Source organism: Xanthomonas sp. D-99, from assembly GCF_017746145.1.
Classification (GTDB): domain Bacteria; phylum Pseudomonadota; class Gammaproteobacteria; order Xanthomonadales; family Xanthomonadaceae; genus Xanthomonas; species Xanthomonas cissicola.
Genome location: NZ_JAGHWU010000070.1, coordinates 70,088 through 127,076 on the forward strand (window position 1 = coordinate 70,088; position 56,989 = coordinate 127,076).

The following is a 56,989-nucleotide window of genomic DNA, read 5'->3' on the forward strand; positions in this document are numbered from 1 at the left end:
GCGCGCCGGGTGGGTGAACAACCGTTACTGCACCTCCAACCCGTCCACCTTTTGCCACCCACGCGGCAACAACGATCCACGGCTCGCCCGCGCACCGACATACGTGTCCAGGTCCTTGAACGACAGGCTCATGGTACGTGCGCCGCTGCGCACCAGCAGCGTGTTGCCCGGTGCGACCGCCACCACTGCCACCACACGTTCGGTGCCGAGCTTGGCCTTGGGAATCTCGATGATCTTGTTGCCTTTGCCCTTGTCCAGCTCGGGCACGTCGGTGGCCGGCACCGCCAGCAGATTGCCGGCGCTGGTCACGGCGACGATGCGATCGGTTTGCGGGTTGCTCACCTGGGCCGGCGTCAGCACATGCGAGCCGGTGGTCAGGTTGAGCATCGCCTTGCCGGCCTTGTTGCGGCCGGTAAGGTTTTCGAAACGGGTAACGAAGCCGTAGCCATGCGAGGACGCCAGCACGAAGCGGGTGGCGTTGTCGGCACTGGCCATGACCTGGAACGCCGCGCCAGACGCCGGCGAGAACCGCCCGGTCAAGGGTTCGCCGTTGCCACGCGCCGAGGGCAGGGTGTGTACGGCAGTGGAATAGGCGCGGCCGTCCGAGTCCAGGAACGCCACCTGGTGCGTGCTGCGGCTGCGGACCGCCGTCAGCAGGCCGTCGCCATCGCGGTAGGACATGCCGGCCGGATCGACCTCGTGCCCCTTGGCCGCGCGGACCCAGCCCTTTTGCGACAGCACCACGGTCATCGGTTCGCTGACCACCATCTCGGTTTCGTCGATGGCCTGCGCGGCGCCACGTTGCACCAGCGGCGAACGCCGCGCATCGCCGAACTTCTTGGCGTCGGCAGTCAGTTCGTCCTTGATCAGCTTCTTCAGCTTGGTCTTGCTCTCCAGGATCGCGATGATCTGCGCGCGCTCCTTGGCGAGCGCCTCCTGTTCGCCGCGGATCTTCATTTCTTCCAGGCGCGCCAGTTGGCGCAGCTTGGTTTCCAGAATGTATTCGGCCTGTTCTTCGCTCAGCGCGAAGCGCGAGATCAGCACCGGCTTGGGTTCGTCTTCGCTGCGGACGATGCGGATCACTTCGTCCAGGTTGAGGAAGGCGATCAACAAGCCTTCCAACAGGTGCAGGCGACGCTCGACCTTCTGCAGGCGATGGTTGAGGCGGCGGGTCACCGTATCGCTGCGGAAGCTCAGCCATTCGCTCAGCAGGTGTTTGAGATTCTTGACCTGTGGGCGGCCATCCAGGCCGATCACGTTGAGGTTGACGCGGTAGCTGCGTTCCAGATCGGTGGTGACGAACAGGTGGCCCATCAGCTGTTCGGCATCGACACGATTGGAGCGCGGCACCAGCACCACCCGCACCGGGCTGGTGTGGTCGGACTCGTCGCGGATGTCTTCCAGCCACGGCAACTTCTTGGCGCGCATCTGCTGGGCGATCTGCTCGATCACCTTGGACGGGGAGACCTGGTAGGGCAGCGCATCGATGACGATGTTGGCGTGCTCTTTCTTGTAGGTGGCGCGCGCACGCACGCTGCCGTGGCCGGTTTCGTAGATGTTCCGCAGGTCCGCAGCCGGAGTGATGATCTCGGCGGTGGTCGGGTAATCCGGGCCCAGCACGTGCTCGCACAGGTCGGCGACGCTGGCATCGGGATCATCGAGCAGCCGCAGCAATGCGCTGACGATCTCGTTGAGATTGTGCGGCGGCACGTCGGTGACCATGCCCACGGCAATGCCGGTGGTGCCGTTGAGCAGCAGGTGCGGCAGGCGCGCCGGCAACCAGGTGGGTTCTTCCAGGGTGCCGTCGAAGTTGGGCGCCCAATCGGTGGTGCCCTGGCCAAGCTCGCCCAGCAGCACTTCGGCGATCGGGGTCAGCTTGGACTCGGTATAGCGCATCGCGGCGAACGACTTGGGGTCGTCGGTGGAGCCGAAGTTGCCCTGGCCTTCGATCAGCGGGTAACGGTACGAGAACGGCTGCGCCATCAGCACCAGCGCCTCATAGCAGGCGCTGTCGCCATGCGGGTGGTACTTACCGATCACATCGCCCACGGTACGCGCGGATTTCTTCGGCTTGGCGGCGGCATTCAGGCCCAGCTCGCTCATTGCGTAGACGATGCGCCGCTGCACCGGCTTCAGGCCGTCGCCCAGGAACGGCAGGGCGCGGTCGAGCACCACGTACATCGAGTAGTCGAGATAGGCGCGTTCGGCGTACTCGCGCAGCGGTAGCTGTTCGAAGCCGTGGAAGGTGGGGCGGGTCAGATCGGTCATGTAAAGCCAGGTCCTGCGTGAAGAGGAACCCGCACCGGGGCGCGGGCTCGAAGAGCGCCGATTATCCGGATGCGGCGGGGGATGCCAAGCCGCGTGCATGGGAGCCGGCCAGATAACGGGTTGGCGGGGCGCCGAAATGGCGATGGAACACGCTGACGAAGGCGCTGGGGCTGCTGTAGCCAAGCTGGTCGGACACCTGCGCCACCGCGTGGCCCTGGCTCAGCCGCCGCAGGCCTTCGGTCAGCCGGGCCTGCTGCCGCCACTGCGCAAAACTCAGGCCGGTCTCGTCGCGGAAATGCCGGCTCAGGCTGCGCGGCGACAAGCCGCCCCAGTCGGCCCAGGCGTCGAGCGGGCGCGGGTCGGCCGGCGTGTCGAGCAACTGGCGGGCGATCCGCAGCAGCCGGCGGTCGGCGGGCATCGGCAGGTGCAGGTGGTCGATCTGCACCTGGCATAGCTCGTCCAGCAGCACCGCAGCCAGGCGTTGCCGGGTGGCATCCAGCGGCTGATCCAGCGGCCAGCTGGCGGCCCGCATGATGGCCTCGCGGGCCAGCCCGGTCAGCCGGATCACCCCGCCTTGCGCGGGCAGGGCAGCGCAGGCATCCGGCCGCACAACCACGCCCCAGCCGCGCATCGGTCCGGCCAGTTCCACGGTGTGCTGCTGCCCGGGCGGCATCCAGCCGGCGCAGCCCGGCGGCAGCGACAAGGCGCCTTGTTCGGTGTGCACGGTGAGCACGCCATGCTCCACATACATCAGCTGGCCGCGGACATGCGCGTGCCAGGCAGTTTCCGGCGCCCATACCTCGCGCAGCTCTGCCAGGAAAGCGATCAGCACCGGCCCATCGGCCTTTTCGAAGCTGGCGCGTACGCCTGGCGGCAAGGCGTCGATCTGGGTTGGCGGGTTTTCGATACTCATTGGCCGAATTGTATTACCGAGCCATCGCACGCGCCGCGTAAGGTGGCGATCCTTGCGGGCGGTTTAATCCCTGGTGGAATAATTGCGTTGACAAATATATTTTTCGGAACAAAATGTGCCGCATGAATGTTTCGTCTTCCGCCACCCCGTCGTTCGGTTTGTTGCTGCGCCAGGTGCGCGATGCGCTGATGCGCCAGCTCGATGCCGAGATGAAGGGCGAGCTGCCCGATTTCGGCTTCAGCCACTACGTCGGCCTGAAGATCTTGGCGGTGCGCTCGCCATGCACGGCTAACGAGCTGGCGCTGGCGCTGGACCAGACCCCGAGCGCGGTGACCCGCCTGCTCGACAAGCTCGAAGCGCTGGGCGCAGTGCGGCGCGAGCCGCATGCGCAAGACCGGCGCGCGCTGCAGATCGTCATGACCGAGCAGGGCGTGGCGCTATGGGAGCGGCTGCGCCTGCGCGGCGAACGCGCCATCGAGCACGGCCTGCGCGACCTGTCCGCGGCCGAGCGCGAACTTCTCACCTCACTTCTTATCCGTGTCCGCGACGCACTCAACTCATGAACGCTGCTAGTTCTCCGACCCCGACGCTGCGCCCGCGCTCGATGCGCCTGGCGCGGCCGTTCGTCATCACCGCCCTGGCACTGGCGTTGGCCGCCTGCGCCAGCAGCCGTGGCCTGAATCCGCAAGGCAACGTGCTGGATCCCGGCACGCTGCATGCAGAGCGCGCCCTGGCGCAGCAAACCACGCTGAGCCCGGCCGCGTGGCCGGCCAGCGATTGGTGGCGCGCGCTGGGCGATGCGCAGCTGGACGCGCTGATCGCCGAAGGCCTGCAGCACAGCCCCAGCCTCGCGGCAGCCGATGCGCGCCTGCGTCAGGCGCAGGCACGTATCGGCAGTGCGCAGGCCGAGCGCGGCCCCAGCCTCTCGGTGTCCGGTGGCTACACCGGCCTGCAGCTACCTGAATCCATGGTCGGCGAAGAGCTCGGCGGCAGCTATGGCGGCAGCGCGCAGGTCGTGCTGGATTTCCGCTACGGCATCGATCTGTGGGGCGGCAAGCGCAGCGCGTGGGAAGCGGCAGTCGACCAGGCGCATGCGGCCGAAGTGGATGCGCAGGCGGCACGATTGAACCTGTCGTCGGCGATTGCCGAAGGCTATGCGCAGCTTGCGTACGCGTGGAGCCTGCACGACCTGGCCAACGACGAATTGAGCCGTGCGCAGAAGACCCTGGAGCTGACCCGGCAACGCCGCAGCGCCGGCATCGACAGTGAGTTGCAGGTGCGTCAGGCACAAGCGCGCGTGCCGGCTGCGCAGCAGCAGTTGCAATCGGCGCAGCAGCAGATCGACGAAGCCCGCACCGCGCTGGCAGCCTTGGTCGGGCAGGGCCCGGATCGCGGTTTGGACATCGCCCGGCCTGTATTCGGTGCGGGCCTCGCCACGCAGTTGCCGAGCATGCTGCCGGCCGATCTGCTGGGCCGTCGCCCCGACGTGGTGGCGGCACGCTGGCGCGTGGAGGCGGCCGACAAGGACATCGCAGTCGCCAAGACCCGTTTCTATCCCAGCCTCAACCTCACCGCGCTGGGCGGTGTGATCAACCCGGATGTCGGCAAGTTGCTGGAAAGCGGCTCGGTGCTGGGTCTGGTTGCGCCGGCGTTGAGCCTGCCGATCTTCGACGGCGGCAAGCTGCGCGCCAATCTGGCCGGCAGCGATGCGCAATACGACCTGGCCGTGGCCGACTACAACCAGAAAGTGATCTCTGCGCTGCGCGAAGTGGCCGATCAGGTCACCGCCGTGCGCTCGCTGGAGCAACGCGCGCAGGCACAGAACGACGCCGTGCAGACCGCCACGGCCGCCTTCGATCTGGCGCAGCAGCGCTACCGCGCCGGCATCGGCAGCTATCTGGACGTGCTCAGCGTGCAGGAGCAGTTGCTCGTCGCACGCCAACGCTTGGCCGGGCTGCAGTCGCAACAACTTCTGGCCTCGGTGAGGTTGCAGCGTGCGCTGGGTGGCGGATTCACGCCGGAGCCCGCACGCGATACCGCACACACCGCGCCCACTTCCGCACAACCGAATTCCTGAGACATCGACGATGAGCCAGACGACTTCAACTTCTCCTCAACCCGCACCGGCCGCGCCCAGCAAGCGCCGTGCTGCGCTGCGCATCGTGGCCATTGTGGTGATCCTGGCGATCATCGGCCTGGTGGTGTGGTACTTCCTGGTCGGCCGTTGGCACGAAGACACCGACGATGCGTATGTGCAGGGCAACCAGGTGCAGATCACCCCGATGGTGGGCGGTACCGTGGTCAGCATCGGCGCCGAAGACGGCATGCGCGTGGAGCGCGGCCAGTTGCTGGTGCAGCTGGATCCGGCCGACACCGAGGTCGCGGTGCAGCAGGCCGAAGCCAACCTGGCCAAGACCGTGCGTCAGGTGCGCGGTCTGTATCGCACCGTGGAAGGTGCGCAAGCCGAATTGTCCGCACGCGAGGTCACGTTGCGCAGTGCGCGCTCGGACTTCGCGCGGCGTAAGGACCTGGCGGCCACCGGCGCAATCTCCAACGAAGAACTGGCGCACGCCCGCGACGAACTGGCCGCCGCCGAAGCGGCCGTGAGCGGCTCGCGCGAGAGCTTGGAGCGTAACCGTGCGTTGGTGGACGATAGCGCGGTGGCCAACCAGCCGGACGTGCAGACCGCCGCCGCACAGCTGCGCCAGGCGTATTTGAATCATGCGCGCACCGGCGTGGTGGCGCCGGTGTCCGGCTACGTCGCACGGCGCTCGGCGCAGGTTGGTCAGCGCGTGCAGCCGGGCAGCGTGTTGATGGCGGTGGTGCCGCTGGAGCAGGTGTGGGTGGAAGCCAATTTCAAGGAAACCCAGCTCAAGCACATGCGCCTGGGCCAGGAAGTGGAACTGCATTCTGATCTGTACGGCGGCGGCGTGAGCTACACCGGCCGTATCCAGAGCCTGGGCCTGGGCACCGGCAGCGCGTTCTCGCTGTTGCCGGCGCAAAACGCCAGCGGTAACTGGATCAAGATCGTGCAGCGCGTGCCGGTGCGCATTGCGGTGGATTCCGAGCAGCTTGCCAGCAATCCGCTGCGGATCGGTCTGTCGATGAAGGTGGAGGTAAACCTGCACGATCAGCAGGGCAGTGTGCTGCCGACCAAGGTCGCCAACGGCGCGGTGTTCGCCACCGACGTGTATGCGCAGCAGCTCAAGGCTGCCGACGCGGACATCCAACGCATCATCCAGGACAACCTGCCCTCGCAGGCTGCCAGCAAGGCGGGCTAAGCCACCATGTCTTCGCAAGCTCCCACCGCGCCCGGCGGCCCGGCGGCACCGGCGCCAGCCGCCGGTTTTCGCCCGGCCAGCGTGGCGTTGTGCACCGTGGGCCTGGCCATGGCCTCGTTCATGCAGGTGCTGGACACCACCATCGCCAACGTCTCGCTGCCGACCATCGCCGGCAACCTCGGCGCCAGTTCGCAGCAGGCCACCTGGGTGATCACCTCATTCGCCGTCAGCACGGCCATTGCGTTGCCGTTGACCGGTTGGTTGAGTCGCCGTTTTGGCGAAACCAAGTTGTTTGTGTGGTCCACGCTGGCGTTCACCATTGCCTCGCTGCTGTGCGGTCTGGCGCAGAGCATGGGGATGCTGGTGGTGGCGCGCGCGTTGCAGGGCTTTGTTGCCGGCCCGATGTATCCCATCACCCAGAGTCTGCTGGTGTCGATCTATCCGCGCGAAAAACGCGGGCAGGCGCTGGCGTTGCTGGCGATGATTACCGTGGTGGCCCCGATCGCCGGGCCGATTCTCGGTGGCTGGATCACCGACAACTACAGCTGGGAATGGATCTTCCTGATCAACGTGCCGCTGGGCATCATCGCCAGCAGTATCGTGGGTTCGCAGTTGCGGCATCGCCCCGAACAGCTCGAAAAGCCGCGCATGGATTACATCGGCCTGATCCTGCTGGTGGTTGGCGTGGGCGCTTTGCAGCTGGTGCTGGATCTGGGCAATGACGAAGACTGGTTCTCTTCGGACAAGATCGTGGTGTTGGCCTGCATTGCGGCAGTGGCGTTGGTGGTGTTCGTGATCTGGGAGTTGACCGACAAGGATCCCATCGTCGATCTCAAGCTGTTCCGGCATCGCAATTTCCGCGCCGGCACGCTGGCAATGGTGGTCGCATATGCCGCGTTCTTCAGCGTGAGCCTGCTGATCCCGCAATGGCTGCAGCGCGATATGGGGTACACCGCGATCTGGGCCGGCCTGGCCACCGCGCCGATCGGCATCCTGCCGGTGCTGATGACGCCATTCGTAGGCAAATACGCGCTGCGCTTCGACCTGCGCATGCTGGCCACCATCGCCTTTGTCTTCATGTCCTTCACCAGCTTCTTCCGCTCCAATTTCAACCTGCAGGTGGACTTCGGCCATGTGGCCACGATCCAGTTGGTGATGGGTGTGGGCGTGGCATTGTTCTTCATGCCGGTGTTGCAGATCCTGTTGTCGGATCTGGACGGTCGCGAGATTGCGGCCGGCTCCGGCCTGGCCACCTTCCTGCGCACGTTGGGCGGTAGCTTCGCCGCATCGTTGACCACGTATCTGTGGGCACGCCGTACCCAGGTACACCACGCGCACATCACCGAGCACATTTCGGTGTACACGCCCGGCATGCAGGAGCAGGTCACTGCGATGGGGCAGGGCGACCTGCAACGCGGCGCGGCATCGCTCAATAACATGATCAACCACCAGGCATCGCAGATGGGTTTCAACGACATCTTCTATCTGCTTGGATGGACTTTCCTGGCGATCATCTTCTTCCTGTGGCTGGCAAAACCGCCGTTCGGCGCCAGTGCCGGGAGTGCGGCGGCGGCCGGGGGGCATTGAGCGACGTTGCTGGTTGAACAACGAAAACCCCGCTGGAATGCGGGGTTTTCGTTGTGACGGATTTGACGAGCTTGGCCGATTGCCGCAGCGCCGAGCCGGTCGATGCGACGCATGGCCTGCCGCAGACGCTGGCAAATGTGGATGTCGCAACACGAATGCCCAAACGCAAAAAACCCCGCCGAAGCGAGGTTTTTTACGATCTACCGTGAGTCGTGGTGCCCAGGAGAGGACTCGAACCTCCACGAAGTTGCCCCCGCTAGCACCTGAAGCTAGTGCGTCTACCAATTCCGCCACCTGGGCGACTCAGGGGGCGAATTGTGCAAGCTGCGCGCGCGACTGTCAACGCACCCGGCACATTTTTTCGTCGCCCCGTACGCGGCATGGCAACGAGCCAGTCCGATGGTGGCGCACGCATGCATCGGTGCCTGCACCACGTGCGCTCACGGCAACTGTGCCGCCTGCAGCGTGACCTGGGCAGTTTGCACCGGCTCGCTCGCCGAACGCGCCAGTTGCACGCGGTAAGTGCCCGCGGCGATCGTCCAGCGACGTGCCTCGGCGTCGAAATCGGCCAAGGTCTTGGGCTCTGCGACGACCTGCACGCTGCGTTTTTCGCCCGGCTTCAGCGTGAGCTTTTGCCAGCCGATCAGCCGCAGAGTGGTGGCGTGGCCGTCGGGCAGGGCGACGTAGAGCTGCGGCACGGCGGCGCCTTCGCGCGGGCCGGTATTCTCCACCTCGAAGCTGGCGGTGAGCTGGCTGCCGCGTGCATCCACCCGCAGCCCGCCCATACGGAACTGCGTGTACGACAAGCCATGGCCGAACGGGTAGCGTGGTGTCAGCTTGCGCGCGGCGAACCACTTGTAACCGACATTGGCGCCTTCGATGGCGTAGTCGATGCTGTCCTCGCCCGGTTTGGCCGGCTTGAAGCCCAGCCCCGGAATCGACGGGCGCGGCAGCTGCGACTCGTCCACCGGCCAGGTCACCGGCAGGTGGCCGGAAGGATTCACCGCGCCGGTCAGCAGGTTGGCGATCGCCTCGCCGCCGCCGATGCCCGGATACCACGCCTGCAACACCGCCGGCACGCGTTCGGCCCACGGCATGCGCACCGGTCCGTTGGTTTCCAGCACCACGGTGGTCTTCGGGTTGGCCTTGGCCACGGCCTCGATCAACGCGTCCTGGTTGTCGGGCAAGCGCATGTCCGGCAGATCCACCGATTCGGCGGCCCATTGGGTGGCGAACACGATCGCCACATCGGCCGCCTTGGCCGCGCGTGCGGCCGCGGTGCGGTCGGTGCCGTCCAGGTAATCGATCTGCACGTTCGGCAGTGCCGTACGCAGTGCCTGCAGCGGCGAGGACGGATGGATGATCACCGGGCCGGGCCAGGTGGTCGGCGTGATGCCCGGTACCGCGTTGCCGCCGTTGATGGTGTAGTCCACGCGCGAAGATCCGCCGCCGGACATCACGCCCTTGTCGGCGTAGCCGCCGATCACCGCGATGCGGCGCACGTCCTTGGACAGCGGCAACGCGGCCTGCTCGTTACGCAACAACACGCTGCCTTCTTCGGCCACGCGCTGCGCAGCCAGAAGACCGGCCTTGCCATCGATGGATTGACGCTGGGTAGGATGATCGAAGGCGCCGTGCGCGAACAGGCTGCGCAGCACGCGCCTGACCATGTCGTCGAAGCGCGTGCGCGGCACCACGCCGGCAGACACCGCCATGCGTAACGGCGCATCGAAATACACTGCCGCGTCGAACACTTCGCCGGCCGATTGTTGATCCAGCCCGGCCAACGCCGCCTTGGATCCGCTATGCACCCCGCCCCAATCGGACATCACGTAACCGGGGTATTTCCATTCCTGCTTGAGTACCTGGTTGAGCAGGTAATCGTGCTCGCAACCGTAGACACCGTTGATCTTGTTGTACGAACACATCACCGAGGCCGGGTCGCCGATCTTCAGCGCAATCTCGAAGGCCAGCAGGTCCGATTCGTGCATCGCCTGCTCGCCGATCTGCGCGCTATGAAAATTGCGCCGCGTTTCCATGTCGTTGAGTGCGAAGTGCTTCATCGTGGACAGCACATGTTCGCTTTGCACGCCGCGAATCGATTCGCCAACCATGGTGCCGGCCAGCAACGGATCTTCACCCGCGTATTCAAAATTGCGTCCATTACGCGGGTCGCGCTGCAGATTGACGCTGCCGGCGAGCAACACGTTGAAGCCCTGCTGCCAGGATTCGCGACCCATGGTCTTGCCGCCGGTATACGCCAGTTGCCGGTTCCAGCTCGATGCGGTCGACGGTCCCGATGGCATCGCGGTGGCGTAATCGCCCTTGCGGATGCCGCCGGGGTTGGTCACGCCCACGCCGGCATCGGCCAGTTGCTGGGCGGGAATGCCCAGACGCGGGATACCGGGAACGTAGCCGGCCGAACCGAGCGCGCCCTCGGGCTTGGGAATCTTGTCGGTGCCCAGGCCGAAATAGCTGCGCAGCATCTGGAATTTTTCATCCTCGCTCATCTGCGCCAGCAGGCGGTCGGCGCGCTGGTCCGGGGTCAATGCGGTGTCCATCCACGGCTGCGAAGATGGCGCGCCCTGCGCGACTGCCAGCGGCGCGGCGAGGGCGATGCCAAGGCCCATCACGACCGCCAGGACCAGGGGGCGCGGACGATCCTGACGGAGTGTAAACGGTTTCATATCGAGCTGTGGCACGGGATTTCCTTGTGGTGCTGGTTCAAGACATAAGAGGGGCGCCAAAGTGCCCAGATCGGGAAGGCGCGATCATTCCGCGCCGACGCGTGCAGAATCGGCGGACGGTTAGAAGTCGGTCTGCGCGGTGCGGAGGACCGGGTAGAGCTGGTAGCGCTCATCCCACGATGCGTGGCGCTTGGCAAAAAATTCCAGCCGCGCCTGCGGGTTGTTGGCAAAGTCCGGGTCGCTGGCGATGCGCTGTTCGAACTGCGTCTTCAATGCAGCATCTTTGGCAAGCATGTCGCGCGCCACCTCTTCGGCGACGTAGGCTTCCATGTATTCCTTGCGCTCGAACGCAGTATTGAAAAAGCCCCACTGCAGCAGCGAATCCGGTGCCTGCGGTTCCAGTATCGCCATCACCAGGCGTGCCTTGGGTTGGGCGATCGGCACGAACAACGAGCCGGCTGGAACGTTGCGGGTCTCATCGCGCCATTGTCCGTTGACTTCGACGGTCTGATGGCTTTCGTTGGAGCGTGCCGCGAACTTGACCGCGTCGGCGCGGAAGGTTTGCACCGGCCGCTCCGCCGCAGTGCCGATGGTCGTGAATTGAATGCCATGCAGGCGTAGTTTTCCGCCCACCAAGGCGGCTTGCGCAGCCGGGACCAGATAGCCGCCGCGTGGCGCATCCACCACCACATCGGGTTTGATCTGATCGCGCAGCGGCACCTTCCAGACTTGCGGCTTGCTCTCGTCGTAGCGCGTCATCAGCGCGCCGGAAATCGGCGATGGCGTGCGCGTATACGCGTAGCCACGAAACGCGACCGTGCGCGCCTCCGGGCCGGCCGCAAAACTCAACGGCTCGGACGTGCCAGCCAGGTGCGTGGCGCGTTGATCGGCAGCCAATGCATCGGCGCGCCACTGGCTGCCATGGCGTGCGGCCTGCTGCAGCACCGAGACGATCGCATTGCGGGTGATCCGCACACGCGTGGGGTAATCCTTCCACGAATGCGTTTCCACCAACATGCCGAAGCGGTTGCGTAGCAGGAAATAGCCGTGCGAAAAGCGCGGCGGCGACACATCATCGGCGAAGCCGGAACTGGGGTCGTCTTCGTGCACGAAGGACGGGTAGTAGGGCAGCGGCAGCGAGCCCTGTTTTTTCAGGTCGGCAAGCACTGCGTCGCGCCAGCGGGTGCCATCGCGCTGCAAGGTCGTATCGCCGGCATGCACCGGTTCCACCTGCACCGACACGTCGTGCTCGAACTTGGCGCCATCGGTGACGTGCAGGTCCACATACATCAACGGGTCCCACTGCTGCACCAGTTGCAGCATGGCCTGCATTTCCGGCGCGTCAGCCTTGACGTAATCGCGGTTGAGATTGAGGTTCTGCGCAGTGGTGCGCCAGCCCATCTGTTCGGGGCCGCGTTGGTTGGGGCGGTTCCAGGCACCGAAGCGCTCATGTCCGTCGACGTTGAATACCGGTACGAACACCCACACCAGCTTGTCGAGCACGCCGTGGCCGGCCTTGCCGTCGAGCAACTCGCGCAGAGCAAGAAAGCCCGCGTCCTTGCCATCGATCTCGCCGGCGTGGATGCCGCCCTGGACCAAGACCACCGGCAACTTGCGTTGCGCGGCCGATTGCGGGTCGAGTGCGCCACTGGTGGAGGCGATCAGGGCCTTCATCGGCCTGCCCTCCGGCGTAGTGCCGAACTGGATGCAACGCACGGCCTGCGGGTAGCGCTGCGCAAACGCATCGCACAATGCAATGACTTCATCGTAGCGGCCGGTCTGGATAAAACCGCTGCGCTCTGCCTGAGTGGTCAGCGGCGCGGCAGCCAGCGCGGCGGGGGCGGAAGTCAGCAGCAACAGGCTCAGGGCCAGGCGAGTGAAGCGGGGCATCCAGCGGTCCAGTGTTCCAGGAAAACGTTTGCAATGTAGCCGAGCCAGCGTGCAAGGCCAATCTGCACTGCGTCATGATCCTGCTGTGATCGGTGCCATGTGCGTGGGTTTCACCTGGACGCGGGGCGGGTTTTCGTCGACCAGCTGAGCGACATACGGGGGTAGGCGCAAACAACGCGGAGGCTGGGCCACGCTTGAAGCAATGTGGTTTCCGGCCGGCCTGTACGACAGCGATCACGCCAAGTCGAGGTCCGCCAGCCGCATCCGCTCAGTGCCCGCGTCCGGCACTCCCGGGCGGGCGATGGCGGCCGGTGGGTGGGCGCCGGTACGATAGGGCCTGTTTTCAGCATGACCGGACTGCCTTTGACCACCTCCATCTCGCCAGGCGCATCTGCCGGCGCGCGGCTGCCGCTCCAGATTCCTTTCATCATCGGCAACGAGGCCTGCGAGCGTTTCAGCTTCTACGGCATGCGCAACATCCTGGTGCAGTTCCTGATCACCTCGCTGTTGCTGCAGGAAATCAGCGGGCCCGGGCGCGAGGCGGAGGCCAAGCACATCCTGCACAGTTTCATGATCGGGGTGTATTTCTTCCCGTTGCTGGGCGGTTGGCTGGCCGACCGCTTCTTCGGCAAGTACAACACCATCTTGTGGTTCAGCCTGGTGTATTGCGCCGGCCACGCCTGCCTTGCGCTGTTTGAAGGCAGCCGCGACGGGTTTTTTCTGGGTCTGGGCCTGATCGCGCTGGGCGCAGGCGGCATCAAGCCGCTGGTGGCGTCGTTCATGGGCGACCAGTTTGACCAGTCCAACAAGCACCTGGCCAAGGTGGTGTTCGACGCCTTCTACTGGATCATCAATTTCGGCTCGCTGTTCGCCTCGCTGCTGATTCCGCTGGCGCTGAAGAATCTGGGTCCGGCCTGGGCATTCGGTGTTCCCGGCATCCTGATGTTCGTGGCCACGCTGGTGTTCTGGCTCGGGCGCAAGCGCTATGTGCTGGTGCCGCTGCCGCCGAAGGACCCTCATGGGTTCGCTGCGGTGGTGCGCACCGCGTTACTGACGCACGCGCCGGGGCAGGGGCGCCCGGGCTTGATGCTGGCGGTCGTCTCGGTGCTGCTGGCGCTGGCTGGCTTCGCGCTGGTCGAGCCATTGGGCATCGTCGTGTGCCTGTGCATTGCGCTGGTGCTGTTGCTGGCCGGGATCGGCGGCGGGACCTGGTGGCAGCTGGAACGCGCGCGTGGCACCCATCCGGATGTTGCGGTGGAAGGTGTGCGCGCGCTGTTGCGGGTGTTGGTGGTCTTTGCGCTGGTGACGCCGTTCTTTTCGTTGTTCGACCAGAAGGCCTCGACCTGGGTATTGCAGGGGCGCGAGATGACCATGCCGGCCTGGTTCACCGCCTCGCAGATGCAGGCGCTCAATCCGCTGCTGGTGATGCTGCTGATCCCCTTCAACAACCTGGTGCTGTACCCGCTGTTACGCCGTGGCGGCTGGGAGCCCACCCCGTTGCGCCGCATGACCAGCGGCATCGCCTTCAGTGGCGTGGCCTGGATCGCGGTGGGCGCGATCCAGATGATCATGGATGGTGGCGAGCCGATGCACATCGCCTGGCAGATCCTGCCGTACGCACTGCTCACCTTCGGCGAGGTGCTGGTCTCGGCCACCGGCATCGAGTTCGCCTACAGCCAGGCGCCGCCGTCGATGAAGGGCGTGGTGATGAGTTTCTGGTATCTCACGACCACCGTCGGCAATCTATGGGTGCTGCTGTCGAACGTGGCGGTGCGCAATGCGACGGTAACCGCGCATATCGCCGATACTGGACTCAGCGAAGCGGCCTTCTTGATGTTCTTCTTCGCGGCCTTCGCGTTCCTGGCGGCACTTGCCTTCGGCTTGTACGCACGCCGGTATCGCATGGTCGACAATTACCGTACTGCCTGAGGTCTGCATGATTACCCTGATCCTGATCGCCATCACCGGCATCGTCTCGTGGATGGCGTTCAACAATCGCAAGTTGAGCGACCGGCTGATCCTGTGGCCGCCGGCGGTAGACAAGCACAGGCAATACGACCGCCTGGTGACCTATGGCTTCATCCATGCCGATCTGGGGCACCTGATCTTCAACATGATCACGCTGTTCTTCTTCGGACGGGTGATCGAGAACGTGATGGCCCAGCTCACCGGCAGCGTGCTGACCTATCCGTTGTTCTATCTGGCCGCACTGGTGGTCTCGATCCTGCCGAGCTACCTGAAGAACCAGAAGAATCCGAATTACCTCAGCCTGGGCGCGTCCGGTGCGGTGTCGGCGGTGCTGTTTGCCTTCATCCTGCTGCAACCGTGGACGATCATCCTGGTGCTGTTCATTCCGGCCCCGGCGATTGTCTACGCGGTGTTTTATGTGGGCTACAGCCTGTGGATGGACCGCCGCGGCGGCGATCGCATCAACCATAGCGCGCATCTGGCCGGCGCTGCGTTCGGCGTGATGTTCATGCTGATCATGGAGCCGCGCGTGTGGCAGGTGTTTCTGGAGCAGCTGTCCAATCCGCGCTTCGGGTGAGCGCGGCCGGCGGCGGTTAGGTCACCCAGGCTCAGCGCGCCGGACGCCGTCTCAGGTAGGGAGTGGACTTTCGTGCGCGGCCGGCACATGCCTTGTGCAAGCCGACAGCGTGGTTGCAGCTAGCGCAGTGGCACGCCCGGCGACTGCTGGCGTGTACGGACTGGACCGTTGCGGGAGCGGATCAAATCCAGGGCCTGATGAGGCGAAGCCAAGTCAGACCCGAGAGATGGCACGGTCTGGACAGACCTGCCAGATGAGAGCAACGACTGCACAGCGGATGAGACCGCTGCGCAGCGATGCGCCGGCTCAGGCCGCGTTGCGTTCCTGGTCGGCGCTGGATGCCACGCCGTAGGCCTGCTGCAGGCGTTCGTACACCGTATCGTTGAGCTGCGTGAAATCCGGATTGTGGGTGTCGCCCTTGAGGGCGAACTGGAACAAGCCCTCCAGCAACGAGCTGTCGCTGTCTGCGCTGTGTCCTGCCGAATCGTTGTTCATGCGGTGGCTCCCTCATAGGTAAGGCGAAGACGTCGCTGCTTCCGCATACCGGTTGCCGCGATTGCCTTCGGGTCAGCTATCGGCGCCCCCGGGGCGAACTTGAGGGGGCGTTGCGCAAGCTGCGCGGCCGATCACAACATCGATTCACTTTCACGCAGGCGCGGCATCGCGCTGGTCACACTGACGCCACTTCTTGCTGGCGCAGAACATGACGGAGGCGTCGACAGTGCACGTAGAACACGATCCGGCCCGGCAGCGTTTCAACATGGACACCGATGGACATCGTGCCGAGCTGGCCTATCTGCGCGACGGCGAGACCATGACCATCACCCACACGCAGGTGCCGGACGCCGTCAGCGGACGCGGAGTTGCCGCGGCATTGGTCGAGGACGCTTTGGCATTCGCACGGCAACATGGTTTGAAGGTGGTTCCGGCGTGTAGCTATGCCGATGCATATGTGCGGCGACATCCGCAGTATCAGGACCTGCTGGCCTGACCGGCATCGGGCCTTTTTCGTAACATGATTCATACAGGGGAGCGGGCGGTAATGGGGCGGTTGCTTGGAGTGAAGGCAGTGCAGGGCTTGCTGGTGCTGGCCGTGTTGGCAGGGTGTACGCAGCGCGCATCGACAACGGCAGAGCCGAACGCGCCTGCAGCCGATGCGGCGCCCGCGGCAGCGCCGCCTGCAGAGCCGACCGTGGTACAGAGCGGCCCGTTGGAAGATGTGATCGAACATGCACCGGCCTACATGGTGGGCATCAGCTACCCGCACGGGCTGGATGCGTATCCGGAACTCACTGCGCTCATTCGCGGCTATGCGCAGGACGCACGTGCCGAACTGATGCAGGCCGTGTCCGGGCTGGGCAACGACAAGCCGCCCGCGCCGTATGAGCTGTCGCTGGCATTCGAGACCGTGTTGCAGACCCCGGATCTGATCGTGATTTCAGCCGATGGCAGCAGATACACCGGCGGTGCGCATGGCGAGCCGCTGGTGGCGCGCTTCGTCTGGCTGGTCAAGGAGCACAAGCAATTGACCGCGCAGGCGCTGATTCCGGATCCGGCAGCCTGGGAAAAGATCGGGCGGGAGGTCGCGGCACAATTGCATGCAGCAGCGACCCAGCGTGTCCAGGCCGATCGCGTGCCGGTAGAAGAGCAGGCTGAGCAGGTGGCTTCTGCCGATCGCATGATTGCCGAAGGCACCGCCGCGCAGGTGGACAACTTTGCGCACTTCGTGCCGGTGTTGAATGCAAATGGGCAGATCATTGCCGTGCGCTTTGTGTTTCCGCCCTATCAGGTCGGCCCCTACTCGGATGGCACGCAGATGGCAGAGGTCGCCGCCTCCACATTATTGCCTTCGGTCGCACCGGAATATGTACATCTCTTCGCGCGCTGAGGTGTCGCATCGCGCATGTTGTGATTGAATGGCCCGGCCATTCAGCAACGTACTCGAACGGGTGATATGAGTAGTTTCGATCCAACCGCAAGTCGCGTGGACCACACCTGCGTGCGTTATCCGGCGTTCCCGCGGGAGCCGGCAATATTGGTGAGACTGATCAAGCATCTCTACAAGCGCCTGCATACGCTCGGGTGCGTGCGGCTCAAGCCTTATGGCATCAGTCCGCCGGAATACGAGATCTTGATGATGCTCTATGGCACACCGGAGCAGTCGATCACTCCGACCGAGGTGGCCGAAGCCGCCAGCGAAAAGCCGGCCAACATCACCCGGCTCACCGATCAGCTGTGCGAGAAAGGCCTGATCACGCGCACCAGCAGCCCCGAAGATCGGCGCAAGATCGTATTGACGCTGCAACCGGCAGGCTCGGCCTTGATCGAAAGCCTGTTGCCCGATGCCTGCACGCTGTTGCATGCAGAGACCGCCAGCATGAGCGAGGCCGAGCAGCTACGGTTGGAGAAGCTGCTGAAAAAGCTTCTGGATGGCGTGGACGCGGTCGAACTCTGAGCGGCGCGCATTGCGCGTGCGATAAGCGCTGCAAACGCAGCACGCAAAAAAACCGCCCTGGTCGCTCAGGGCGGCGTTGTCATCTCATCGGTTCTCAAACAAGGACGTGTCGATACCATCGAGAGCATTTGATGTCTGGTCCGATGTCCAAGATCGGCATGCCCGCACGGGACATGCCGATCCTGCCGCCACACGCGCGGCCTGACGACCGCGCGTGATCGTGCAGCCGATTTACGGCCTGGACTGCGATGCTTCCGGGGTCGCACCATCGCCGCCTTGCGCGCTGAGACCGCGCTTTTCGAGCAGCGGCTCGATCTGCGGCGCATGCCCGGCAAAGTTCTGGAACAGCTCCATCGCATCCACGCTACCGCCGCGCGACAGCAGGGTTTTGCGGAAACGATCGCCATTGGCGCGGCTCAGGCCACCGTGCTGCTTGAACCACTGCTGGGTGTTGGCGTCCAGCACTTCCGACCAGATGTAGGCGTAGTAGCCTGCCGCGTAACCGCCCATGATGTGGCTGAAATACGGGGTCTTGTAGCGCGGCGGCACCGGTGCATAGGCAATGCCGTCCTGCTGCAGCGCCTTGGCTTCGAATGCCATCACGCCAGCGGCGTCCGGCACCTGGCTGGCGCTGACCTGGTGCCAGTTCTGATCCAGCATTGCCGCACCCAGGTACTCGGTGGTGGCAAAGCCCTGGTTGAACTTGGATGCGGCAATCACCTTGTCCAGCAATGCCTGCGGCATCGGCGTGCCGTTCTGATAATGCTTGGCGTAGTTCTTCAGGATGGATGGCTCGTCGGCCCACATCTCGTTGACCTGCGAGGGGAACTCGACGAAGTCGCGCGGCACGCTGGTACCGGAGAAATACGGGTATTTGACGTCGGAGAACATGCCGTGCAGCGCATGCCCGAACTCATGGAACATGGTGGTCACCTCATCCCAGGTCAGCAGCGTCGGCTGGCCGGCCGGCGGCTTGGGAATGTTGAGGTGGTTGGCCACCACCGGCTTGAAGCCGGTCAGGTCCGACTGCGACACATAGGAGTTCATCCATGCGCCACCGCGCTTGGATTCGCGCGCATACATGTCGGCGATGAAGATCGCCAACTGCTTGCCGTCCGCGTCGAACACGTCGTAGACGGTGATGTCGTCGCGGTAGGTCGGCAGGTCGGTGCGCTGCTTGAAGGTCAGGCCGTATTCCTGATTGGCCGCATAGAACACGCCGTTTTCCAGCACATTCTTCAACTCGAAGTACGGCTTGAGCTGGGATTCGTCGAAGTTGTACTTGGCCTGGCGCACCTTCTCGCTGTAGTAGGCCCAATCCCAGGCTTCCAGCTTGAATGTCGGCTTGCGCGCGGCCTTTTGTTCCTTGTCGATCATCGCCTGCAGATCGGCGGCTTCGCGCTTGGCATTGGCCACCGCGGCCGGTGCCAGTTTGCCCAGCATCGCGTTGACCGCTTCGGGGGTCTTGGCGGTCTGGTTTTCCAGCGAGTAGGCGGCATAGGTCGGGAAGCCCAGCAACTTGGCCTTGTCGGCACGCAGCTTCATGATGCGCGCCACCAGCGCGGTGTTGTCGTACTGGCCGCCGTGGCTGCCGCGCGACACCGAGGCATCGTAGATCTTCTTGCGCAGCTCGCGATTCTTCAGCTGGGTCAGCGGCGGTTGGCCGGTGGTATTGAGCAGCGCGATGACGTACTTGCCGTCGAGCTTGCGCGCCTTGGCGGCTTCGGCGGCAGCGGCGATCTGCTCCTGCGACAAACCATCCAGTTGCTTGACGTCATCCACGACCACGGCGGCAGCATTCACCTCGGCCAGCACGTTCTGGCTGAAGGTCGTGCCCAGGTTGGCCAGCTCGGCATTCATGGCCTTGAGCGTGGTCTTGTCGGCGTCGGAGAGCTTGGCGCCGTCGCGTACGAAGTCGCTGTAGTACTTCTCGACCAGGCGCACGCCCTGCGCATCCAGCCCCAGCTTGGCGCGTTGGTCGTACAAGGTCTGAATGCGTGCGAACAGCTTGCCGTTGAGCGAAATCGCATCGCGGTGGGCTGCGAACTTCGCAGAATAGTCAGCCTGCAACTTCTTGCGTGCGTCGTTGGTGTCTGCGCCGACCAGGTTGAAGAACACCGTGGTGGCGCGGTCGAGCGTGGCACCGCTCTTTTCCAGCGCGATGATGGTGTTGTCGAAACTGGGCTTGGCTTTCTGGCTGGCGATCTTTTCCACTTCCTTCAACTGCTCGGCCATGCCGGCATCGAAGGCAGGTGCGAAATCGCTGTCCTTAATTTTGTCGAACTGCGGGTAATGCAGCGGCAGCGTGCTGTCGGCGAAGAAGGGGTTGGCTTGGGGGGCGGCCTGCGTGGCAGCGGGGGCGGCGATGCTGTAGGACGGCATGGCAAGTCCCAGGGAAGCGGCCAGGGCAAAAGCGAGACGGGTGGTCAAGAGGGTTGCTCCAAAGTGCGAACCGCCGAGGCTAACCCAGCCAGTCGGGACAGGCGTGTGACAAAAGGCATGGCTGCCAAGCCAATGCGACGCCATCAGGCGGGCACAACCGTCGCTGGCGTTGCATGCGTACGAGTCGATGCAAGCGGAGCATGGACCGCCGCCGGACGTGTGCCCGTTGCACTCCGTGGCAGGCCGGAGCTGGCTGTCTCCGGGCGGCTTTGGAAGATCCCGGGCCGTCTGTCTGACGATCCCGGTCTGTCGCGCGCAAGGCGATCTGTCGCACGACTGCCCTTGGCAATCGTTCTTCCGCCGCGTGGCCGCCGTGCAGGCGGCTACGGTACGCTGCCCGTCTCGCACACTGCAGGGCAACCATGAGCGACATCTCCACCTTCGCATTCACCGACCTGGAAGGTCGCACCCAGTCGATGCGCGATTACGCCGGCAACGTCCTGCTGGTGGTCAATGTCGCCTCCAAGTGCGGATTTACGCCGCAATACGCGGGGCTGCAGGCCCTGTGGCAGCGTTATCGCGAACGTGGACTGGTGGTGATCGGTTTTCCATGCGATCAGTTCGGGCACCAGGAGCCGGGCGATGCGGCGCAGATCCGCCAGTTCTGCTCGCTCGACTATGCGGTGGATTTTCCGCTGGCAGCAAAAATCGAGGTCAACGGCAACGGCGCGCATCCGCTGTGGCAATGGCTCAAGCACGAACGACGCGGCGTGCTCGGGTCCGAGGCGATCAAGTGGAATTTCACCAAGTTCCTGATCGGCCGCGACGGCCGCGTACTGGAACGTTATGCGCCCACCACCAAGCCGGAGGCATTGGCTGCCGACATCGAGCGCGCGCTGGGCGCATGATCCGGCAGGGCGTGGTATTGAAACCGTAGGAGCGCACGTGGGCGCGACGAAGATTTCCCGGTAACGCCTCGTCGTGCCCGGGTGTGCTGCTACGACAGCGGGTTTTTCAGATGAAACGCCGCGCGCACGGGTCTTTCATGCGCGGCGCATCACTTTTCGACGAAGGCGCGCTCGAACACGTAATGCCCCGGCGTGCCGATGCGCGGGGAGGTCTGGAAACCGCGGCTATCCAGCAGGCTGCGCAGGTCGGCCAGCATCTGCGGGCTGCCACAGATCATGAAGCGATCGTTGGCCGGATCCAGTGTCGCCAACCCGAGCGTCTGCTGCATGCGCCCATCGGCCATCAGCTCGGTCAAACGGCCTTGGTTGGCGAAGGTTTCGCGGGTGACCGCCGGGTAGTACAGCAATTTTTCGCGCAGCAGGTCGCCGAGAAATTCGTGCTGCGGCAATTCGCGTTCGAAGTAATCGCGGTAGGCCAGATCCTGCACGAACCGCACGCCCTGGGTGAGGATCACCTTGTCGAAACGCTCGTAGGTTTCCGGGTCCTTGATGATCGACAGCCACGGCGCCAGACCGGTACCGGTGCCTAGCAGATACAGATTGCGCCCGGGGTGCAGATCGCTGATCAGCAGCGTGCCGGTAGGTTTCTTGCCAACCAGCACCTTGTCGCCGGGCTGGATGTGCTGCAGCCGCGAGGTCAGCGGGCCGTCCGGCACCTTGATGCTGAAGAACTCCAGATGTTCTTCCCAATTGGCGCTGGCGATCGAATACGCGCGCAGCAACGGACGCGTTTCGGTTTCCAGCCCGATCATCACGAACTGCCCGTTTTCGAAACGGAAGCCGGCATCGCGGGTCGTGGTGAAGCTGAAGTAGGCATCGGTCCAGTGACGGACCTCGAGCACCGTTTCGGCGCCAAAAGCGGAAGACATACCGGTAAGTGTCGTGGGAAGAGTACCCGGCAATTCTACCTCAAGCCGGCCAAATGAGATGAACTCTCATTTGGTGGGAATGGAGAATCGGGAATCGGGAATGGGGTGCAGTGCCGAACGATCTGTGCCTCTTCAGGATCCGCAGGCTCAGTACCTGTCAGCCGCAGGAGCGCCGCTTCTAACGATTCCCCATTCCCGATTCCCAAATCCCGACCTCACCGATACCCCGCCGCCTGCAATTCGAACAATTCCGCATACCGGCCGCCTTGGGCCATCAACTCGTCGTGGGTGCCGTTGGCCTCGATGCGGCCTGCGGCCAGCACCAGGATGCGGTCGGCCATGCGCACGCTGGAGAAACGGTGCGAAATCAGCACCGCGGTGCGGTTGTCCGACAGTTCCTTGAAGCGCTGGAACACCTCGAATTCGCTGCGCGCATCCAGCGCGGCGGTGGGTTCGTCCAGGATCATCAACTGCGCATCGCGCATGTAGGCGCGGGCGATGGCGATCTTCTGCCATTGCCCGCCGGACAGATCCACGCTGTTCTTGAAACGGCGCCCGATCAGCTGGTTGTAGCCGTCGGGCAGGCTGTCGATCAGCTCGCCGGCCATGGCGCGTTGCGCGGCGGCGCGGATGCGTGGGGTGTCGTCCATCGCGTCCACCTGGCCGACGCCGATGTTTTCGCCAACGCTCAGGTGATAGCGCACGAAGTCCTGGAAAATCACACCCAGGTTGGCGCGCAAGTCGTCCAAATCGTAGTGACGCAGATCCTGCCCATCGAGCAGGATGCGGCCTTCGTCGGGGTCGTAGAGCCGTGCCAGCAGCTTGACCAGGGTGGTCTTGCCGGCGCCGTTTTCGCCGACCAGCGCCAGCACTTCGCCGGCGCGCAATTCGAAATCCAGGTGCCGCACCGTCCACTGTTCGGCATCCGGATAGCGGAAGCCGACATCTTCGAAAACGAAGCCCTGGCGGATCGGGCGCGGCACCGGCAGCGCGTTCGGGCGCGAGCGGATTTCCGGCACGATGTTGAAGAACGAGTACAGATCGTCCAGATACAGCGCCTGGCCGGCGACCTGCGAAAAGCCGATCAGCAAGCCTTCCAGCAATTGCCGCAGGCGCAGGAAGCTGCCGGCCAGAAAGGTCAGGTCGCCGATGCTGAAATCGCCGCGCACCGTGCGCCAGGCGATGTAGCCGTAGGCCATGTAGTAGCCCAGGGTGCCGAGCGCGGCCAGCAGCGCTCCCCACATTGCGCGCTTGCGTGCCAGCGCACGGTTGGCCTGGAAGAACTTGTCGGCCAGCCGGCGGTAGCGCGCGATCAGGAAGCGGTGCAGGTTGAGGATCTTGACTTCCTTGGCCGTCTCCACGCTGGCGCCGACCTGGCGCAGGTAATCGAGCTGGCGCCGTTCCGGCGTCCACTGGAAGTTGAGCGAATAGCCCAGCGCATTGAAGTGCGCCTCGCCGATGAAGGCCGGGATCAATGCCACCGCCAGCAGCACGATCAACCACGGCGCATAGACCACCAGGCCCACCGCCAGGCTGACCACGGTGATGGCGTCCTGCACCTGGCCAAACAGCTGGCTCATCAGGTTCATGCGGTTCATGGTCTGGCGTCGCGCGCGATCCAGCTTGTCCTGCCGGTCCGGGTCTTCGAAATCCTCCAGATCCAGCTGCGCGGCATGTTCCATCAGACGCACGCTGGCGGCGTTGTTGAACAACTCCGACAGCAGCGCATCGGCGTAGCCGACCAGCCGGCCGAGCAGGTCCGAGCCGATCGCCAGCGCCAGTTCCAGCGCCAGCAGTTCCAGCAGCCGGTTCAGGCGGCCGCTGCCCAGGGCCTGCGCGAACGAGTCGAATGCCTGCGGCTGGCCGACCAGATGGATCGCCTCGTCGATGATCAATTTGCCGATGTACAGCGTCGCCACCGGCATCAGCGCGCGCAGCACGCGCAAGCCGATGCTGCTGGCACTCAGCCAGCGGCTGGTCTGCCAGATCTGCTGCAGGAACGGCGGCAGATTGCGCAGCGCATCCAGGCGCTCGCGCAGGGTAGGGCCGGTACGGGGGGCGGCGGGCGCAGAAGCGCCGGAACGGGAAGCTGACATCGTATTAGTGTGCCGCGCCCGGCGTGGGCGCGGGGTGTTGGGCCAACCATAAGAAAGGGGCAGGGCCCAGGCAGGCGCGTGCTCGCCTCGCGGCGCCCAGGGCTCACCGTCAGCCGCCGCGCCGGCAACGGTCGGTGGATTGGTGGCTTGCCATCACCGCAGCACTGCGGCGACCACCGGCGAAAGGCCGCATCGGTCAATCGCAGCGATAGACGCCGCACCCGGACGCGCCTGCGGTTTGCTCTAAAATGCCCGGATTGCACCCCCGCCAGCCGTAGAGCCAGCCGTGACCTCGATCAAGCAGGAAGACCTCATCCAGTCCGTCGCCGATGCGTTGCAGTACATCAGCTACTACCACCCGGTCGACTACATCAAGAACCTGTCCGCCGCCTACGAGCGCGAAGAATCGCCGGCTGCCAAGGACGCCATTGCGCAGATCCTGATTAACTCGCGCATGTGCGCCGAAGGCCACCGCCCGATCTGCCAGGACACCGGCATCGTCACCGTGTTCCTGGAAATCGGCATGAACGTGCGCTGGGACGACGCCACCATGGGCGTGGAAGACATGGTCAACGAGGGCGTGCGTCGCGCCTACAACCACCCCGACAACAAGCTGCGCGCCAGCGTGCTGGCCGACCCGGCCGGCAAGCGCGCCAATACCCGCGACAACACGCCGGCAGTGGTCAACACCAAGATCGTGCCCGGCGACCATGTCGAGGTGATCGTCGCGGCCAAGGGCGGCGGTTCGGAGGCCAAGAGCAAGTTCGCCATGCTCAATCCCTCCGATTCCATCGTCGATTGGGTGCTCAAGACCGTGCCGACCATGGGCGCCGGCTGGTGTCCGCCGGGCATGCTGGGCATCGGCATCGGCGGCACCGCCGAGAAGGCCATGCTGCTGGCCAAGGAAGCCTTGATGGAGCCGATCGACATCGTCGACCTGCAGGCGCGCGGCGCGGCCAACCGTGCCGAAGAACTGCGGCTTGAGCTGTATGAAAAGGTCAATGCGCTGGGCATCGGCGCGCAGGGCCTGGGTGGCCTGACCACCGTGCTGGATATCAAGGTCAAGGATTACCCGACCCATGCGGCCAACCTGCCGGTGGCGTTGATCCCCAACTGCGCCGCCACCCGCCATGCGCATTTCACCCTGGACGGCAGCGGCCCGGTGATGCTGGATCCGCCGTCGCTGGAAGACTGGCCCAAGCTCACCTACAACCCGACCAATGCGCGCCGGGTCAACCTGGACACCATCAGCAAGGAAGAAGTGGCCAGCTTCAAGCCGGGCGAGGTGATCCTGCTCAACGGCAAGCTGCTGACCGGCCGCGACGCTGCGCACAAGCGCATGATCGACATGCTCAACCGCGGCGAAACCCTGCCGGTGGACTTCACCAATCGCTTCATCTACTACGTCGGCCCGGTCGATCCGGTGCGCGACGAAGTGGTGGGCCCGGCTGGCCCCACCACCGCCACGCGCATGGACAAGTTCACCCGGCAGATGCTGGAACAGACCGGCCTGCTCGGCATGGTCGGCAAGTCCGAGCGCGGCGATGCGGCGATCGCCGCGATCCGCGACAACAAGGCCGTCTACCTGATGGCGGTCGGCGGCTCGGCGTATCTGGTGTCCAAGGCGATCAAGGCCGCGCGCGTGCTGGCGTTCGAGGATCTCGGCATGGAGGCGATCTACGAATTCGAGGTCAAGGACATGCCGGTGACGGTCGCGGTGGATTCCAGCGGCGAATCGGTGCACAAGACCGGCCCGCGCCAATGGCAGTCGCGGATCGGCAAGATTCCGGTGGTGGTGGAGTAACGGCGGCGATCGAGCCGGCCTCACTGCCGTTGCGCGGGTGTGGCCGGTGCCGGTGAGCTGCAGGCACGATGCGCGCATGCCGCATCGTGTCGAGTGCGTCGTGGTGCCGGTGCGCGCGTCGGTGCAGCAGTGATTGCACGGCACAGGTCTTCGACAGCGCGGTAAAAACAACGACAATCGCCGTGCGCCGCGCAGACGTCGCCCGCCTTGCGCGCCTGTCCCTACCGATCCCGGAGCCCCGCATGGTCGCCACGCTGTACCACTCCCCCAGTACCGCAGCGTTGGTGGTGCATTGGCTGCTGATCGAACTGGATATTCCGCACGCACTGCACCCATTGGATTTCGAAGGCGGCGAGCACAAATCGCCGCAGTACCTGGCGCTCAACCCCGCCGGCGTGGTGCCCACGCTGGTGCTCGATGGCCAAGTGCTCACGGAAGCTGCAGCCATCGTGCTGCACCTGGCCGACCTGCATCCGCAGGCCGGGCTGGCCCCGGCAGTCGGCACGCCCGAGCGTGCGGCGTACTACAAGTGGATGTTCTTCTGCGCCAACACCCTGCAGCCGGCGTACCGCGCCTGGTTCTACCCGAGCGAGCCGGCCGGGGCTGGGCAGGCCGAGGCGGCGCAGATGCACGCCCGCCGCAAGCTCGAAGCGGCCTGGACCCAGGTCGATGCGCATCTGCAGGCCCACGGCCCATATCTGCTCGGGGAAACCGTGTCGGCGGCCGACTTCATGTTGACCATGCTGATGCGCTGGTCGCGCAACATGCCGCGGCCGACCGATACCTGGCCTGCACTCCAGGCGCATGCAGTGCGGATGAAGGCCCGCCCAGCATTCCAGGAAACCTGTCGCCGGGAGTTCCTGACGGACTGGACCTGAACCTGCGCCCGCGGACTGCGTCTGTTGATCGCAGACTCTCCATCCGGCCCGTTTGGTCGCGTCCGCCACATAGTACGATCGTGCCACCAACCATAGTGCAGGGGGCTCGTCCATGTCGCATTCCGCATCGCGTCGAAAATTGCTTCAGTGCGCCTGTTGCGCGCCGATCGCGGCCGCTGCCGCGTCCCTGCCGTTCGCCTTGCGCGCGGCGCCGTCCAAGAAAACCGATTTGAATGCCGAGCAGGCGCTGCAGATCCTGCGTGACGGCAACAACGCATTCGTCGAAAACCGCCCCAAGAAAGTGATCTCCGACAGCAAGCGCCGCCTGGAGCTTGCGCTGGGCCAGACCCCGTTCGTCATCCTGGTGTCGTGCTCGGATTCGCGCGTGCCGCCAGAACTGCTGTTCGGCCGCGGCCTGGGCGAAATGTTCATCGTCCGCAACGCCGGCAATACCGTCGACACCACCGCGCTCGGTTCGATCGAATATGCAGTCAGCCAGCTCGGCGTGCCGCTGGTGGTGGTGATGGGCCACGAAAGCTGCGGTGCGGTGGCCGCGGCAGTGTCGGTCGTGGAGAACAACACGTTCTTTCCGGGCGCAATCGGCGCGATGATCGAGCCGATCGTTCCGGCGGTGCTGACCGCCAAGGCCAAGGGCGGTACCAACCTGCTGGCCGACTCGGTCAAGGCCAACGTCAAGCGTACCGTCGACCGCTTGCGCGCGGCGTCCGAACCTGCGTTACTCGAACCATTGCGCGCCGGCAATGTGCGCGTGGTCGGTGCGTACTACACCTTGCAGGACGGCAAGGTGGACTTTTTCGACGTTTGAGTCGGGCGCAGGCAGGCCTCGGCCATAGCAATATGCCTTGGTCCGCCGGTAACGTGTCCTGCAGCATGGTTGCGTAAGACGAAAGGCCGACATGCGCACATGCCGGCCTTCTATTTGATCGACTTGGTACAGTTTGCCGATCAACTCCGTCGCACGATGCGCCGCCCGTGGTGCCGGCGATCATCGGCAGCAGCGCTTGTCGTGAGCACCTGCAACACCATTGACCGCTGCCAGAGCGATCAAGAAAAGTGGCCGGCAGTGCGCACGGCGCATCGGGCTCGCAAAGTTGAAGTAGTACATACCGAACACCGACTGCGCCCACGTGGCAGTGAGCGCAGCCGGTGCTGGGAGTGCCTAGAACCACTCCAGCAACGACACGCCCACACCGATGTAGGTTGCCTTGTGGTTGTAGTCGATCATGCTTTCGCCGTAGCCATCGAACACCTGCACATGGCCGCGCAGCAGGTTGGTGATCGGGAAGCCGTAATCCACCTGCACCGAACCGTGCGAGCGGTCGCCGCCACGCAGCGAATGGCGTGCGATCAGCGCGAATTCGTGGCCATCCTTGTTGTAGACCAGCGTTGCATCGCCGCGGCCCATGTAATCCTCGATATCGGGATTGTTGTCGTCGGCGCGGTCTTCCTTGATGCGGAACCACGGGCGCAGTGTCAGCGCCCAGTTCTCCCGATCCAGCCCGAAGTTCAGGATCACCCGATTCCAAGAGCGCGACAGCGGGTCGGCGCGCCCGTTGGACATGTGATTGAGGCTGATGCCGCTCATGCGGCCCTTCCAGCCGAAGATGCTGTAGTTGTTGCGAAAGACCAGCATCGCTTCGGGCTCGTAATTGGTCTCGCGGAACGGGCGCGACGCATCGGTGTTGTAGGCCTGCCAGCGCGAGCTCTGGGTGTAGCCCATCCAGATATCGCCGTTGTCGCCGAACAGGTCTTCCACCACCTTGGTCTTGAAGCTGAGCTGGAACTTGAGCTCGGTGCTGTCCAGCTGCTGCGGCGTATTGACCGAGTTGGCCGGATTCGGCGACTGCGGGGTGCGGTTGGTGTCGCTGGTCCAGAATGCCGGCAACAGGTACACCGGCTTGTAACCGCGCAGCTGGAAAGTGCCCAGCTTGGAGTCCTTGGCCAGTTCCCAGCGTCGGTCCAGCAACGAGCCGCGGCCGGCATTGGCCACGGCTTCTTCTTTCGGTTGGTCCTGGCCGTCGGCGCGGAAGAAATCGCCGACCCGGCTGATCGTGCGCGTATCGTCGGGCTTGGCCTCCCTCTGCTTGGCCAATTGCGCTGCGGCATCGGCCTCTGCGGTTTGCTGCGGCGTGTAGCCCAGCGCCTTGTCGTAACAGGCCAGACGAGCGGCATCGGAAGTCACCGAGGTGCAGGCTTGCGGCGAGGCCGGCTGCGGTGCGATTTCCTGCGCATGTGCCAACGGCGCGGCGGCCAGTGCGATCAGCATCAGGGGGCGGGTGGGGTGCTTGGACATGGGCAGTCTGGCCGAAATGAATGCGCCAGGCAGGCGCAGAGATGCGCAGCTTAACGGTCGCGTCTGCATACGCAGTGTGTACACGAGGGCATAACATTCGACCGAGTCACCTCAGCTCAGCGTCTGCTTGCAACGTGCCGTCCTAAGTCGGGCAAGTGTATGGTTTGCCCCGCCACGCGTCGGCCCAATGAGTGCATGGGACCGTCACGCGTTCGGGGACAAAGCACGCATGCACCGACCTCAAGTTTTTCCAAAGCTTTAGAAAAACCAGCCGATGGCGAACACGCCCAGCATGCACAGGCCGAGCGCCAGCTTGGTGGCGGTGCCGAGCATGATGCCCACCCAGGTGCCGATCCCGACCTTGGTGGCCTGGCCGGACTTGCGTGTCTGGTAGTACTCGCCGAGCCAGGCGCCAGCGAACGGGCCGATGAACAACCCGATTGGCATGAAGAAAATGCCCGCGATGCCCCCGATGACCGAACCCCACAACGCCATCTTGCTGGCACCTACCCGCTGCGCTCCGTACAGCGTGGCCAGGAAGTCGACCAGGTACGACAGCGCAGTGATCAACCCCAGCACGACCAGCGTCACCCAACCGATGTGGCTGAAATTGTCAGCCCAGGCGGCAACCAGCAGGCCGGCGAACACCAGCGGCAGGCCCGGCAGGGCCGGCAGGATGACGCCAGCCAGGCCGATCAGCACCAGCGCGGTGGCCAAGACGTAGTAAACGACGGCGGTGTCCATGATGGTTACACAGGTCCTGATTCAGGCTTGACAAAAAGGCGCAAGGGGTGCTTGAAAATTCATTTTGCGCAGGTTAAGTTGCAGCCGCTGCTGTTTGCAAAGGTCACCGTGAATCGTGGCCTGATGCGGTAGATCGTCTGATCCGCTACATCCTTGTACCTCGCTTCCTCCTTGCAATCACAGCCACCACCGCTCGTCCATCACAGTGTCGTAGGGAGTCAGTCGAGATGTCCAATATCGAACGCGAAAATGGTGTCGTGAAGTGGTTCAACGATGCCAAAGGCTTTGGATTCATCAGCCGCGAAAATGGCGAAGACGTCTTCGTGCATTTCCGCGCGATCCAGATCCAGGGCTTCAAGAGTCTCAAGGAAGGTCAGAAGGTCAGCTTCACGGTCGTACAAGGCCAGAAGGGCCTGCAGGCCGATGCAGTGCAGGTGGTCTGAGCCGGCTGCGCGGAGCGCAGTAGCCACGCAACAAAAAGGCCCGTCGCCGGGCCTTTTTGTTGCGTGGCTACTGTGTTGTCGCGGCCGTTGCCGACGGGCGCTGCAGCGGCGGTGCGTCTACGCCACCAGGCCGATGGATCAGCGCAACACGACCTTGCCGTTGACCACGCGCACATAGGCGTTCTCGCGCACACCCGCCAAGTCGCGCTGGTTGACCACGATCACGCGGCCGTCGTCCATGCGCACCTGCACGTCGAAGCTGGAGCTGGTGACGTTGTTCTGGATGGCGTTACCTGCCAGCGCGCCGGCAGCGGCACCGGCCACGGCCGAAACGTTCTTGTTGCCCGTACTGCCGCCGGTTTCCTTGGAAATCTGGCGGCCGGCCACCGCGCCCACGATGCCGCCAAGCACGGCGCCGGTGCCGGTCGGCGCGGTGCGGGTCGGGCCGACTTCGTCGATCCGGGTCACGATGCCGCAATCGACGCAACGCTGCGTCTGCGAGTAGCCCTGGTCATACCCGCGGTCGCCGCGATAGCTGCCGTATTGGGGTTGGGAGGTGGCGCAGCCAACCAGGGTCGCGGTTGCAGCCAGGCCAATGACGAGCAGTCGGGTCTTCATGAAATCTCTCCGGGGTGGTTCGAAAAGGCGGCCGGGGCCGCGGCGACGTCATCCTGTGACGGTCCAGGTGAACGGCCCGCCAACTACGGCACTGCAGGCTTAACGAAACCCGAGCGTCGTATTCATCAACCTTCAGCGAAAGTCGCGGTGGCAAGCCTCGCAGGCATCGGAGATGCGGCTGTGGAGTTGGCCCAGCTGCCTGCAATCGGTCAGCGTCACGCCCTGGGCCCGATCCAGCACGGCACGCAATGCCTGGGCGTGCTCGCCGAAGCGGCGGTCCTCGCCAATCGCGGGGACGGCCGGCTCGACTTCGTCGGCCAGCAGGCGCAGCGATTGCAGTCGCCGCTGTTGCTGCGCCGGCATGCAGGCGGCGCCTGCGTCCGGTCGCAGCGTGCGTAACTGGTAGGCCATGATCTGCATCAGGCTGTCGGGCACCGGGTCGCGCCGCGCTCGTAGTGCGTTGGCCACCATGACCGTGGCGACCAGGCCGATCAGCAGGCCCAGCACCAGCATGAAGGCGTAGCGGGCCGCGCGGGACTGGGTGGGAGGCGGGGCGTGCATGAGGTGGCTCCTGGGACGCAACGTTCGTTGCGGCAGCGTGGGCGCGCCCTGAGCGGGGCGCGTAAAATAGGCCGATGAAAGCACAATGGCGTGAACGCTTTGCCGGTATCGACCGGCTATATGGGGTCGGCACGGTCGAGCGCTTGTCGGCGTGCCGCGTGGCGGTGGTCGGCATGGGCGGCGTGGGCTCGTGGGTGGTCGAGGCGCTGGCACGCACCGGGGTGGGGCACATCCGCCTGATCGATGCCGATGACGTATGCGTGTCCAACACCAACCGGCAGTTGCCGGCGCTGGCCGGGCAGTACGGGCGCAACAAGGCGCGGGCGATGGCCGAGCGCTGCGTGGCGATCAACCCTGACATCGAAGCCGATGCGGTCGAGGCTTTTCTGACCTCGGGCAATATCGACACCTTGCTGGGTCAAGGCTTGGATCTGGTGATCGATGCCTGCGACAGCTTTCGGGTCAAGGTGGAAACCATTGCCTGGTGCCGTCGGCGCAAATTGCCGCTGCTGACCGTGGGTGCGGCCGGCGGGCGCACCGACCCCACGCTGGTGCGCGTGCGCGATGTCTCGCGCACCGAGCACGATGCGATGCTGGCGCTGATCCGCAAGAAGCTGCGCAGCGAATTCAATTTTCCCAAGAACCCGCAGCGCTACTTCGGCGTGCCGGCGGTGTATTCGCTGGAAAACGTCAAATACCCGCAGGCCGATGGCAGCGTCTGCGGCATCCGCCCACAGCTCGATGCCGATGCCACGCTCAAGCTTGATTGCGGGGCAGGGCTCGGTGCGGCCACGCATATCACCGGCACCTTTGCATTCGTGGCGGTGGGCAAGGCGCTGGACATGTTGCTCAAGCCCAAGGCTGCGGTGGCGATGCCGGCAGCCGAGGCGGTTGCGGCGTCGTGATGCGGCCTGCGCGCCGTCGTGCTGACCGCGCGCGCTGCGCTCAGTGCGGTAGGCCGAACAGGTTGCGGGCGTTGGCCGACGTCTGCGCAGCAATGTGCGCAGGGTCTTGCCCGCGCAGCTGGGCGATGCAGTCCAATACCGTGCGCAGATACGCCGGCTCGTTGCGTTGGCCGCGGATGCCGGCGTCGGGCTGATCCGGCGCGTCGGTTTCCAGCAACAGGTGCTGCAGCGGCATGCTGGCCACCAGCCCGCGCAAGCGATTGGCGCGCGGGTAGGTCACCGGGCCGCCGAGGCCGATCATGAAATCCAGTTTCCACAACTGCTGCGCCTGCTCGGGGCTGCCGGCAAAGCTGTGCACCACGCCGCGCAGGCCACCCACCGCCTTGATGCGCGCGATGACCTCCTCGGTGGCGCGGCGCGCATGCACGATCAGCGGCAGGTCGAAGCGCTTGGCCAGCTGCAGCTGAGCATCGAAATAGTCGCGCTGCGCCTGTGCATCCAGTCCGTCGACGAAAAAGTCCAGGCCGCATTCGCCGATCGCGCAGGGCCGCTCGCGTTCGATCCACTCGGCAAGCTCCTGCAGGTGCGCAGGGCGGTGCTGCTCCAGAAACAGCGGATGCAGGCCGTAAGCGGGGTGGAGGCCAGGCGCCTGATCGCAGACCGCACGCAGGCCCGGCCAACTGGCAGCGGTGATTGCCGGCACCACTTGCTGTACGACGCCCGCGGCCTGTGCGCGCGCGATCACCGCCGCGCGGTCGTGGTCGAACTCGCCTGCATCCAGATGGCAGTGGCTGTCGATCAACCGCATCAGTCGCGGCGCACCGGTGCCGGCACCGGCGCCTTGCGGGTTTTCCAGTTGGCCAGCAGCAGCGTGGTCAGGCCGAACAGCAATTCGTCCAGGAACGGGATCGGATCCGGCATCACCATGTCGATCAGAAACAGCGCGGCGCCCAGCTTGAACAAGGTGGGATATCGCAGCGTGCTGGCCCAATCCAGCGCGCGTGCAGTCAAGGGATTTCGCATGCGAATGCTCCGGCTGTTAGAGATCCATGAAGTAACCGCTAGCTGAACTTAACCGTCGTGTTCATGAGCGAGCGCCTTTTTGTTCAGGGTTCCCATGCTGGAATCACGGCCGTCAACAACGCGGTGCGTCCGCAGGGAGCTGGTGATGAAGAGCAATACGACAACTATACTGGTCGCTGCTGGTGCCTTGCTGGTCGGAGGCGTTGCCACTGCCGCTTTCATGAACAACCGCCCATCGTCCGGCGATTTTGTCGCCAACGGCCAGCCAGCGCCGCGCGGCCTGGAATATGCCGATGTGGTCAAGGTTGCCCCCATCACCCAGCGTGAGCCGCAGTACGCGCAGGTGATCAACAGCAGCGCCGTCCGCGAGACCACCACCAGTACCTCGCCGCGTGAAGTGTGCCGCGATGTCGTGGTGCAGGAGCGTCTGCCCGAGCGCGACGGTAACGTCGGCGGCACGGTGGCCGGTGCGGTCATCGGCGGCCTGATCGGCAACCAGGTGGGCGGCGGCAACGGTCGCAAGCTGGCGACCGCCGCAGGCGCAGTGGGTGGCGGCTTTGTCGGTAACCGTATCGACCGCAACCACGTTGGTGGCCGGGTGGTCGATCGCACAGAGCGCCAATGCCATACCGAAAATGCCAACTCGCAGTCCTCGCGCTTGGTGGGCTACGACGTGACCTATCGCAATGCCGATGGCACTACCGGCACGATGCGGATGGACAGCAAGCCGGGCGAACGTATCTCGCTGGGCGACGCCGACAATGTGGTGGCCTATGACGTCACCTACCGCTACGACGGCTTCGAAAAGACCGTGCGTATGAACGACAAGCCTGCCAGCGACCGGCTGCCGGTGGTCGATGGCCAGCTGGTGACCCAGATGGCATCGACCGCGGGCGATTCCAACGCGCGCCAGGACGGTTTGAGCACCCGGCAGTAACGGGTAGGCCGAGACGACGCGCAGTCAGCGCAGTGGTGAGAAAAGAGCCGGCATTGCCGGCTCTTTTCGTCTGCGCCATCCCCGGGACTGATGCACTGCAATGTTGGGCCGGCAACTGGCAGATAATCGCGCTTTCCGCTTGCGATGGAAGCCAACATGCCGGTGCGCCCCGATGACCTGTTCGACGTACGTGCGCTGCTCATCGACGAAGAGCGGGCGGTGCAGGACGCGGTCGCGCGCTTTACCGATACGCGGGTTGTACCGGCCATCGGCGATGCCTTCGATGCCGGGCGCTTTCCGCGCGAGTGGATTCCGGAGCTGGCGGAACTGGGGCTGCTGGGTGCCAGCCTGCCGGTGCGCGACGGCGGTGCGGGCCTTGGCGCGGTGTCCTACGGATTGATCTGCCAGGAACTGGAGCGCGGCGACAGCGGCCTGCGCAGCTTCGTCAGCGTGCAATCGTCGTTGTGCATGTATCCCATCCGCGCCTACGGCAGCGACGAACAGCGGCAGCGCTGGCTGCCGGAGATGGCGGCCGGCCGGGTCATCGGCTGTTTCGGTCTGAGCGAGGCGCAGGGCGGATCGGACCCGGCCGCGATGACCACCCGCGCGGTGCGCGAGGGCGAGGGCTGGCGTTTGAACGGCGCCAAGATGTGGATCACCAACGGCAGCATCGCCGGCCTGGCGATCATCTGGGCGCAGACCGACGATGGCGTGCGCGGCTTTCTGGTCGAGACCGACAGCGCCGGTTTCAGCGCGCACGACATCAGCCACAAGATGAGCCTGCGTGCGTCGGTCACCTCGGGCCTGTTCCTGGACAACGTATTCGTGCCCGAGCAGATGCGGTTGCCGCAGGCGGCCGGTTTGAAGGCGCCGCTGAGTTGCCTCAACCAGGCACGCTACGGCATTGCCTGGGGCGCCATCGGCGCGGCAGTGGCCTGCCTGCGCGAGGCGCTGGCCTATGCCGGCGAGCGCATCCTGTTCGGCCGCCCGTTGGCGGCCACGCAAAGCGCGCAGATCAAACTGGCCGACATGGCGCGGCGGATTTCCACCGCCCAGCTGCTCGCGTTGCAGCTTGGGCGCTTGAAGGAAGCCGGGACGCTGCAGCCGGAGCAGGTCTCGCTGGCAAAATGGAATAATTGCCGCATGGCGCTGGATGTGGCGCGCGAATGCCGCGACCTGCTGGGCGCGGCCGGCATCACCACAGAGTATGTGGCGATCCGGCATGCGCTGAACCTGGAATCGGTGATCACCTACGAAGGCACCGAAACCGTGCATCAGCTGGTGGTGGGCCGTGCGCTGACAGGACTCAATGCGTTTTGACGAGGAGTGGGGGTTTGATCAGCAAGGATGTGATGCGACGCCTGTGCGGCGTCTTCTGGACCATGTGTCTGCTGGTCGGCGCGAGCATCGTGCCAGCACAGGCCAACGAGGCGCCACGCATGGCAGCGACGCCGGGCTGGGTAGTGGCAGATGCCGTTCCCGAGAACGTGCCCGGCGCTGCCGGGCTGCGCTACGAGCTGGTGTCAGACCAGGTCGATCTGACCGGCCGCGTGCCGCAGGCCTACCGCCGGCTCAGCTACACCGTGCAGCGCGCCAAAAGCCTGGAGGAAGCCGGGCAGATTTCCATCGACTACCAGCCGCAGTACCAGCAGCTGGAGCTCAACAGCCTGGATGTCTGGCGCGCCGGCAAGCGCATCGATATGCGCACGCAGGCGCATTACGCCAGATTGCGGCGCGAGAGCGGGCTGGAGAACGGGCTGATCGATGGCGCGCTGACGCTGTCGATCACCTTGCCGGACCTGCGCGTGGGCGATCGCGTCGACTATGGCGTGACCATCAGCGGCAGCAACCCGGTGTTCGGCAAAGGCTATTACGACGTGTTCGAAGCGCGCTACGGCGTGCCGCTGGGCGAGCGCCGGGTACGTGTGCGCTATCGGGCCGACATGCCGCTGCAGTGGCGCATCAGCGCGCCGGGGTTCGGCCGGAACGTGCGCACGCTCGATGGGGTGACGCAGTTGGACATCGGCGCCCGCAACATCGCGGCGGTGCAGGAAGAAAAAGACGCGCCGGACGACGTGGACCCGTATGGCGCGATCGAAGTGTCCACCGCCGGCAGTTGGGGCGCGGTGGCAGCCTGGGCGGCGCAGCTGTATCCGCGTGCATTCACCCAGGCGCAGGTGGCCGCCAGGATGGCGCAGAGCCTGGCGTTGCGCAGCGACGACCCGCAAGGTGCGTTGCTGCGTGCCGTGGCGTTCGTGCAGGGCGAAATCCGTTACGTCGGCCTGGACATGGGCGAAAACTCGCACGCCCCGCACGCGCCCGAAGTGACGCTGCGCAACCGCTATGGCGACTGCAAGGACAAGGCGACGCTGCTGATCGCACTGCTGCAACTGGCCGGCATCCGCGCCGAGCCGGTGCTGGTCAACAGCGACAAGGGGCATGGGCTGGAAGCGCGGCTGCCCAGTCCGTACGCCTTCGATCATGTGGTGGTGCGTGCGCATCTGCCGCAGGGCGAGGTGTGGGTGGATGCCACGCGCGATCGCGAGGAGGGCCCGGTGGCACAGCGACGGCCACTGCCGTTCGTGCGCGGATTGCCCGTGATTGCAGGGCAGGACACGTTGGTTGAAGTGCCTGCGCCGATGCCTGCATTGCCGCAGATCGAAGTGAACGAAGAAATCTCCATTTCGCTGCGCAAGCCGCAGCGCTGGGCAAACTTCACGGTGGACACCATTTATCGCCAGGGCCGCGGCGAGCGTGTCACCAGCAGCTTCGATGACGATGGTGCGCAGACGGTGGGCGAGCACTATCTGGAATTCATGCAGCAGTACTACACCGCACTGACCCAGGTGAGCGTGCCGAGCATCGACGCTGCCGACCCGCTGAATGTACGCACGCACGAGGCCTACCGGCTGGAGTGGCCAGCCGAGGAGGGCGATGAGCTGGGTTTCCCGTTGTTCCAGCTTGGCGAGTGGATGGATGCGTTACCGAAAGAGGCCCGCAAGAGCCCGCTGGCGCTAGGTGGTCCGCGGCTGGCGCGGCAGACCGTGCGCGTGCATAGCGACCCGGCGACCCAGGTGAAGGCGGAGACGCAAGTGATCGCCAACCCGTGGTTCCGCTTCTCGCGCAGCATCGCGATGCGCGACGGCAAGCTGGTCATCGTGGGCGAGTGGCAGCGCTTCACCGACCGTATTCCGGCCAGCGGCGTGGCGCGCGCGGCCGCTGACATGGAACGCGCGCGCGACCTGCTGTACTTCAATCACGATCTCACGCCGCAACGGCGCACCCAGCCGCCCGACTGGCGTGCACTCAGCTACCCGGTGGCCGGCTTGGTGGCCTTGGTGTTGTTGCTGGTGGCGTGCTTTTTCTGGTGGCGCGGCGGTGGCCTGGGCGGAATCGTGTTCGATCCATATGCCACGGTGACGCGGATGCCGCAGCATGCTTGGATGCGCTGGAGCGCCTGGGTTGTGTTTGCGGCCACCACACTGCTGTCGACGTGGGTGTGGCTGCATGCGCTGCCGCTCTGGGCCAAGGCCGGTGGGGTCAGTGTTGTGGTTGCAATCGCCTTGCTGGGATGCGTGCTGCTGAAGCAGATCCTGCATTGGATGGGCAGCGGCGCCCGGCTTGGGACGGTGTTGCCGGCGATGGCCGGCTGTGCATTGCCGTGGCTGGTGTGCCTGCTGGCGGCTGTGGTCGCGCTCAAGGGCCAGGTTGCATTGCTGCGCACCGGCGCGACCGATCCGGCCGGCATGGCGCAACTGGCGACATGCATCCTGCTGCTGATGCTGGGGGCGCTGTGGTGGTCGGTCTGTTCGGTGCAGGCGGCCGCCGCTGCCGGCTGTGCGCGCACGCGTGCGTTCGGCGCCTGGGCGCTGACGGTGGCGGCACTGGGCATCCTGATCGCGGTATTGAGTGTGCCGGTGGCGGTGGTGGCCCTGGCCTGACGCAGGTCGGCGCGGCAGTGCACGTAAAGCCGGCATCGGTGCGCCGTTGCTGCGTGCAGGGCTTTGCAAAGGCACGCGGGGCTGTGACACTGCCAGCCCCTCGTTGCTGTCGCGGAGCCAGCCAGATGTCGAGCGTGCGTCCCCCGTTGACCGTCCATGGCATGTCCGGTTCCGGCAATTGCTACAAGGTGCGCCTGCTGCTGGAACAACTGGGCAGCCGCTATCACTGGGTCGAGGTTGACAGCGTGGCCGGGCAGACCCGCACGCCCGAGTATCTGGCCAAGAACCCCAACGGCAAGGTGCCGATGGTCGAGCGCGACGATGGCCGCGTGTTGACCGAATCCAACGCGATCCTGTTCTGGCTGGCCGAAGGCACGCCGTATCTGCCCACCGATGCGTGGCAGCGTGCGCAGGCATTGAGCTGGATGTTCTTCGAGCAATACAGCCATGAACCCTATGTGGCAGTGGCACGGTTCATCAGCCTATGGACGCCGCGCGATGCCGCACGCCGCGCCGAGTTGCCGCAGCTGCGCGCACGCGGCGAGCAGGCACTGGCGGTGATGGAGCAGCACCTGCAGCAGCACACCTGGTTCACCGGCAGCGACTACGGCATCGCCGATATCGCACTGTTCGCTTACACCCATTGCGCCGAAGACGGCGGTTTCGATCTGGAGCGCTGGCCGGCGATCACCGGCTGGTTACAACGCGTGCAGGCGCTGCCGCGTTATGTGCCGATGCCGGCAGCTGCATCGGTGGCGGCATGAGCCGTCTGCGCGATCTGCACGAGGCTCGCTGCGTCAGCGCTGCGTGCTCGGCGGACGGCTGTCTTTACTCTCCGGCATCGGCATCGGCATCGGCATCGGCATTCGCCGTGCGCCTGTTCGGGCGCGTACAACGCGTCGTGCGCGCCGGCGCCGCCCGGTTGCCCGCGGCCGGCCGGCAGGAGCGCTGACGATGTGCGGATTGGCAGGAATGTTGCTGGCCTCGCCGCGCCTGCATGGCGAACAGCTCGATGCGCTGGTGCGGCCGATGGGAGCCGCCTTGCGCCACCGCGGCCCCGACGATGCCGGCACCTGGTGCGATGCGCAGGCCGGCGTAGCGCTGGCGCATCAGCGCTTGAGCATTCTGGATCTGTCGCCGCTCGGCCATCAGCCGATGCGCTCGGCCGATGGCCGCTACGTGCTGGCCTATAACGGCGAGGTCTATAACTTCGCGCAATTGCGCGCAGCGCTTTCCGCGCTTGGGCATCGCTTCCGCGGCCACTCCGATACGGAAGTGCTGCTGGCGGCCGTGGTGGAGTGGGGGCTGGACGAGACGTTGACCCGTTGCAACGGCATGTTCGCCATTGCGTTGTGGGACGAGCGCGACAACTGCCTGTTCCTGGCCCGCGACCGCGTCGGCAAGAAGCCGCTGTACTACGGGTGGGCCGGCGACACCTTGGTGTTCGGTTCCGAACTCAAGGCCTTGTGGCAGCATCCGGACTTCGACAACGGCGTGGATCGCGATGCGCTCACCCTGCTGCTGGGGCTGGGCTATATCCCGGCGCCGGCCTGTATCCACGAGCACACCTTCAAGCTGATGCCCGGCCGCGTGCTGCGCATCGATGCGCAAGCCGTCGCAGCCGGCGCGGCCGCGCATCGTCCCGATCAGGCGCAGCAACCGTTCTGGAACGCGCGCGAGGCGATGCAACGCGCGCTGGCGACGCCGTTCACCGGTACCGACGCGCAGGCCGAAGAGCAATTGGATAGCGTGCTGCGCGATGCAGTGGCCTTGCGCATGGTGGCCGATGTGCCGGTGGGTGTGTTCCTCTCCGGCGGCACCGACTCGTCCATCGTCACTGCGATGATGCATGCGCAGAGCGCGCAGCCGGTGCACACCTTCAGCATCGGCTTCGAAGGCTCGCATCACGACGAAGCGCCGCTGGCGCGCGAAGTGGCCACGCATCTGCGCACCGACCACACCGAACTCTATGTCAGCGGCGCCGATGCGCTGGCGGTGGTGCCGGGCCTGCCGAGCATGTTCGACGAACCCTTCGCCGATGCGTCGCAAGTGCCGACGGCGTTGGTCGCACGGCTGGCGCGCGGCGGAGTCACGGTGGCGCTGTCTGGCGATGGTGGCGACGAATTGTTCTTCGGCTATGGCCGGTATCAGCGCGCACTGCGCAATTGGCGCATGCACGGCCTGGTGCCAGGCCCGCTGCGTCGCCTGATGGCGGTGGCGGCGCGTCGCAATGGCGAATCCTCGCGCACCGGCGGGCTCGCCGCGTTGGTGGCCGAGGCCGGCGCACGCGGTATCGGCGACATCTACCGCAACCGCATTTCGCGCTGGCGCGATCCGGCCGCGGTGGTGCTGGGCGCTACCGAACCCGACAGTTTCTACAGCCTGGCTGACCCGCTGCACGGATCCGGTACGCCGGCCGACGCGATGATGCTGGCCGATTTTGCCGCCTACTTGCCGGACGATCTGCTGTGCAAGGTGGACCGCACCACCATGGCGGTGGGACTGGAAGCGCGTGCGCCCCTGCTGGATTGGCGCGTGGCCGAATTCGCCTGGTCGCTGCCGCTGTCGCTGAAATACCGCGATGGAGTGAGCAAGTATCTGCTCAAGCGCGTGCTGTGCCGCTACCTTCCGGACGCGATGGTCTACCGCGGCAAGCGCGGCTTCGGCGCTCCGGTCAGCGCATGGCTGCGCGGCGATCTGCACGGCTGGGCAGACGATCTGCTCGCCCACGGCGCCCTGCAGCGCGAGGGCGTGTTCGCCGCCGATACCGTGGCTGGCTTGTGGCGCGACTTCAACGGTGGCGAGCGCAAATGGCATACGCACCTGTGGACGGTGCTGATGTTCCAGGCCTGGCAGGCACACTGGCGGCAGCAGCGGGCGGCCGTGGTGCGCTGACGCCTGGCGCTGCGGTGTGGACATTGGTTGGCAGTTTGCTCACGCCGTCTGTGAACGCAGACGCCACCGGGCGCACGCACTGCTGTTTGAGCCACAGATACCGGCGACGTTTCACCAGCTCTGAGCATTGAGCTGAGTAGGGTGGGGGCCTGTTTCCACGGAGATTCCCATGAGCAAGCTCACCATTGCCGTACTGGTCGGCAGCCTGCGCGCCGAGTCGTATAACCGCCAGCTGGCGCGCGCGCTGGAGCATCTGGCCGGCGACAAGGCCGTGTTCGAGTATCTGGAGATCGGCGATATCCCCTTGTACAACCAGGACCGCGATGGCGATTATCCCGCCGAGGGCACGCGCCTGAAGCAGCAGATCCGCGCTGCCGATGCGGTGCTGTTCGTCACTCCCGAATACAACCGCTCCATTCCCGGCGTGCTCAAGAACGCCATCGACACCGGCTCGCGCCCCTACGGCGATAGCGCGTTTGCCGGCAAGCCGGCGGCGGTGGTGGGCATCTCGGTCGGCGCGATCGGCACCGCCACCGCGCAGCAGCACCTGCGTAACGTGTTGGCGTATCTGAATATGCATGTGCTCGGCCAGCCGGAAGTGTTCCTGCAATACAAGGACGACCTGTTCGGACCCGACGACCAGATCGCCAATGCCGACAGTCGCAAGTTCCTGCAGGGCTTCATCGACCAGTTCCTGGGCCTGATCGGGCACCTCAAGCGCTGAGTTGACCACAGCGGCGTCGCGCGCAAGTGCGGCGCCCCGCTGGATCTTGGATCAAGGCGGAAACCCAAGCGACGCAAGGTCTTGATATCTGCGACAGCCGGCGCGTAGAACGCTGCTGCACTGGCTATACACCAGTTATCCACAGAGTTGTGCATGGTCGCCGGCCGCGCCGATGACTATGCTTCCTGCCCTCGTCTCCCCGCGTCAGGTTTGTTTGTCCATGTCCGCTCGTCCTGGTTTCCGTTCCAAGCGCAGTCGCGATCGCGACGACGACGATTACGATTACGATCGTCCCGAGCCGCGTCTGGACCAGCTGCGGGTGCCACCGCATTCGGTCGAGGCCGAGCAGGCGGTGCTGGGTGGCTTGATGCTGGCGCCGGACGCGTTCGACCGGGTCAACGACCAGCTCACCGAAAACGACTTTTACCGGCGCGACCATCGGCTGATCTACCGCGCGATTCGCGAACTCAACGAGAAAGACCGCCCATTCGATGCAGTGACCCTGGGCGAATGGTTCGAGTCGCAGGGCAAGCTGGAGCAGGTGGGCGATGGCGCATACCTGATCGAGCTGGCCAGCACCACACCGTCGGCGGCCAACATCGCCGCGTATGCGGAAATCGTGCGTGACAAGGCGGTGCTGCGGCAGTTGATCGAAGTGGGCACCACCATCGTCAACGACGGCTTTCAGCCGGAAGGGCGCGACAGCGTCGAGTTGTTGTCCTCGGCCGAAAAAGCCGTGTTCAAGATCGCCGAAGCCGGCGCGCGTGGGCGCACCGATTTCGTGGCCATGCCCGGGGCATTGAAGGATGCCTTCGAAGAGCTGCGCAACCGCTTCGAAAACGGCGGCAACATCACGGGTCTGCCGACCGGCTACACCGATTTCGATGCGATGACCGCCGGCCTGCAGCCGACCGACCTGATCATCCTGGCGGCGCGTCCGGCGATGGGCAAGACCACCTTTGCGCTGAACATCGCCGAATATGCGGCGATCAAGTCCAAGAAGGGCGTGGCGGTGTTTTCGATGGAAATGTCGGCCTCGCAGTTGGCCATGCGCCTGATCTCCTCCAATGGCCGCATCAATGCGCAGCGCCTGCGTACCGGTGCGCTGGAAGACGAGGATTGGGCGCGCGTGACCGGCGCGATCAAGATGCTCAAGGAAACCAAGATCTTCATCGACGACACCCCGGGCGTGTCGCCGGAAGTGCTGCGTTCCAAGTGCCGCCGGCTCAAGCGCGAGCACGATCTGGGCCTGATCGTCATCGACTACCTGCAGCTGATGTCGGTCCCGGGCAACAGCGAAAACCGCGCGACCGAAATTTCGGAGATCTCGCGCTCGCTGAAGGGCTTAGCCAAGGAGCTCAACGTGCCGGTGATTGCGTTGTCCCAGCTCAACCGCTCGTTGGAAACCCGCACCGACAAGCGCCCGGTGATGGCGGACTTGCGCGAGTCGGGCGCGATCGAGCAGGACGCGGACATGATCGTCTTCATCTACCGCGACGACTACTACAACAAGGAAAATTCGCCGGACAAGGGCCTGGCCGAAATCATCATCGGCAAGCACCGCGGCGGACCGACCGGCTCGTGCAAGCTTAAATTCTTCGGCGAATACACCCGCTTCGACAACCTGGCGCACGACTCGGTGGGCAGTTTCGAGTAAGCGCTGTCGTGGAACGGCCGGGCGGTCATCCGCCGCCCGGCATCGCGCCATCGTGGCGCCAGCTGGCTTATGCTGCGCAGCCTCATTGTTTGCTGCCGAGTTCGTATGTCATACGCCATCGTCTGGTTCCGTCGCGATCTGCGTCTGGAAGACAACCCGGCCTTGCGCGCCGCACTCGATGCGGGGCATCACCCGATTCCCTTGTACATCGACGCACCGCACGAAGAGGGCGAATGGACGCCAGGCGCCGCATCGCGCACCTGGCGGCATCGCTCGCTTGCAGCGCTGGACGGCGCCTTGCGCGTGCTCGGAAGCGGGCTGGTCATTCGCGTCGGCAACAGCGCGCAGGTGCTGGATGAGGTGATCGCGCAGACCGGTGCGGTGGCGGTGTACTGGAACCGCAAATACGAGCCTGCTACGCAGCCGCGCGATGCGCAGATCAAGCGCGATCTGCGCGATCGCGGCATCGAGGTGCAGAGCTGCAATTGCACATTGCTGTTCGAACCGTGGCAGTTGTCCACGCAGCAGGGCGGCCCATACAAGGTGTTTACCCCGTTCTGGCGCAATGCGCTGACACAGCTGCAATTGCCTGCCGCGATGGGTGCGCCGCGCAGCCTGCCGCCGCTGCCTGCAAGCTTGAAGACCGATGCGCTCGACACGCTGCAGTTGGTGCCGGGCGTGCAGTGGGACCAAGGCTTCTGGGAGCACTGGCAGCCCGGCGAAGCCGGCGCGCACGAAATGCTGGAGATCTTTATCGACGGCGCGTTGTCTGGATATCGCGAAAACCGCGATCGCCCCGATCGCGTCGGGACCTCGCAACTATCGCCGCATCTGCACTTCGGCGAAATTGCTCCGTGGCGGATCGCCAGCACCCTGGAGACGCATCGCACTGCGCGCAATGGCGCGGAAATCGATGGCTATATCCGGCAGCTGGGGTGGCGCGACTTTGCCTATCACTTGCTGCATCACTTCCCGGACACCACCAACCAGAATCTCAATCCACGCTTTGCAGGATTCGATTGGGCAACGGTCGATCCGGTTGCATTGCAGGCCTGGCAACGTGGACGCACCGGCATTCCGATCGTCGATGCCGGCATGCGCCAGCTCTGGCATACCGGCTGGATGCACAATCGCGTGCGCATGATCGTCGCCAGTTTTTTATGCAAGCATCTGCGCATCCACTGGATCGAAGGCGCGCGCTGGTTCTGGGACACGCTGGTCGATGCGGACCTAGCCAACAACACACTGGGCTGGCAGTGGGTGGCCGGCACCAGCGCCGATGCCGCGCCCTATTTCCGCGTGTTCAATCCGGTGACGCAGGCAGAAAAATTCGATCCGCAGGCGGCCTACATCACGCGCTGGGTGCCCGAGCTGGGCAAGCTTGCGGTGAAGGAACGCTTCGCGCCGTGGTTGCATCCATTGTCGCTCGCACGCGTTGCACCGCAGTACCCGCGCGCACCGATCATCGGCTTGGCCGAAGGGCGCGATGCGGCACTGGCAGCCTACGCAAAATCGCGCGCCTAGTCGCTGCCGACCGATCCGATGCGCGTATGCGGTGCGTGTTCCTCCGGTAAACGCCACGCTGGTTGATGAGGCAGACAGGGCATGGAACGTGCGCTGTTCACCGGCATGCGCTGGCCACTGTGGCGGCGCACGCGTGCGTGTCATCACCGAAAACGTTTTCCTGAATGGCATACCCGCTTCACACGGATTGCGGCAGTTTTCATCATGCGCCAGTCGCGTGGGCCTGTTTATCCTCGCGCACACGATCGAGCGCCGGATGGTCCGGCCATAGGAGAACACCATGTCCCCAGCAGCCACCAAGAGTCTTGCCGTCTCACTGGCCAGCGCCATCGCGCTGTCCGCTTGCGCCACCGGCGGCTCGTATGTGCAGCGCGACCAATACGGCGAGCAGACGCAACAGCAGAATCGGACCGGCCGCAATGCGCTGATCGGCACCGCCATTGGTGTGGCTGCAGGCCTGCTTACCGGCGACAGCGCCACCGAGCGTCGTCAGCACGCAATGGTCGGCGCCGGCATTGGTGCACTGAGTGGCGCGGCAATCGGCCAGTACCAGGATCGCCAGGAGCGCGCGCTGCGCGAGCGCACCGCCAACACCGGGATCGAGGTACAGCGTCAGGGCGACAACATCAGCCTGAACCTGCCCGACGGCATCACCTTCGACTTCGGCAAGTCGGCATTGAAGCCGCAGTTCTACACCGCGCTCAACGGCGTGGCCTCCACACTGCGCGAGTACAACCAGACCATGGTGGAAGTGGTCGGGCATACCGATAGCGTCGGTAGCGATGCAGTCAATCAGCGCCTGTCCGAAGAGCGCGCCAGCGCAGTTGCGCAGTACCTGACCGCGCAAGGTGTGCAGCGCGAACGCATGGAAACCATGGGTGCGGGCAAGCGTTATCCGATTGCCGACAACACCACCGATGCTGGCCGCGCCAAGAACCGTCGCGTTGAAATCCGCCTGATTCCGTTGCGTGCCGAAGGCGCTGCCAGCAATACCGGCATGCGTTGATGTGATGCGTTGAATCGTGGTGGGACGATTGAGTCGCCCGCGATGTATCGAAAAACCAGGCCGCGAGAGCGGCCTGTTTTTTGTGGCGCTGCATGCTTTTTTGATCAAAGCCGGCTAACCATATGTTTTCGGTTTAGACCAACTGGTCTGCACGACTTGAATTCTCGATCTTTCCTACTCATCGTCCGTGCATCACAAAGCGGCGGATCTGCGACTCGGCTGCAGGGGCCTTGCCCGCCCATCATCGCGGGACACGCTGCAAGTACGTCCATGTAAGCTCCGTGGCGGCATCCATGCCGCCAAGGGTCCCGCGACGGTGAGCAGGCAAGGACCAGTCGAGTTGGTCGGTATGTGGGTGCAGGCGAGGGCAACGTTCGCTGCGATGTAATAGGCGCGGCCAGCGAGCAGTGCATAAGCAGGAAGCCGCGCCTCTTCTGTGTAACAGCGCCTTTCTCGAAGCGCCGACTAACGTTCTGGTGCAGTGTCCTCGCCGATGGCGGGACCGATGGCGGCATGGATGCCGCCATCGAGCCCCCATGGACGGGTTAACGGCGTGTCCCGCGCGCGGTGAGGGAACCGCGCACTCGACTAACTAAGCGCTCGCAGACGTACCCTCATCCGCCCATTGGGCACCTTCTCCCGAGGAAAGAAGGATTACCCCATTGGGCGACTGCTTGAAGCGGTCTTACGCCGTGACGTTTTCCAGAATGCGCTTGCCTTCGGCACGCAATTCCGCGTCGGCGCCCACTTCGACTTTCGCATCGTTGTCGGCCTTTTGCGCGGCCAGACGGGCAGGGCACTGCGCCATCATGTAATCCGCATCGAAGTTCATGCGCGTCACCAAAAAGTCCACGAACGCACGCACTTTCGGCGACACCAATCGACCGCCGGCAAACACGGCATTGAAGTCCACCTCAGGCCCCGTCCACCCGGCCAGCACGCGACGCACCAGACCCGATTGCACGAACGGCTTGGCCATCACATCGCCGGTGAGCAACAGGCCTTCGCCGCACAACACCGCACCGTTGAGCGCAGCCGGATCGTTGGCCACCATCAGCGGATTGACCGGGAAATCGCGTACATCGCTGCCGTCGCTGAGCGACCAGAAAAAACGGTTGTTGTGCACGTTGCGGTTCTTGCGCAAGGCGAGCGTGCGATGGAACTGCAGCTCGTCCGGATGCAGCGGCTCGCCATAGCGTTCGATGTAGGACGGGCTGGCGAACACCTGGGTACGCAAGCTGCCGAGCTTGCGCGCCACCAGATTGGAATCGGGCAGCGCGCCGACGCGCAACGCCAGATCCGCTTCGCCACCGATCAGGTCCAGCTTCTCGTTGCCCAGATGCATGTCCAACTGTATTTCCGGATATTGTGCATGGAATTCGCCCAGCAACGGCGCGATCCAGGTAATGCCCAGCGAATACGGCACGGTAAAACGCAACCACCCACGCGGGCCCGATTGCAGTTGCCCCACCGCGCTTTCGGCTTCTTCCAATTCGCGCGCGATGCGCTGGCAATGTTCGTGGTACACCGAGCCGGCTTCGGTCAGGCCGATGCGGCGCGTGGTTCGATGCAACAGGCGCGCACCCAACCGGGTTTCCAATTCCTGCACCTTGCGGCTGACCGTGGTCTTGGGCAGGCCAAGCGCATTGGCGGCCGCAATGAAGCTGCCTTGTTCGACCACCTTGACGAAGATCAGGGTGTCGTTGAGATCGTGAGTCATGGGATGCCTTCCGGGGGGTCAGGAGGGATTAGACCGCTTGCGGGACGATTATTCCCCTAAATCCGGACTAATCAAGTGCTGCTTTGAAGCCTAACTTATGCGGCATCCCCTCCATGCAGGAGCACGGCCATGTGGTTGTGCAATGTTTTCGGCGTGTCCTCCAGTCACCGCAGTGCGATCGAAAGCGCCTTCGATCCAGTCGTTTACGCGGAAAATCGGCCCCGCAACAGTGCCTTGCGCGAATTCTCCAGCTCGCCACGGCGGCAGGCTGGTGGCGCGCCGGCGCAGCGAACTGGACTGCAGGCGCGCTGGGCACGGCATGGAATTGTCCCGATCTCGGGAGCAAAAATCCCATGAGCGGGATGGTCCAATCCGAGACGGCCGTCATTGGCGGCGCGGGCAACGTAGGCATGGGCATCGTCGCCGCGTTGCTCGACGCCGGCATGCCGACCGTGGTGATTGGACGCGATGCTGCCAAGCTGGACGCACTGTGTGCGCAGCATGGGCACTCGCCGCTGCTGGACATCGTCCAGGGATCGGTGGCCGACGATGCGTCTGCGTGCCGCCTGGTCACGGAGCTGGCCCAGCGGCACCGACCGCTGGGCGCGGTGATCGCCAGCCTGGGCAGCCCGCCCAAGGCTGGGCGGCTGTTGGATCGGCCGGTGGCGGCCCTGCGTCGCCGCCTAGAGCGCGACGTGCTGCCGCATCTGGCTGCCGCCCGCCATCTGCTGCCGCTGCTGGCCGAGGCCGACGGCGGTGGTCGCTATCTGCTGCTCGGCAGCCCGTGCGCGTTGCGCGCCTGGTCGGCGCATGGCGATCGCTCGGTTGCGGCCTCCGCCACGCGCATGCTCGCGCAGGTGTTGCATGAGGAAGCCAAGCCATGGGGCGTCCGCGTGCAGCTGCTCTCGGTCGAGCAGCCGGTCTGCACGCCTAGCCGTGCCAAGGACGCCTGTCCGGAATGGATCCGCGCCGTGGATGTCGGCCGCGCCGCTGTTTCCCTGATTGCCGGGCCTGGCCAGCCCGGACAAGCCATCGTGACCGTGAGTCGTCGCCCACATGCCGCACCGTCGGCCAACCGGCTGGCCGGTCTGCACGTTTCCATCCCCACCCGAGAGATTTCCCCATGACCACGAACGCCACCCCGTTCCGTTTCCCCTTGCGTACCGTGTTGGCGGGCGCCGTGCTTGCGGTCGTGCTTGCCGGCTGCGGCAGCAAGGCCGCCGAGACCGGTGCACCCCCGCCGCCCAGCGTCAGCGTCGCGCCGGTGTTGATGAAGCAGATCAGCCAGTGGGACGAATTCAGCGGCCGCATCGAGCCGGTGGAAAGCGTCGAACTGCGTCCGCGCGTGTCCGGCTATATCGACAAGGTCAACTACACCGAAGGTGCAGAAGTGAAGAAGGGCGATGTGCTCTTCACCATCGACGAGCGTAGCTACCGTGCCGAGTTCGCGCGTGCCAACGCGTCGATGGTGCGTGCCCGCACCCAGGCCACGCTGGCACGTAGCGAAGCGGCGCGTGCACGCAAACTGTCCGAGCAGCAGGCCATCTCCACCGAAACCTGGGAGCAACGCCGTGCCGCCGCCGACCAGGCCGACGCCGACCTGCAGGCCGCCCAGGCCGCGCTGGACACCGCCAGGCTCAACCTGGACTGGACGCGCGTACGCGCTCCCATCGATGGCCGCGCCGGGCGTGCGATGGTCACCGCCGGCAATCTGGTCACCGCCGGCGACAGCGCCAGCGTGCTGACCACCCTGGTGTCGCTGGACAAGGTGTTCGTCTATTTCGACGCCGACGAAGGCACCTTCCTGCGTTATTCGCAGATGGCCCGCAACGGCGAGCGCCCGGACGAACGTGGCGGCGAGTTGCCGGTGCGGATCGGGCTGGTCGGCGAGCAAGGCTTCCCGCACACCGGACGCGTGGATTTCCTGGACAACCAGGTGACCCGCAGCACTGGCACCATCCGCGTCCGCGCGGTGCTGGACAACGCGCAGCGGCAATTCACGCCGGGGTTGTATGCGCATGTGCAGTTGCTGGGCAGCGGCCAGTTCAAGGCGATGCTGGTTGACGAAAAGGCCGTGCTCACCGATCAGGACCGCAAGTATGTGTACGTGGTGGGCAAGGACGGCAAGGCGCAGCGCCGCGACGTGGAGCTCGGCCGCAGTGCCGACGGCCTGCGCATCGTGCGTAGCGGCCTGGCCGCCGGCGACCGCGTGGTGGTCGATGGCGTGCAGAAGATCTTCATGCCCGGCATGCCGGTGGACGCCAAGACCGTGGCTATGGCGCCGGCGGCGGACAAGCGCACCGCTTCTAATTAGGTATCGCCAACGCACGTTGCGCGCCGTCGCGCCTGGCTGGCGACGGCGTACCAGCTGCAATGGCTGTACTGCTGTATCGCTGCATCGCAGCTCATGACCGCCGGCCTGCTCATCAGGCCGGACCGGGGCCGCCGTGCCGCGCCGCCACCCGGCGGCAACCTCTTTCAGGACCATCCCAATGGACTTTTCCCGTTTTTTCATCGACCGGCCGATCTTTGCCGCAGTGCTGTCGATCATCATCTTCGCGGCCGGCCTGATCGCCATGCCGCTGCTGCCGATCAGCGAATACCCCGAAGTGGTGCCGCCGAGCGTGCAGGTGCGCGCGGTGTATCCGGGCGCCAACCCCAAGGTCATTGCCGAAACCGTCGCCACGCCGCTTGAGGAAGCCATCAACGGCGTGGAAAACATGATGTACATGAAGTCGGTGGCCGGCTCGGACGGCGTGCTGGTGGTCACCGTGACCTTCAAGCCCGGCACCGACCCGGACCAGGCGCAGGTGCAGGTGCAGAACCGCGTCAGCCAGGCGCAGGCGCGTCTGCCCGAGGACGTGCGCCGCCAGGGCGTGACCACGCAGAAGCAATCGCCGACGCTGACCATGGTCGTGCATCTGACCTCGCCCAAGGGCAAGTACAACTCGCTGTACCTGAGCAACTACGCCACCTTGAAGGTCAAGGACGAGCTGTCGCGCCTGCCGGGCGTGGGCCAGATCCAGATCTTCGGTGCCGGCGACTACGCCATGCGCATCTGGTTGAACCCGGACAAGGTGGCCGCACGCGGGCTCACCGCCAGCGATGTGGTCGCCGCCATCCGCGAGCAGAACGTGCAGGTTTCCGCCGGCCAGCTCGGTGCCGAGCCCATGCCCAACAAGAGCGATTTCCTGCTCTCGATCAATGCGCAAGGCCGCCTCACCACCGAAGAAGAGTTCGGCAACATCGTCATCCGCAGCGGCAACAGCGGCGAGATCGTGCGGCTGAGCGATGTGGCGCGCCTGGAGCTGGGCGCCGGCAACTACACCCTGCGCTCGCAGCTGGATAACCAGAACGCGGTGGGCATGGGCGTGTTCCAGTCGCCCGGTGCCAATGCGATCGAATTGTCCGATGCGGTGCGCGCCAAGATGGCCGAGCTGGAAAAGCAGTTCCCGCAGGACATGGCCTGGTCGGCCGCGTATGACCCGACCGTGTTCGTGCGCGATTCGATCAGCGCGGTGGTGCACACGTTGCTCGAAGCGGTGCTGCTGGTGGTGCTGGTGGTGATCCTGTTCCTGCAGACCTGGCGCGCTTCAATCATTCCGTTGCTGGCAGTACCGGTGTCGGTGGTCGGTACGTTCGCTGCGTTGTACCTGCTGGGCTTTTCGATCAATACGCTGAGCCTGTTCGGTTTGGTGCTGGCGATCGGCATCGTGGTCGACGATGCGATCGTGGTGGTGGAAAACGTCGAGCGCAACATCGAAGAGGGTTTGAGCCCGCTGGCGGCGGCGCATCAGGCCATGCGCGAAGTGTCCGGGCCGATCATCGCCATCGCGTTGGTGCTGTGCGCGGTGTTCGTGCCGATGGCGTTCCTGTCGGGTGTGACCGGCCAGTTCTACAAGCAGTTCGCAGTGACCATCGCCATTTCCACGGTGATTTCGGCGATCAATTCGTTGACCTTGTCGCCGGCATTGGCGGCGATGTTGCTCAAGTCGCACGACGCGCCCAAGGATGGTCCGTCGCGGTTGATCGACCGTCTGTTCGGCTGGTTGTTCCGCCCGTTCAACCGTTTCTTCAACACCAGCTCGCACAAGTACCAAGGTGCGGTGTCGCGTGCGCTGGGCAAGCGAGGTGCGGTGTTCGTGGTCTACCTGCTGCTGCTGGTCGGTACCGGTTTCATGTTCAAGCTGGTGCCGGGCGGCTTCATTCCGACCCAGGACAAGCTGTATCTGATTGCCGGTACCAAGCTGCCGGAAGGATCGTCGCTGGAGCGCACCAATGAAGTGATCCGCCAGATCACCCAGATCGCGCTGCAGACCGACGGTGTGGATCACGCAATCGCGTTCCCCGGCCTGAACCCGCTGCAGTTCACCAATACGCCCAATACCGGCACGGTGTTCCTGACGCTCAAGCCGTTCAGTCAGCGCAGCCGCACCGCCGCGCAGATCAATGCGGAAATCAACGCACGCATCAGCCAGATCCAGCAGGGCTTCGCGTTCGCCTTCATGCCGCCGCCGATTCTGGGCCTGGGCCAGGGCTCGGGCTATTCGCTGTACATCCAGGACCGTGCCGGCCTGGGCTATGGCCAGCTGCAGAGTGCGGTGAATGCGATGTCCGGTGCGATCTCGCAGACGCCGGGCATGCAGTTCCCGATCGGCACTTACCAGGCCAAAGTCCCGCAACTCGACGCCAAGGTCGACCGCGACAAGGCCAAGGCGCAGGGCGTGCCGCTGACCAACCTGTTCGACACGCTGCAGACCTATCTGGGCTCGGCCTACATCAACGACTTCAATCGCTTCGGTCGTACCTATCAGGTGATCGCCCAGGCCGATGGACAGTTCCGCGACAGCGTGGAAGACATCGCCAACCTGCGCACGCGCAACGCCAACGGCGACATGGTGCCGATCGGCAGCATGGTCACGCTGGGCCAGACCTACGGCCCGGACCCGGTGATCCGCTACAACGGCTACCCGGCGGCCGACCTCATCGGCGAAGCGGACCCGCGCGTGCTGTCGTCCACCGAGGCCATGCAGAAGCTGTCCAGCATGGCGCCGCAGGTGCTGCCCAACGGCATGAACATCGAATGGACCGACCTGAGCTATCAGCAGTCCACGCAAGGCAACTCGGCATTGATCGTGTTCCCGATGGCGGTGTTGCTGGCGTTCCTGGTGCTGGCGGCGCTGTACGAAAGCTGGACCCTGCCGCTGGCGGTGATCCTGATCGTGCCGATGACCTTGCTGTCTGCGTTGTTCGGTGTGTGGCTCACCAATGGCGACAACAACGTGTTCGTGCAGGTGGGTCTGGTGGTGTTGATGGGGCTGGCGTGCAAGAACGCGATCCTGATCGTGGAGTTCGCCCGCGAACTGGAAATGCACGGCAAGGGCATCGTCGAAGCCGCACTGGAAGCCTGCCGCCTGCGCCTGCGTCCGATCGTGATGACCTCCATCGCCTTCATCGCCGGCACCGTGCCGTTGGTGTTCGGCCATGGTGCCGGCGCCGAAGTGCGCTCAGTCACCGGTATCACGGTGTTCGCCGGCATGCTCGGTGTCACCTTGTTCGGCCTGTTCCTGACTCCCGTGTTCTACGTGGCGCTGCGCAAGTGGGTGACCCGTCGCGGGCCCGCGACACCGCCCGCAGTTGCGCACGATCACGCGCACGTCAACGCCTGAGCGCGTTGCTTCCCCTCACATACATTCGAAGGATTTACACATGAGCAACACCAAGATCGCATTGGTCACCGGCGCAACCCGCGGCATCGGCCTGGAGACCGTTCGGCAATTGGCCACCGCCGGCGTGCACACCCTGCTGGCCGGCCGCAAGCGCGACGACGCCGTGGCCGCCGCACTGAAATTGCAGGCCCAAGGCCTGCCGGTAGAAGCCATCCAGCTCGACGTCAACGACGACATCAGCATCGCCGCCGCGGTGGGCACGGTGGAGCAGCGCCATGGCCATCTGGACATCCTGATCAACAACGCCGGCATCATGATCGAGGACATGCAGCGCGCCCCGTCGCAGCAGAGCCTGGAGGTGTGGAAGCGTACCTTCGACACCAACGTGTTCGCAGTCGTCGAGGTGACCAAGGCCTTCCTGCCGCTGCTGCGTCGCTCGCTGGCCGGGCGCATCGTCAACGTGTCGAGCATCCTCGGTTCGCTGACCTTGCACAGCCAGCCCGGCTCGCCGATCTACGACTTCAAGATTCCTGCCTACGACGCTTCCAAGAGCGCGTTGAACAGCTGGACGGTGCATCTGGCCTATGAGTTGCGCGACACCGCCATCAAGGTCAATACGGTGCATCCGGGTTACGTCAAGACCGACATGAACGGTGGCGGCGGCGAAATCGAAGTGGAGCAGGGTGCGCATAGCAGCGTGCAGATGGCGTTGTTGGATGCACACGGCGCCACCGGCAGCTTTACCCATCTGGGAGAGGTGTTGCCATGGTAAGAAACGTCCTGAGTGTGGCCCTGGCCGCGCTTGTGCTCAGCGGTTGCGCGGTCGGGCCGGATTACCGTCCCGATCCGCCGGCGGCAGTGACGCTGCAAGGCGCGCAAGACCCGGCATACAGCGCGCAGTCGCCGGTGGGCAACTGGTGGTCGCAGTTCGACGACCCGGTGCTGGAGCAGTTGGTGCGCGACGCCTTGTTCGCCAACCACGATCTGCGCATCGCCGTGGCGCGCGTCAAGCAAGCGCGCGCGGTGTTTGTCGAGCGTCGTCTGGATCAGGCGGCGCATATCACTGCGCAGGGCAGCTTCGATCGTCGCGAACAGCAGCAGGTGATCGCCGGCAATCAGCGCTTTCTGACCGAGCAGACCACGCTCGGTCTGGATGCGGCCTGGGAGCTGGACCTGTTCGGCCGTCAGCGGCGTGCATCGGAGGCCGCGCGTGCCGACCTGGATGCCGAGCAGGCCAACCTGCAGGACGTGCAGGTCACCGTTGCTGCCGAAGTGGCGCGCAACTATTTCGAACTGCGCGGCACCCAGAAGCGGCTGGATGTCTCCAAGCGCACGCTCACCAACCTGCGCGACACCCAGAAGCTGACGCAGACGCGTTGGGATCTGGGGGCCGGCAGCGAGCTGGACGTGCAGAGCAGCCTGGCGCGGTTGAAGGCGATCGAAGCGGATATTCCGCTGCTGGAAACCGCCGAGGCGCAATATCGCCATCGTCTGGCTGTGTTGTTGGGTCAGCAACCCGATGCCTTGGATGCCACCTTGGCCGCGCGCGAGATGCCGGCGTTCGCGCGCCCGCTGCCGCTGGGCGATACCGCCGGCTTGCTGCGTCAGCGTCCGGATGTGCGCGGCGCCGAGCGCCGCCTGGCGGCAGCCACCGCGCAAGTGGGCGTGGCCACTGCCGACCTGTTTCCGCGCATCAGCGTGAGCGGGTTTGTCGGCTTCCTGACCGGCGACGCGGCTAGGTTGACCGAAGGCAACGCCAAGGCCTGGTCGGTCACCCCGTCGATCAGCTGGGCCGCCTTCGACTTCGGCACCGTGCGTGCGCGCTTGCGTGCCAGCAAGGCGCAGGCCGAAGGCGCGTTGGCGCAGTATCAGCAAACCGTACTGCTGGTGCTGGAAGACACCGAAAACGCGTTGATCGGCTATGGCCGCCAGCAAGCGCGTCTGGCCATCGTGGTGGAGCAGGCCACTGCCGCGCGGCGTGCCGAGCAGCTGGCGCAGATCCGCTACCGCGAGGGCTCGGAAGACTTCCTCACCCTGCTGGATGCGCAGCGCACCCAACTGGCTGCCGACGATGCGTTGGCGCAGGCCGAAGCGGCAGTGAATGTCGGCGTGGTTGGCGTGTACAAGGCGCTCGGTGGTTGGAAGCAGGACCAAGCACCCGCGGCACCGGTGGCCGTGGTCAATCGTTGAGCGATGCGTGCGGGGCGGCCAGTGGGTCGCCCCGCAGTTCTGGCTGCAGCGTCAGAGCTAAACGGGGCGGTCGAACGCGTGCGGGCGATGGCTGGCGATACTGGCCATGTATCCGACGCCGCCAGTTCGCGCACCTCGGCTGACAGGCGCGCTACCGGCGCTTTCGTCACCACCATCGCATTCGCGACCAAGGCGTAACCCATCTGCCAGGTGCGTATGCCTACGCAGACCCGGACGCTTCCATGCCGCCAGGTGCCTATTCGGCAACCCGCACGCTGTCGCGTCCGCCGTTCTTGGCCAGATACAGCGCCGCATCGGCACGCGAAAACCAGTCCTGCCAATGCGTTTCGCCATCGTGGCGCGCCGCGCCCAGCGAGACGGTGATGCGCCCGCCGGGTCCGCGCAAGCCGTTGCGTATCACCTTGCGCAGGCGTTCGGTGGCCGCTTCCAGTTCGGCCAGCGAGCCGGCACGCAGCAGCACCACGAATTCTTCGCCACCAAAACGGAAGACCTGGTGCGGTTCGCGTACTTCAAAGCGCAGGATGGTGGCCAGATCCGAGAGCGCCGCATCGCCAGCGGCATGCCCGTACAGATCGTTGACCTCCTTGAAGTGATCCAGATCCAGGATGATCAGGCTGTTGAGCCGGTCGTGCGGTTGGCGTTGATCGATCTGGTGGGTCAGCGCACGTTCCAGCATGCGACGGTTGGGCAAGCCGGTCAGCGCATCCAGCGAGGCCAGTTCTTCCAGGTGCACGCGGTCGTCCTGCATTCGCAGCGAAAACGCGTAGCCCACCGCCAGCGTCACCAGCGTCACCACGATCGTCGACACGCCCTGGCCGGGGCTGGTGATCAAGCCTGGCAAGAACAACAAGGCGGCCAGCAGCGGCAAGCTCAACAACACCGCGCGTCGCGGCCCGCACAGGAAATAATTGGTGGCCAGCACCGGGAACAGCCAGGGCAGGGCGCCGTCGCCACCGGTCCAGCACGCCACCAGGCACCCGCCGACGTTGATCGACGCCAGCCACACGCCGCCGGCGCCGGTGTCTTCGGCACTGCGCATCTGCCAGCCGCGCCATAACGCGAGCACGCCCAGCGCCGCGGTGACCAGGCACGCAACTACCTGACCGGTCATGGCCAAATACACCGCATAGAGGCAAAGCAACAGCGCGGTGATTGGCCCGAGCATCTTGACGATGCCGAGTCGAAAATCCCGCCGCAGGTGGAGGATCACAGGGAATGTTCGATAGGAGTCGGCATCATTATCGGCAAAGTGCGGTCAAAGTTGAGCGTGTCTTCATCGCCGCAACGGGTAGGAAAGTGAAGCGTTGCAGCGCAAGGCTTCGCACATCCTTGACGGCGCTGCCGCAAACGTATCGTTTTGGTTGTCGGAGTCTGCCATGCCCACCCGCGAAGAACTGGCCACGCGCCTGGACGCGTTGCAGGAAGAGTTGCCCAAGTTGTCGGCAGATGAAGATGCGGATTTCGACTACCTGGA

Annotated in this window: 49 protein-coding genes and 1 tRNA gene (1 of these 50 only partly in view); 33 read left to right on the forward strand and 17 right to left on the reverse strand. The window is 64.8% G+C overall.

Annotation, left to right across the window (positions count from 1 at the left end):
- Positions 1 to 24: 24 nt before the first annotated feature.
- On the reverse strand, positions 25 to 2,268 hold the full coding sequence (gene parC / locus J7360_RS18680; protein ID WP_057661633.1) for a DNA topoisomerase IV subunit A: 2,244 nt from the start codon (positions 2,266 to 2,268) through the stop codon (positions 25 to 27).
- Between the two features lie 61 nt (positions 2,269 to 2,329).
- Entirely contained in the window at positions 2,330 to 3,181 is an 852-nt protein-coding gene (locus J7360_RS18685) for a helix-turn-helix transcriptional regulator (protein ID WP_057661635.1), read from the reverse strand.
- 122 nt (positions 3,182 to 3,303) lie between these two features.
- On the opposite strand from J7360_RS18685, the gene J7360_RS18690 reads away from it, so the two are divergent.
- Genes J7360_RS18690 through J7360_RS18705 form a run of 4 tightly spaced genes read left to right on the forward strand, consistent with a single transcriptional unit; the run spans position 3,304 to position 8,049 of the window.
- Complete coding sequence (locus tag J7360_RS18690; protein ID WP_014089765.1) at positions 3,304 to 3,744, forward strand: MarR family transcriptional regulator; 441 nt, start codon at positions 3,304 to 3,306, stop codon at positions 3,742 to 3,744.
- Positions 3,741 to 5,258 carry an AdeC/AdeK/OprM family multidrug efflux complex outer membrane factor gene (locus J7360_RS18695; protein ID WP_057661638.1) on the forward strand — a complete coding sequence of 506 codons (1,518 nt, stop codon included), beginning with the start codon at positions 3,741 to 3,743 and terminating at the stop codon, positions 5,256 to 5,258. The genes J7360_RS18690 and J7360_RS18695 overlap by 4 nt, the downstream gene beginning before the upstream one ends.
- 10 nt (positions 5,259 to 5,268) lie before the next feature.
- Positions 5,269 to 6,462 (forward strand): efflux RND transporter periplasmic adaptor subunit, encoded by a 1,194-nt coding sequence (locus tag J7360_RS18700; RefSeq protein WP_007966664.1) that lies wholly within the window; start codon positions 5,269 to 5,271, stop codon positions 6,460 to 6,462.
- Between the two features lie 6 nt (positions 6,463 to 6,468).
- Positions 6,469 to 8,049, forward strand: coding sequence for a DHA2 family efflux MFS transporter permease subunit (locus tag J7360_RS18705; protein ID WP_209034460.1), 1,581 nt, complete (start codon positions 6,469 to 6,471; stop codon positions 8,047 to 8,049).
- A 213-nt stretch (positions 8,050 to 8,262) separates the two neighbouring features.
- Here J7360_RS18705 and J7360_RS18710 read toward each other — a convergent pair.
- The 3 genes from J7360_RS18710 to J7360_RS18720 all read right to left on the reverse strand — a co-directional run bounded on the left by J7360_RS18710 (position 8,263) and on the right by J7360_RS18720 (position 12,626).
- Positions 8,263 to 8,349, reverse strand: a tRNA-Leu gene (locus J7360_RS18710).
- 140 nt (positions 8,350 to 8,489) lie between these two features.
- Positions 8,490 to 10,679, reverse strand: coding sequence for a glycoside hydrolase family 3 C-terminal domain-containing protein (locus tag J7360_RS18715; RefSeq protein ID WP_057661660.1), 2,190 nt, complete (start codon positions 10,677 to 10,679; stop codon positions 8,490 to 8,492).
- A gap of 177 nt (positions 10,680 to 10,856) precedes the next feature.
- A complete protein-coding gene (locus J7360_RS18720; protein ID WP_209034462.1) occupies positions 10,857 to 12,626 on the reverse strand; it encodes a M14 family metallopeptidase in 1,770 nt (589 codons plus the stop codon).
- 363 nt (positions 12,627 to 12,989) lie between these two features.
- Here J7360_RS18720 and J7360_RS18725 point away from each other — a divergent pair, with 363 nt between their 5' ends.
- Positions 12,990 to 14,555, forward strand: coding sequence for an oligopeptide:H+ symporter (locus J7360_RS18725; RefSeq protein WP_057661662.1), 1,566 nt, complete (start codon positions 12,990 to 12,992; stop codon positions 14,553 to 14,555).
- A 7-nt stretch (positions 14,556 to 14,562) separates the two neighbouring features.
- On the forward strand, positions 14,563 to 15,171 hold the full coding sequence (locus J7360_RS18730; protein WP_057661644.1) for a rhomboid family intramembrane serine protease: 609 nt from the start codon (positions 14,563 to 14,565) through the stop codon (positions 15,169 to 15,171).
- 306 nt (positions 15,172 to 15,477) lie between these two features.
- Here J7360_RS18730 and J7360_RS18735 read toward each other — a convergent pair whose 3' ends face one another.
- Positions 15,478 to 15,666, reverse strand: a complete 189-nt coding sequence (locus J7360_RS18735; protein ID WP_005911777.1) for a hypothetical protein — start codon at positions 15,664 to 15,666, stop codon at positions 15,478 to 15,480.
- 226 nt (positions 15,667 to 15,892) lie between these two features.
- On the opposite strand from J7360_RS18735, the gene J7360_RS18740 reads away from it, so the two are divergent.
- The 3 genes from J7360_RS18740 to J7360_RS18750 all read left to right on the forward strand — a co-directional run bounded on the left by J7360_RS18740 (position 15,893) and on the right by J7360_RS18750 (position 17,626).
- Complete coding sequence (locus tag J7360_RS18740) at positions 15,893 to 16,162, forward strand: GNAT family N-acetyltransferase (RefSeq protein WP_057661664.1); 270 nt, start codon at positions 15,893 to 15,895, stop codon at positions 16,160 to 16,162.
- A 51-nt stretch (positions 16,163 to 16,213) separates the two neighbouring features.
- A complete protein-coding gene (locus J7360_RS18745) occupies positions 16,214 to 17,059 on the forward strand; it encodes a DUF3298 and DUF4163 domain-containing protein (protein ID WP_057661647.1) in 846 nt (281 codons plus the stop codon).
- 66 nt (positions 17,060 to 17,125) lie between these two features.
- Positions 17,126 to 17,626: a MarR family transcriptional regulator gene (locus tag J7360_RS18750; RefSeq protein WP_011050926.1), complete on the forward strand. Its 501-nt coding sequence runs from the start codon at positions 17,126 to 17,128 to the stop codon at positions 17,624 to 17,626.
- A 231-nt stretch (positions 17,627 to 17,857) separates the two neighbouring features.
- On the opposite strand, the gene J7360_RS18755 is transcribed toward J7360_RS18750, so the two are convergent.
- Positions 17,858 to 20,056: a M3 family metallopeptidase gene (locus J7360_RS18755; protein WP_173644172.1), complete on the reverse strand. Its 2,199-nt coding sequence runs from the start codon at positions 20,054 to 20,056 to the stop codon at positions 17,858 to 17,860.
- Positions 20,057 to 20,430: 374 nt separating this feature from the next.
- Between J7360_RS18755 and J7360_RS18760 the strand changes: the two genes are divergently transcribed.
- Positions 20,431 to 20,916, forward strand: coding sequence for a glutathione peroxidase (locus J7360_RS18760; RefSeq protein WP_007966677.1), 486 nt, complete (start codon positions 20,431 to 20,433; stop codon positions 20,914 to 20,916).
- Positions 20,917 to 21,065: 149 nt separating this feature from the next.
- Here J7360_RS18760 and J7360_RS18765 read toward each other — a convergent pair whose 3' ends face one another.
- Positions 21,066 to 21,845 carry a ferredoxin--NADP reductase gene (locus J7360_RS18765; RefSeq protein WP_209034464.1) on the reverse strand — a complete coding sequence of 260 codons (780 nt, stop codon included), beginning with the start codon at positions 21,843 to 21,845 and terminating at the stop codon, positions 21,066 to 21,068.
- Between the two features lie 215 nt (positions 21,846 to 22,060).
- Complete coding sequence (locus tag J7360_RS18770) at positions 22,061 to 23,941, reverse strand: ABC transporter ATP-binding protein (RefSeq protein WP_057661649.1); 1,881 nt, start codon at positions 23,939 to 23,941, stop codon at positions 22,061 to 22,063.
- A gap of 286 nt (positions 23,942 to 24,227) precedes the next feature.
- Between J7360_RS18770 and J7360_RS18775 the strand changes: the two genes are divergently transcribed.
- The 4 genes from J7360_RS18775 (at position 24,228) to J7360_RS18790 (ending at position 27,449) form a co-directional block, all read left to right on the forward strand.
- Positions 24,228 to 25,745: a fumarate hydratase gene (locus J7360_RS18775; RefSeq protein WP_057661651.1), complete on the forward strand. Its 1,518-nt coding sequence runs from the start codon at positions 24,228 to 24,230 to the stop codon at positions 25,743 to 25,745.
- Positions 25,746 to 25,782: 37 nt separating this feature from the next.
- Positions 25,783 to 25,878, forward strand: a complete 96-nt coding sequence (locus J7360_RS21695) for a hypothetical protein (RefSeq protein WP_017155729.1) — start codon at positions 25,783 to 25,785, stop codon at positions 25,876 to 25,878.
- A gap of 109 nt (positions 25,879 to 25,987) precedes the next feature.
- A complete protein-coding gene (locus J7360_RS18785) occupies positions 25,988 to 26,623 on the forward strand; it encodes a glutathione S-transferase family protein (RefSeq protein ID WP_057661653.1) in 636 nt (211 codons plus the stop codon).
- Positions 26,624 to 26,810: 187 nt separating this feature from the next.
- Positions 26,811 to 27,449: a carbonic anhydrase gene (locus J7360_RS18790; RefSeq protein WP_017155731.1), complete on the forward strand. Its 639-nt coding sequence runs from the start codon at positions 26,811 to 26,813 to the stop codon at positions 27,447 to 27,449.
- A gap of 354 nt (positions 27,450 to 27,803) precedes the next feature.
- Here the strand turns inward: J7360_RS18790 and J7360_RS18795 are convergent, their stop codons facing one another.
- Together J7360_RS18795 and J7360_RS18800 are read right to left on the reverse strand one after the other, a co-directional pair.
- Positions 27,804 to 28,937, reverse strand: a complete 1,134-nt coding sequence (locus J7360_RS18795; RefSeq protein ID WP_057661656.1) for a phospholipase A — start codon at positions 28,935 to 28,937, stop codon at positions 27,804 to 27,806.
- A 258-nt stretch (positions 28,938 to 29,195) separates the two neighbouring features.
- A complete protein-coding gene (locus J7360_RS18800) occupies positions 29,196 to 29,681 on the reverse strand; it encodes a DUF456 domain-containing protein (RefSeq protein WP_057661658.1) in 486 nt (161 codons plus the stop codon).
- Positions 29,682 to 29,908: 227 nt separating this feature from the next.
- Here J7360_RS18800 and J7360_RS18805 point away from each other — a divergent pair, with 227 nt between their 5' ends.
- Positions 29,909 to 30,124, forward strand: a complete 216-nt coding sequence (locus J7360_RS18805; RefSeq protein WP_003483561.1) for a cold-shock protein — start codon at positions 29,909 to 29,911, stop codon at positions 30,122 to 30,124.
- A 138-nt stretch (positions 30,125 to 30,262) separates the two neighbouring features.
- Here J7360_RS18805 and J7360_RS18810 read toward each other — a convergent pair whose 3' ends face one another.
- Together J7360_RS18810 and J7360_RS18815 are read right to left on the reverse strand one after the other, a co-directional pair.
- Positions 30,263 to 30,742 (reverse strand): glycine zipper 2TM domain-containing protein, encoded by a 480-nt coding sequence (locus tag J7360_RS18810; RefSeq protein ID WP_007966687.1) that lies wholly within the window; start codon positions 30,740 to 30,742, stop codon positions 30,263 to 30,265.
- A 132-nt stretch (positions 30,743 to 30,874) separates the two neighbouring features.
- On the reverse strand, positions 30,875 to 31,303 hold the full coding sequence (locus J7360_RS18815) for a hypothetical protein (protein WP_057661886.1): 429 nt from the start codon (positions 31,301 to 31,303) through the stop codon (positions 30,875 to 30,877).
- Between the two features lie 74 nt (positions 31,304 to 31,377).
- On the opposite strand from J7360_RS18815, the gene J7360_RS18820 reads away from it, so the two are divergent.
- Entirely contained in the window at positions 31,378 to 32,208 is an 831-nt protein-coding gene (locus tag J7360_RS18820) for a tRNA threonylcarbamoyladenosine dehydratase (RefSeq protein ID WP_057661890.1), read from the forward strand.
- A 40-nt stretch (positions 32,209 to 32,248) separates the two neighbouring features.
- Here the strand turns inward: J7360_RS18820 and J7360_RS18825 are convergent, their stop codons facing one another.
- The gene (locus tag J7360_RS18825) at positions 32,249 to 33,016 is read right to left on the reverse strand and encodes a TatD family hydrolase (RefSeq protein WP_007966690.1); all 768 of its coding nucleotides are present in this window, start codon (positions 33,014 to 33,016) and stop codon (positions 32,249 to 32,251) included.
- Entirely contained in the window at positions 33,016 to 33,231 is a 216-nt protein-coding gene (locus J7360_RS18830) for a DUF6116 family protein (RefSeq protein ID WP_057661893.1), read from the reverse strand. The genes J7360_RS18825 and J7360_RS18830 overlap by 1 nt, the downstream gene beginning before the upstream one ends.
- Positions 33,232 to 33,376: 145 nt before the next feature.
- Here J7360_RS18830 and J7360_RS18835 point away from each other — a divergent pair, with 145 nt between their 5' ends.
- The 10 genes from J7360_RS18835 to J7360_RS18880 all read left to right on the forward strand — a co-directional run bounded on the left by J7360_RS18835 (position 33,377) and on the right by J7360_RS18880 (position 45,915).
- The gene (locus J7360_RS18835; protein ID WP_209034466.1) at positions 33,377 to 34,168 is read left to right on the forward strand and encodes a glycine zipper 2TM domain-containing protein; all 792 of its coding nucleotides are present in this window, start codon (positions 33,377 to 33,379) and stop codon (positions 34,166 to 34,168) included.
- Positions 34,169 to 34,312: 144 nt separating this feature from the next.
- Positions 34,313 to 35,488, forward strand: coding sequence for an acyl-CoA dehydrogenase family protein (locus J7360_RS18840; protein WP_057661898.1), 1,176 nt, complete (start codon positions 34,313 to 34,315; stop codon positions 35,486 to 35,488).
- A gap of 62 nt (positions 35,489 to 35,550) precedes the next feature.
- Positions 35,551 to 38,109 carry a DUF3857 domain-containing protein gene (locus J7360_RS18845; RefSeq protein WP_209034489.1) on the forward strand — a complete coding sequence of 853 codons (2,559 nt, stop codon included), beginning with the start codon at positions 35,551 to 35,553 and terminating at the stop codon, positions 38,107 to 38,109.
- Between the two features lie 125 nt (positions 38,110 to 38,234).
- Positions 38,235 to 38,873, forward strand: a complete 639-nt coding sequence (locus J7360_RS18850) for a glutathione S-transferase family protein (protein WP_099801510.1) — start codon at positions 38,235 to 38,237, stop codon at positions 38,871 to 38,873.
- Positions 38,870 to 39,061, forward strand: a complete 192-nt coding sequence (locus J7360_RS18855) for a hypothetical protein (protein WP_209034468.1) — start codon at positions 38,870 to 38,872, stop codon at positions 39,059 to 39,061. The genes J7360_RS18850 and J7360_RS18855 overlap by 4 nt, the downstream gene beginning before the upstream one ends.
- 2 nt (positions 39,062 to 39,063) lie before the next feature.
- Positions 39,064 to 41,004, forward strand: coding sequence for an asparagine synthase (glutamine-hydrolyzing) (asnB, locus tag J7360_RS18860; protein WP_209034471.1), 1,941 nt, complete (start codon positions 39,064 to 39,066; stop codon positions 41,002 to 41,004).
- Positions 41,005 to 41,173: 169 nt separating this feature from the next.
- The gene (locus J7360_RS18865; RefSeq protein ID WP_099801512.1) at positions 41,174 to 41,728 is read left to right on the forward strand and encodes an NADPH-dependent FMN reductase; all 555 of its coding nucleotides are present in this window, start codon (positions 41,174 to 41,176) and stop codon (positions 41,726 to 41,728) included.
- 220 nt (positions 41,729 to 41,948) lie between these two features.
- On the forward strand, positions 41,949 to 43,385 hold the full coding sequence (locus J7360_RS18870) for a replicative DNA helicase (RefSeq protein ID WP_022559679.1): 1,437 nt from the start codon (positions 41,949 to 41,951) through the stop codon (positions 43,383 to 43,385).
- A gap of 105 nt (positions 43,386 to 43,490) precedes the next feature.
- A complete protein-coding gene (locus tag J7360_RS18875) occupies positions 43,491 to 44,909 on the forward strand; it encodes a deoxyribodipyrimidine photo-lyase (protein ID WP_057661911.1) in 1,419 nt (472 codons plus the stop codon).
- 280 nt (positions 44,910 to 45,189) lie between these two features.
- Positions 45,190 to 45,915: an OmpA family protein gene (locus J7360_RS18880; RefSeq protein ID WP_057661915.1), complete on the forward strand. Its 726-nt coding sequence runs from the start codon at positions 45,190 to 45,192 to the stop codon at positions 45,913 to 45,915.
- Between the two features lie 685 nt (positions 45,916 to 46,600).
- Here the strand turns inward: J7360_RS18880 and J7360_RS18885 are convergent.
- Positions 46,601 to 47,635, reverse strand: coding sequence for a LysR family transcriptional regulator (locus tag J7360_RS18885; protein ID WP_005925689.1), 1,035 nt, complete (start codon positions 47,633 to 47,635; stop codon positions 46,601 to 46,603).
- Between the two features lie 129 nt (positions 47,636 to 47,764).
- On the opposite strand from J7360_RS18885, the gene J7360_RS18890 reads away from it, so the two are divergent.
- The 6 genes from J7360_RS18890 (at position 47,765) to J7360_RS18915 (ending at position 55,494) form a co-directional block, all read left to right on the forward strand.
- Entirely contained in the window at positions 47,765 to 47,992 is a 228-nt protein-coding gene (locus J7360_RS18890) for a hypothetical protein (RefSeq protein WP_022559676.1), read from the forward strand.
- A complete protein-coding gene (locus J7360_RS18895; RefSeq protein WP_209034473.1) occupies positions 47,989 to 48,762 on the forward strand; it encodes an SDR family NAD(P)-dependent oxidoreductase in 774 nt (257 codons plus the stop codon). The genes J7360_RS18890 and J7360_RS18895 overlap by 4 nt, the downstream gene beginning before the upstream one ends.
- On the forward strand, positions 48,759 to 49,949 hold the full coding sequence (locus J7360_RS18900; RefSeq protein ID WP_209034474.1) for an efflux RND transporter periplasmic adaptor subunit: 1,191 nt from the start codon (positions 48,759 to 48,761) through the stop codon (positions 49,947 to 49,949). The genes J7360_RS18895 and J7360_RS18900 overlap by 4 nt, the downstream gene beginning before the upstream one ends.
- Before the next feature lie 178 nt (positions 49,950 to 50,127).
- Positions 50,128 to 53,304, forward strand: a complete 3,177-nt coding sequence (locus J7360_RS18905; protein ID WP_209034476.1) for an efflux RND transporter permease subunit — start codon at positions 50,128 to 50,130, stop codon at positions 53,302 to 53,304.
- 40 nt (positions 53,305 to 53,344) lie between these two features.
- Positions 53,345 to 54,076: an SDR family oxidoreductase gene (locus tag J7360_RS18910; RefSeq protein ID WP_007972098.1), complete on the forward strand. Its 732-nt coding sequence runs from the start codon at positions 53,345 to 53,347 to the stop codon at positions 54,074 to 54,076.
- Positions 54,070 to 55,494, forward strand: a complete 1,425-nt coding sequence (locus tag J7360_RS18915; RefSeq protein ID WP_057662755.1) for an efflux transporter outer membrane subunit — start codon at positions 54,070 to 54,072, stop codon at positions 55,492 to 55,494. Before J7360_RS18910 ends, J7360_RS18915 begins: the two co-directional genes overlap by 7 nt.
- A 256-nt stretch (positions 55,495 to 55,750) precedes the next feature.
- Here the strand turns inward: J7360_RS18915 and J7360_RS18920 are convergent, their stop codons facing one another.
- Entirely contained in the window at positions 55,751 to 56,725 is a 975-nt protein-coding gene (locus J7360_RS18920) for a GGDEF domain-containing protein (protein WP_057662758.1), read from the reverse strand.
- Between the two features lie 94 nt (positions 56,726 to 56,819).
- Here J7360_RS18920 and J7360_RS18925 point away from each other — a divergent pair, with 94 nt between their 5' ends.
- On the forward strand, positions 56,820 to 56,989 hold the 5' portion of the coding sequence (locus tag J7360_RS18925) for a hypothetical protein (RefSeq protein ID WP_057662761.1). 136 nt of this gene lie beyond the right edge of the window; 170 of the gene's 306 nt are visible here — the first part of the coding sequence; it begins with the start codon at positions 56,820 to 56,822; its stop codon lies off the right edge, out of view.

What these genes read in the sequence shown, in the direction of transcription:
- J7360_RS18850 (WP_099801510.1), top strand. Translation starts at nt 38,235, where the DNA reads ATGTCGAGCGTGCGTCCCCCGTTGACCGTCCATGGCATGTCCGGTTCC.
- J7360_RS18865 (WP_099801512.1), top strand. Translation starts at nt 41,174, where the DNA reads ATGAGCAAGCTCACCATTGCCGTACTGGTCGGCAGCCTGCGCGCCGAG.
- J7360_RS18695 (WP_057661638.1), top strand. Translation starts at nt 3,741, where the DNA reads ATGAACGCTGCTAGTTCTCCGACCCCGACGCTGCGCCCGCGCTCGATG.
- J7360_RS18820 (WP_057661890.1), top strand. Translation starts at nt 31,378, where the DNA reads ATGAAAGCACAATGGCGTGAACGCTTTGCCGGTATCGACCGGCTATAT.
- J7360_RS18825 (WP_007966690.1), bottom strand. Translation starts at nt 33,016, where the DNA reads ATGCGGTTGATCGACAGCCACTGCCATCTGGATGCAGGCGAGTTCGAC.
- J7360_RS18795 (WP_057661656.1), bottom strand. Translation starts at nt 28,937, where the DNA reads ATGTCCAAGCACCCCACCCGCCCCCTGATGCTGATCGCACTGGCCGCC.
- J7360_RS18845 (WP_209034489.1), top strand. Translation starts at nt 35,551, where the DNA reads ATGTGTCTGCTGGTCGGCGCGAGCATCGTGCCAGCACAGGCCAACGAG.
- J7360_RS18745 (WP_057661647.1), top strand. Translation starts at nt 16,214, where the DNA reads ATGGGGCGGTTGCTTGGAGTGAAGGCAGTGCAGGGCTTGCTGGTGCTG.
- J7360_RS18885 (WP_005925689.1), bottom strand. Translation starts at nt 47,635, where the DNA reads ATGACTCACGATCTCAACGACACCCTGATCTTCGTCAAGGTGGTCGAA.
- J7360_RS18840 (WP_057661898.1), top strand. Translation starts at nt 34,313, where the DNA reads ATGGAAGCCAACATGCCGGTGCGCCCCGATGACCTGTTCGACGTACGT.
- J7360_RS18715 (WP_057661660.1), bottom strand. Translation starts at nt 10,679, where the DNA reads ATGGGCCTTGGCATCGCCCTCGCCGCGCCGCTGGCAGTCGCGCAGGGC.
- J7360_RS18690 (WP_014089765.1), top strand. Translation starts at nt 3,304, where the DNA reads ATGAATGTTTCGTCTTCCGCCACCCCGTCGTTCGGTTTGTTGCTGCGC.
- J7360_RS18750 (WP_011050926.1), top strand. Translation starts at nt 17,126, where the DNA reads ATGAGTAGTTTCGATCCAACCGCAAGTCGCGTGGACCACACCTGCGTG.
- J7360_RS18700 (WP_007966664.1), top strand. Translation starts at nt 5,269, where the DNA reads ATGAGCCAGACGACTTCAACTTCTCCTCAACCCGCACCGGCCGCGCCC.
- J7360_RS18685 (WP_057661635.1), bottom strand. Translation starts at nt 3,181, where the DNA reads ATGAGTATCGAAAACCCGCCAACCCAGATCGACGCCTTGCCGCCAGGC.
- J7360_RS18890 (WP_022559676.1), top strand. Translation starts at nt 47,765, where the DNA reads ATGTGGTTGTGCAATGTTTTCGGCGTGTCCTCCAGTCACCGCAGTGCG.
- J7360_RS18730 (WP_057661644.1), top strand. Translation starts at nt 14,563, where the DNA reads ATGATTACCCTGATCCTGATCGCCATCACCGGCATCGTCTCGTGGATG.
- J7360_RS18900 (WP_209034474.1), top strand. Translation starts at nt 48,759, where the DNA reads ATGACCACGAACGCCACCCCGTTCCGTTTCCCCTTGCGTACCGTGTTG.
- J7360_RS18705 (WP_209034460.1), top strand. Translation starts at nt 6,469, where the DNA reads ATGTCTTCGCAAGCTCCCACCGCGCCCGGCGGCCCGGCGGCACCGGCG.
- J7360_RS18720 (WP_209034462.1), bottom strand. Translation starts at nt 12,626, where the DNA reads ATGCCCCGCTTCACTCGCCTGGCCCTGAGCCTGTTGCTGCTGACTTCC.
- J7360_RS18880 (WP_057661915.1), top strand. Translation starts at nt 45,190, where the DNA reads ATGTCCCCAGCAGCCACCAAGAGTCTTGCCGTCTCACTGGCCAGCGCC.
- J7360_RS18800 (WP_057661658.1), bottom strand. Translation starts at nt 29,681, where the DNA reads ATGGACACCGCCGTCGTTTACTACGTCTTGGCCACCGCGCTGGTGCTG.
- J7360_RS18805 (WP_003483561.1), top strand. Translation starts at nt 29,909, where the DNA reads ATGTCCAATATCGAACGCGAAAATGGTGTCGTGAAGTGGTTCAACGAT.
- J7360_RS18830 (WP_057661893.1), bottom strand. Translation starts at nt 33,231, where the DNA reads ATGCGAAATCCCTTGACTGCACGCGCGCTGGATTGGGCCAGCACGCTG.
- J7360_RS18765 (WP_209034464.1), bottom strand. Translation starts at nt 21,845, where the DNA reads ATGTCTTCCGCTTTTGGCGCCGAAACGGTGCTCGAGGTCCGTCACTGG.
- J7360_RS18910 (WP_007972098.1), top strand. Translation starts at nt 53,345, where the DNA reads ATGAGCAACACCAAGATCGCATTGGTCACCGGCGCAACCCGCGGCATC.
- asnB (WP_209034471.1), top strand. Translation starts at nt 39,064, where the DNA reads ATGTGCGGATTGGCAGGAATGTTGCTGGCCTCGCCGCGCCTGCATGGC.
- J7360_RS18835 (WP_209034466.1), top strand. Translation starts at nt 33,377, where the DNA reads ATGAAGAGCAATACGACAACTATACTGGTCGCTGCTGGTGCCTTGCTG.
- parC (WP_057661633.1), bottom strand. Translation starts at nt 2,268, where the DNA reads ATGACCGATCTGACCCGCCCCACCTTCCACGGCTTCGAACAGCTACCG.
- J7360_RS18760 (WP_007966677.1), top strand. Translation starts at nt 20,431, where the DNA reads ATGAGCGACATCTCCACCTTCGCATTCACCGACCTGGAAGGTCGCACC.
- J7360_RS18785 (WP_057661653.1), top strand. Translation starts at nt 25,988, where the DNA reads ATGGTCGCCACGCTGTACCACTCCCCCAGTACCGCAGCGTTGGTGGTG.
- J7360_RS18810 (WP_007966687.1), bottom strand. Translation starts at nt 30,742, where the DNA reads ATGAAGACCCGACTGCTCGTCATTGGCCTGGCTGCAACCGCGACCCTG.
- J7360_RS18855 (WP_209034468.1), top strand. Translation starts at nt 38,870, where the DNA reads ATGAGCCGTCTGCGCGATCTGCACGAGGCTCGCTGCGTCAGCGCTGCG.
- J7360_RS18735 (WP_005911777.1), bottom strand. Translation starts at nt 15,666, where the DNA reads ATGAACAACGATTCGGCAGGACACAGCGCAGACAGCGACAGCTCGTTG.
- J7360_RS18915 (WP_057662755.1), top strand. Translation starts at nt 54,070, where the DNA reads ATGGTAAGAAACGTCCTGAGTGTGGCCCTGGCCGCGCTTGTGCTCAGC.
- J7360_RS18815 (WP_057661886.1), bottom strand. Translation starts at nt 31,303, where the DNA reads ATGCACGCCCCGCCTCCCACCCAGTCCCGCGCGGCCCGCTACGCCTTC.
- J7360_RS18905 (WP_209034476.1), top strand. Translation starts at nt 50,128, where the DNA reads ATGGACTTTTCCCGTTTTTTCATCGACCGGCCGATCTTTGCCGCAGTG.
- J7360_RS18895 (WP_209034473.1), top strand. Translation starts at nt 47,989, where the DNA reads ATGAGCGGGATGGTCCAATCCGAGACGGCCGTCATTGGCGGCGCGGGC.
- J7360_RS18875 (WP_057661911.1), top strand. Translation starts at nt 43,491, where the DNA reads ATGTCATACGCCATCGTCTGGTTCCGTCGCGATCTGCGTCTGGAAGAC.
- J7360_RS18770 (WP_057661649.1), bottom strand. Translation starts at nt 23,941, where the DNA reads ATGTCAGCTTCCCGTTCCGGCGCTTCTGCGCCCGCCGCCCCCCGTACC.
- J7360_RS18870 (WP_022559679.1), top strand. Translation starts at nt 41,949, where the DNA reads ATGTCCGCTCGTCCTGGTTTCCGTTCCAAGCGCAGTCGCGATCGCGAC.